Source organism: Bacillus sp. 5B6 (assembly GCF_000259405.1).
Classification (GTDB): Bacteria; Bacillota; Bacilli; order Bacillales; family Bacillaceae; genus Bacillus; species Bacillus velezensis.
The window spans coordinates 3,370,733-3,428,076 of record NZ_AJST01000001.1; the positions used below are offsets into that span (position 1 = coordinate 3,370,733).

Here is a 57,344-nt window from a genome sequence, read left to right on the forward strand (position 1 = left end):
ATTCCAATACACTTCCGGAGGATTATACAGCAATGTACGAATATAAGTTCATAAAAGTAGAAGTAAACCGATGGAAAGGAAAGCCTAAAGAAGACTATAAAGAAATTATTGAAAAGTATTCGCAGCAAGGATGGAAGCTGGTTCAAATATTTGCTCCTCCTATTTCAGGTTATGGGGCAGCCGATTATTTTGATATTATTCTTGAAAAAAAAGTATAAATGTTTCAGTACAAAGAAAGCCGGATCATACATATGGTCCGGCTTTCTTTGTACTGAAATAAGTCAGCAGATACCTTAACGGATTTCACCTCTAAATATTTTTTTCGGAAATCCGCAATTCAAATAGCTTCCAATATATTTTATTATTTAACTTGCTGGGGATATTGAAAAAATTGGAGGAAAAAATGAGTCTACTTTTAAAAACACAAAATAGTAAAGCGATTTTTACATTAGTAGCATCAGGAATCATTGTTCTCGCTCTTTTCAGTATAAAACATAATCATTTAAGCATGGATGTCATCGATATTTTAAACAGAGCTGGAATAATAGCTCCTAGTTGGATTGTCAGTGCTATCACCGCAACGGGTTCAGTCCTGGCTATCATTACTGTTTTAGGATCTCTTGGTGCAGGCTTGCCATTAGCCGTTTTAGAACAATTGGCTGCAGCAAGTACAGCAGCAGCTTAACATAAAACATTAAATTCAATATCCCTGGCAGTCCCTTAAACGAATGGATGAAAATACTTTGTTTAAAAAGAACGTTTTAGTCAAATTGTACATACTCTGTCTGATCTTATTTTTAATTGCTTTATTTACAGCATATTTTTATACAGATCCCGCTTCAAATGTAAATAATCTAAATCGAAATATCCGTCCGGATTTTTTTCAGATTTTCTTTAATAATATTAAAGTAGCGAGTCTGCTTGTTTTTTTAGGCCCGTTGACGCTGTCACTTGGCACGATTGCAGTTTTAATTATTAATGGATTAATTTTAGGAAATGCCATAGGAAACATCAAAGACAATTTAAACCTTTTACTGCTTGTTATACCCCATGGAATAATTGAAGTCCCGGTATTGCTTCTTGCAGCTTCTGTAGGAATGAAATTAACTTTGGATTTATTACTCCTCAAAATAAATTTAAAATTCACTTTTAAATATATTGGTATTATATTTCTCGGTTTAATTATAGCAGCTATGTTAGAAACATTTATTACACCTATCTTTATAAAAGGAGTCTCTTAGGATTATGCAAATTGAATTATCTTCATTTAAGGACCGAAACATTAATTTTTTGTCCTCATTTTTGTTTTATATTATCGGGTTAGCTTTTTATTTAAGTTCCCTATTACCTTTTATGAAAAGTTTAATTCCCAAAAACATCCCTATACAAGTTGTTGAGCAAGTAAAACATTTAGATTATATCATTGCGATAGCCGCACTGTTACTTTTAATGTTCGGGGTGATTTTTGAAGGATTTGTATTATTTCTCATTATAAATTTTCTTGGCGCTCAAATTAAGATTAAAACCTTTTATTCCCTATTTATGTTTTCTAACATCCCGGTCGCAATTAAGTTTTTTCTTATATCATTCAAAAACATTTTCGCAGAACATCCAAACACTAGTTTATTTTTCACAAGTAATCATTTGATTTTTTCTATCTTTGATTTGTTCAATATTGCATACTTATTTCTTTTGTTTATTCTTCTGAAATGGAGAACGAATTTGAACTACCTGACAATCTCAGTTTTTATTTTTACGGCATTCCTGTATAGAATGTTTTTTTAGCATATATAAATAAACCCCCTCAATAGGGGTTTTTCTTTCATTTCGTTCACTGTATACAATTCCTTTTATATGCTTCCGAAACAATACCCACTCTAGTACTCACATTCCACTTTTTACAGAGACCGGCTATGATATATTCGACATTACGCTGCGAGTAGTTTAATGACTTAGCGATCTCTTTATTAGGTTTTTCAGCAATTATCAGTTTAATTACAGAAATTTCAATCTTTTTTAATTCCAATTCATTTTCTACTGCTGTTTTCATTCTAACTTCCTTTCTAAAGATGTATTTACTAAATAATACCCTATTATATAATTTTTATCAATAACATCAATTATTAATAGTAAAATAATATGTTGCTTTTACTAACTTCTAAGTAGTTTATATACAATATAAAAATCCCCCGCGTGTTTAAGCGGGGGAAATTCTTTTATTTCACAAACCCAAGCAGCATTTCACGAATCATCTTGCTTGCCGTGTTTGCGGTTTGTTCTGAGTGGTCATAGACTGGCGCGACTTCTACGAGGTCAGCGCCTTTTACGTTGACTTCTGAGCGCGCGATTTCATGGATGGACGCGAGCAATTCTTTAGACGTGATGCCTCCTGCGTCAACCGTGCCCGTGCCCGGCGCATGAGCGGGGTCAAGAACGTCGATATCGATGGTGACATAAACAGGGCGTCCCGCAAGCTGCGGCAGCACTTTTTTCAGCGGCTCAAGCACTTCAAACTTAGAAATGTGCATGCCGTTTTCTTTCGCCCATTCAAATTCTTCCTTCATTCCGGAACGGATGCCGAATGAAAATACGTTTTGCGGCCCGATGAGCTCGGCCGCTTTGCGGATCGGAGTAGAGTGGGAAAGCGGTTCGCCTTCATAATCCGTGCGCAGGTCGGTGTGCGCGTCAAAATGAATGATGGCAAGGTCCGGAAACTTCTTATACATGGCTTTTATGACAGGCCATGATACAAGGTGCTCCCCTCCCATGCCGAGCGGGAACTTTCCTTTTTCTAAAATGCTGTCCACGTATTCTTCAATCATATCAAGGCTTCTTTGCGGATTGCCGAACGGGAGCGGAATGTCGCCGGCGTCAAAGAAATTCAAATCAGCCAAGTCACGGTCGAGATACGGGCTGTATTCTTCAAGACCGATAGACACCTCGCGGATTCTCCCCGGGCCGAATCGTGAACCCGGACGGTAGCTGACCGTCCAATCCATCGGCATGCCGTAAAGGATGGCGTCCGCCTCTTTCCAGTCGGGGCGGCTTGCGATAAATACTTTTCCTGAATATGCTTCATCAAACCTCATGATAAAACCCTCGCTTTCCTGTAAAAAAGCGCAAGATTCGCTCCTGCGCCGTACGTTTTTATTTGATTAAATCGCTCACAAATTTCGGAAGAACAAATGCCGCTTTGTGAAGCTCTTTCGTGTAATATTTCGTGTCGATGTCAAAGAAACGGCTGTCCTCCACTTCAAGCGGATCGTACTTTTTAGAACCGATCGTAAATGTCCACAGGCCGCTCGGGTACGTCGGGATATTAGCCGTATACAGACGGGTGATCGGGAAGATTTCTTTCACGTCACGCTGTACGTTTGTAATCAGTTCCGGTGTAAACCACGGGTTGTCCGTCTGCGCGACGAAGATGCCGTCTTCTTTTAACGCCTTGGAAATTCCGGCATAGAAGCCTTTTGAGAACAGATTGACGGCCGGTCCGACCGGTTCTGTTGAATCAACCATGATGACGTCATACTCATTCTCTGATTTCGCGATGTGCATGAAACCGTCATCGACTCTCACGTCGACGCGCGGATCATCAAGCTTGCCCGCAATGGACGGAAGGAATTTTTTAGAGTATTCAATAACCTTGCCGTCAATGTCGACAAGCGTCGCTTTTTTTACGCTTGGGTGCTTCAGAATCTCTCTGATGACACCGCCGTCTCCGCCGCCGACAACGAGGACGTTTTCCGGATTCGGGTGCGTAAATAACGGGACGTGCGCAACCATTTCATGATAGACGAATTCGTCTTTTTCAGAAGTCATGACCATTCCGTCTAAGAACAGCATGTTGCCGAATTCTTCTGTCTCCACCATTTCCAGATGCTGAAATTCCGTCTGTTCCGTATGTAATGTTTGTTTCACCTTTAATGTAATGCCGAAATTCTTCGTCTGCTTCTCCGTATACCAAAGCTCGCTCAATTGTCATCTCCCTTTCAAGGCTTATTTCATTTATTGTAAGCGTCTGTATCGCTTTTATTCCGGTTAAAATCTCATTTTCACCTAAGGAAAAAGTATAGAGGATGGAGGGGAAAAAGTAAAGAAGTGTCCGGTTTGATATGTTTAAAAAACTCCCTTTTTTCACATAATAATAGAATCATGAAAAAGGGGGTTCCCAAAAGTGGATAAAGTATCTGGAAAACAGCTCAGAATTACGTTCAAAATCATCCGCGCCTGCATCTTTCTGACACTGATCGGCGGAATGCTGGCCGGCGTCTGCTTCACATCCGTTCTTCTTGCAGCGAAATGGCAGGGGGCCCCCTCCGTCCGGGTCCCTCAGTCTACGATTCTTTATGCAAATGACGGCTCAAAGCTAGGTGAGACCGATTTCGGGGAAAAGCGCTACTGGGTCCGGTTAAAAGATATCAATCCGATAGCGGTGCAGGCCGCCATTGCGGTGGAGGATCAAAACTTTTACAATCACCACGGTTTTGATTACCGGCGGATGGCCGCCGCCGCGCTGGCTGACATAAAGGCAATGGCCAAGGTTCAGGGCGCAAGCACCATCACCCAGCAATACGCAAGAAATCTCTACCTTGAGCATGATAAGACATGGAAACGAAAATGGAACGAAGCATTTTACACGATCCGCCTTGAACAGAACTATTCTAAAAACGAGATTTTAGAAGGTTATGTAAATACGATATATTACGGCCACGGCGCATATGGAATTGAAGCCGCCTCCCGCCTGTATTTCGGCAAACACGCCAAAGATCTGAACGATGCGGAAGCCGTGCTTTTGGCGGGCATACCGAAAGGCCCGTCCGGCTATTCGCCATATGTCAGCGAAAAGAAGGCCAAACAGCGTCAGGAAACCATTCTCCGACTGATGACTGAACAGAAAATGATCTCAAAAACGAAGGCAGAAAGGCTTAAGAAAATGCCGCTTGCCTATCAGCCGCTGAAAAACAGAACCGCAGCGAAAACGGCGCCTTATTTTTACGATGATGCCATGAAAGAACTCGAGAAAAAGCTCGGCATGACGCGCGAACAGCTGGCAACGAGCGGATTGCGTGTTTATACGACGCTTGATAAGCGCATGCAGCGGATTGCGGAAAACACTGTGGCACATACGATCCGTACCGGCTCTGACATTCAGGTCGGCTTTTCCGCGATTGATCCGGCAACAGGGCGCGTGCTTGCGCTTCTCGGCGGACGTGACTACGAAAAAAGCCCGTTTGACCGGGCGACACAGGCGAAACGGCAGCCGGCTTCCACGATCAAGCCGCTTTTGTACTACAAAGCGATTCAAAGCGGCTTTACACCGGTCACGCTGATGAAAAGCGAAGCCACAGAGTTCCAGATTGACGACAACGGAGATACTTATTCTCCAAGCAATTACAACGGCTACTACGCCAATAAACCGATTACGCTGCTTCAGGCGCTTGCGTTGTCAGACAACATTTATGCCGTGAAGACCCATCTCTTTCTCGGCATGAATAAGCTCGTGTCGGCGGCAAAGGAATTCGGCATCAGCGAACATTTAAAGCCCCTTCCGTCTCTGGCGCTCGGAACTGAACCCGTGCGCCCGATTGAGATGGTTAATGCCTACGCGATGCTCGCAAACGGGGGAAAACAAATCACCCCTTCCTTTATCACAAAAGTGACGGATACCGCCGGCAACGTCTTGTATGAACAGCCGCGCGGACATCAGCAGACGCTTGATAAAAAAGCCGCTTTTGTGACGGCGAGCATGATGACGGGCATGTTTGATCAGGATTTAAACGGCTATACATCCGTCACGGGACGCACCATTTCTGACCGGCTGACCCGAACCTATGGCGGTAAATCAGGCACGACCAGCGCAGACAGCTGGATGATCGGCTTTAACCCGGCTCTTGCCGCCGGTGTATGGACAGGCTATGACAAAAGCAGCACGATTGATTCAGTAGAAGAAAAAAGCTATGCGAAGACGATTTGGGCGGACTTTATGGAGAAGGCGCTCGAAGGAGAACCGGAAATAGCGCTTAAACCGCCGAAGGGCGTCACGGGCGTCTATATCGATCCCGCTTCCGGCTACACTTCGGGACCCGGCTGCGCCGCAAAGCATTATACGTATTTCATCGCAGGCACTGAACCCGCGGATGTGTGCTACGGAGCGGAACCGTCTAAAAAAGAAAAGGAACACGCCCCCGCCCGCAAAGAAGCTCCGCGCAAAAAATGGTGGGATAAGTGGCTCGGCAAAAAAGACTGAGCCCGGTGCATTCCGCGCCGGGCTTTAATCCGCGTCTTCCTCAAGCACCCATGGGAGCAAAAGAGAAAAGTCGAGATGGATAATAGGGTCAGGAAAACCCTTCGGTATAAAAAATGTTGTACTCGGCAATGAAAACGAAAAGCGGATATCTCCCGCCCTCTCTATATGAAACTTCGGCCAGCCTTTCCTAAGCCTGCCGACAATCGGATAGCTGCCCGCATAATGATGCAGGCCGTTTTCCTTTCCATGATCAGTTCCGGCAGTGCCCGCAATCGCAAGGATCAGGCCATGAGTTTTCGTATTGTTTTCTCGTTTCCGCCGCATCTGCTTCAATGACCCAAGGCCCGATTTCAAAGACGGTGAACATGATGAAACCTCCGCGTAAACATGAAAAACCCCGAGTCTTGGTTCGGCTCGGGACTTTCCATGTCCTGATTCTGTATCAACAGTTTACTCAGTACAATTGCAAAATAGTGCAAATATTTATAAAGTTCACAAAAAGTTCACAAATTATTTTTCTTTCGGAAGCAGACCTGTTTTCAATTCATCGGATGAACGTTCCCAGAGCCCTTGGTCATGCTTCTGCAGAAATTCAGCAAGCACCTGCTTTGAGCTGGCGTCCATTTTGTCCACGATAATGCAGCGCTTCATTGATTTATCCATTAAATTCACATGCTCCGGCAATGACTTATAGCCTCTGCGGATACTTCTGTCCACGGTCATTTCACAAGCCGTCACACCCGCGTAATAAGGGCCTTCTTCTTTTCTGTCGATGGTGACCCACACGAGCCAGTACGGTTTTCCGTTCGGCACTTCATCTTTGTTCGGCAGGAATTTGATGCCTTTTTCAACGACACTGCGGGCATGCATTGCGCCGATGTCAACGAAGGCTTCCTTCTCTTCCACATCGACAAATACCGGAGAAATATTGTCAAGGCTCAGCGCCCCGGCGCCAAAACCGCCATGTCCGTCGGTCGGATCACTTTTAATAATATTAAATCCGATTGTTTTCTTCTTTTTTTCTTCCATGAAAATACCCTCCTACAAAAGCGGTTGAAATATAATGGCAAATACCTTGAGAATCCAGTCTCTCCCCTCGCTTAACAGCGGCCACACGACATAGGAGCCGACCGGTGTCACAAACAGCACGAGAAACACGATAATCCCGTAGCTCTCAAACTGAGTCATTTTGGCGCGCACCCGCGGCGGCACGAGATCCTCAATAATCCGGTAGCCGTCAAGCGGAGGAAGCGGCAGCAGGTTGAATAAACAAAGCGCAAGATTCAGCTGAATCCAAATAGAGAAAAAGCGGTCAAGCCCCATGCTGAATGCAGAAAGCAGCTCCATTCCGTAAGCATGCATCAACACTAGCAAAAAGAAACCGATAAAGGCAAGAAGCAGGTTGCTTACAGGCCCGGCGACGGAAACCAGCACTCCCGCCAGCCGCGGTCTTTTAAAGGCGCGGCGGTTCACCGGCACCGGACGGGCCCAGCCGAAACCCGCGACCAAAATTAGAATCGTTCCGAAAACATCAAGATGTTTAATCGGATTGAGCGTTAATCTGCCTTGTCTCGCCGCGGTATCGTCTCCGAACCGATACGCGACATACGCGTGCGCCAGTTCATGCATCGTAAATGCCACGATCAGCGTAATCACGACATAGGGCATAAGCTCCAGCGGATAATATAAAAATCTGTCCAAATGTAAAAATCCCCTTTTTTAAAAAATGCAAGATTGTCCTTCATTCAGTATACTATAAGTGACCTCTCTTCCAAAGAGAGGAAACGATAAAGGAGGATCAGCACCATGCCGCTCGTAACCGTTAAAATGCTTGAAGGCCGCACAGATGAACAAAAACGGAATCTGGTTGAAAAAGTGACAGAAGCCGTAAAAGAAACGACAGGCGCAGCCGAAGAAAAGATCATTGTCATGATTGAAGAAATGAGAAAGGATCATTACGCCGTCGCCGGCAAACGGATCAGCGATACGGAGTAATCCTTGATAACGGCCGGCGCTGCTATGTCAGGCCGGCTTATTTCATTACTTTTTCAACGAGGCTGAAAAAGGTGTTCTTTTCTTCCTCTGTCAATGCTTCAAACAGCTCGTCAATGAGCATCTGCCGGTTTTCAATCATTTGCATGGCCGCCATTTTCCCCGATTCGGAAAGCGTCATCCATACCGTGCGCCGGTCTTCGTTATTTCTCGACCTTTCCACGAAACCCTCTTTTTCTAAATGATTCAGAGCGGTTGTCGTGGCCGAAGGCGATAATGTGACTTCCTGCAATATATCTTTAATCGTGCACGTGCCGTGCCGGTAAATAATCCTGAGAATAAATCCTCTGATATTGTTTATACTTTTCGGAATTGTCGCCTCATCAAGCTTTTTCGTGCTCTTTAAATATTTCGTGAGCGCGTAATCCAGTACATTTGCTTGCAATATATCATGCTCCATGCAGAAACTCCCCATTTCAAGATGCATCCATCATCATTTGATTGTTTTTTATTACATTTTACTGATACCTCGCGGGGAAAGTCAAAATTTCGGCCGGAAAGCCCGCAACTTTTATCCTGCCCTATATAGACTATTATCTCCTACTTTTTCACCTATCCCTTTTATGCAATGCTGGTTTTATAGACATGATTCAGGTAAAATCATTAAGGGTGACTGCGTTTGACGGAAAGGATAATCTGATCGGATGCGGCAGACAATATGACTGGAAAAGAAACGGAACAGACGGGGAAACAGAACACAGGATTGTCGATTACACAGAAGATGTGACACGGGTAAAAGCCAAAGAGCCCCTCTTGGCTTTTGCTTTTGGATGGAGGGATGCGTGTTGCGGAATATCCTACAAAAAAAAGACATCACCCAGCTGCTTGAACAAAGCAGAAACAGGCAGACTGCCAAAACGATGGGTGGATTTGATTTAACTTTACTGGGCATCGGCGCCGTCATCGGGACGGGCGTCATGGTTCTTACAGGCATTACGGCCGCGAAAAATGCCGGGCCTTCCGTAATCTTTTCTTTTATCATTGCAGCCGTTGTCTGCAGCCTTGCAGCATTATGTTACGCCGAAATCGCTTCTGTTCTCCCGGTTTACGGAAGCGCCTATATTTACTCTTATACCACCATGGGAGAAATTGTCGGCCATTTAATGGGCTGGACGCTCTTATCCGTTTATATGGTGACGGCATCGGCGGTGGCAAGCGGCTGGTCAAGTTATTTTAATAATCTGTTAGCCGAAATCGGCATGCCTTTGCCGGACAGTCTGCTGCACGTGCCGAGCCAGGGGGGCATCGTCAACCTTCCTGCCATCATCATTACTCTATTAATTGCCGTCGTTCTGTCACGCGGCTCCAAAGAGAGCAAAACCTTTAATAATATAATGGTTCTCGTAAAAATCGGAATTGTTTTGCTGTTTATCATCACAGGAAGCTTTTTTGTAAAGCCGGGCAATTGGCATCCTTTTATGCCTTTTGGAATCAAAGGCGTCATTACAGGGGCTTCTGCCGTCTTTTTTGCGTTTCTCGGATTTGACGCGATTTCCGCTTCGGCTGAAGAAGTCAAAAAACCGCAGCGCAACCTGCCGATCGGTATTATCGGTTCACTGGTGATCTGTACATTTGTATACGTCATCGTCTGTCTCGTCATGACGGGTATGGTTCCGTATTCACAGCTTAATGTGCCGGAAGCCATGTCATATGTGTTACAGACTGTAGGACAAAACGCGGTGGCGGGCGTTATCGCTGCCGGTGCGGTGATCGGACTGATGGCCGTCGTTCTCGCCCATACATATGCGGCGACCCGTATATCTTTTGCGATGGCAAGAGACGGAATGCTGCCGAAAGTCTTTACCATTGTCGGAAAGAAATCGGGAGCTCCGATCTTTAATACGTGGCTGATCGGACTGATCAGCGCCTGCATCGCGGGTTTTGTTGATCTGAAAGAGCTGTCAGATCTCTCAAATATCGGCGCGCTATTGACATTTGCCATGGTCAGTCTGTCCGTGCTGATTCTGCGCCGCACCCATAAGGATCTGCCGCGGGGATTTAAAGTGCCTTTTGTACCCGTACTGCCGATTTTGGCCATTATCTGCTGTTTGTTTTTAATGGTCAATCTGCCGCTGAAAACGTGGCTTTATTTTGCCGTCTGGCTGATTATCGGCGTCATCGTTTACTTTTTATATTCGTACAAGCACAGCAAATTGAGACAATAAACAAAACCAGGCCCGCTTTATCGCGGCCTGGTTTTTTCATCAAAAAAGACGAAAGCCATCGCCTTTAACAAATGTGTTTCAGCTCTTCTATGTAGTGAAGCGCCTCATCATATTCTTCATCTGTATATTTCTGTTTGCTTTTTATCGTAAACACTTTCTCTTTCTTTTCCTCAGCTTCAAGGCCGTCAAAATACAAAATCGTAGACACCAGCTCCAGAAACCGGGATGAGCGGCTGTTGACGCTGTCGATGTACTTCTTCATATCCGGCATCGTAAGCTCCGCATGATGTAAAAACTCGGCTCCCGTCTCCGTCAGCGAGTACCGGTATTGAAAGTAGCCGCCCTTTTTTTCCTTCACCTCATCCAGAAACCCAAGATTGCACAGCTCTTCAATTCGAAGCGTCAGTTCTTCGGAATACGGGCCGTAAAAATGAAAATCATATTTTTCGTAGAAAGGATACTGCATTTTCTTCGCGATATAAATGATTTTCTGCAGCTTTTTCCGCCCGATGATTTCTCCAGAATCCGAGAACACCTTCATCAGTTTTGCATGTTCTTTCAACAAATTCCCGACATCTCCTTTTCCTTCTTTACCAAAATCCTTTTATGTCAGTCCCAGCAGCTGCCGGATTTTTAATTTTGCTTCAGGGTTTTCTGAATCGTCACAAATGAGGTCCATCGGATAGTAGAGCTTATGGTCCGTCCGGCGTTTGCCCGAAATGGATTCGACAATGGCGGACTGCCTGGACAGCTCTTTGATCTGGCCGTTCTGCGTTAACAGGTGAATCGGCAGACGCTCCTCCTCTTCACCCGGCCGGTAAAAATCATACGGCAGATCCGATGAAGAATCGACCACTAAATAGTAATTGGGATCAATTCCCGCCTCTTTAAACAGAGCGGTCAGTTCAAAATAAGCCGACATTTCCTCATTGGGGTTAAATTCGGCATATTGAAACAGCTGGCGGTTAATGAAGCGGCGGCACAAGTCGGACAGAATCGGGTCCTCTTCTTCCTCCCAAGCCTGGAAATAATATAAAATGATGGCTTCATCAAGCTTCAGATAATCCGCAAGCGTCAGCTTCCCTTCAAAAATGGAATAAAAATGAACGGGAGCATGAGTGAATATATACCCTTCTTCATGGAGCTGCTTCGCACGGTGGAGAATTTTCGTCAAAATGACTTCAGCGCTTCTCGTCACGGGATGAAAATACACCTGCCAGTACATTTGATAGCGGCTCATAATATAGTCTTCGACGGCGTGCATGCCGCTTTGCTTAATAACGATCTGGTCCTCACGCGGACGCATCACCCTTAAAATCCGTTCCATATCAAAATGTCCGTAGCTGACGCCCGTATAGTATGCGTCCCGCTGAAGGTAATCCATCCTGTCGGCGTCAATCTGGCTCGAAATCAGGCTGACCACCTGTTTGTTTTTGTATGTTTTGGCAATGACTTCGGCAACATCCTGCGGAAATCCCGGTCCCGCCTTTCTGAGAACCTGATTCACCTCGGTGTCGCCGAGAATGATTTCCCTCGTATAGTCTTCATGATCCAGATGAAAAACCTTTTCAAAGGAATGTGAAAACGGCCCATGTCCCAAATCGTGCAAAAGCGCAGCGCTGAGACAGAGTTCGCGTTCATTGTCATCCCATTCAGGACGCCCTTTAAAAACATCATCAACCATTCGTCTGACAATCTCATAGACGCCGAGAGAATGGTTAAAACGGCTGTGTTCCGCGCCGTGAAACGTCAAATACGTCGTACCGAGCTGTTTGATCCGGCGCAGCCGCTGAAATTCACGGGTGCCGATCAAATCCCAGATCAGCTTGTCCCGCACATGAACATAGCGGTGAACGGGATCTTTAAACACTTTTTCTTCTGATAATTTTCCGTTTGGATACGCCATCGTCATTCCCTCTTTTTTTTAGCCGTGATTCTATTATATCGGCTCTGTAATTTGAAAACATCCTTGAATTTGTCCGGCGTTTTGTTCCAGTTTTCCGACATTGATTTTTTGAAGCAAAAAAGCCTGACCCATCGGGCGAGGCTGTCGTAAAAATACACATTTACTTTTTGATCTTCTTTTTCACTTTCTCAATCAGCTCGTCCTCAGTCGGCGCCGACAGCGGGCGGTTGTTTACGAAAGCAAACGATTTTTTGCGTCCGGGCCCGCAATATGACTGACATCCGACCTCCACTTTTGCATCCGGGTCAGCTTCTTTCAAACGCGGCAGCAAAGTCTTAATATTGGTGGCCTGGCAATCATCACACACTCGGAATTCATTAGCCATGATGTACGCTTCCCTTCATTCAATGTTCCTCTATGTTAAATCTTAATTTTAAAAAAGAAAAAAATCACATCACATCTCATTGTACAAGGATTCATCTTATCCTGCAAGGCTCTGCGTATCTCTCATTCTTTCAGCCAATTTGTATAAATATTTTCCAATCTGGACATTCTAATACCATCAAAGATATTGGGGGTTGAGAACATTGACAAAACAAAGACAGGACGCCTGGTCGGAGGAAAATGACCTGCTGCTTGCGGAAACCGTGCTCCGTCACGTTCGGGAAGGAAGCACGCAGCTGAACGCCTTTGAAGAGGTAGGCGATAAATTAAACAGAACGTCGGCAGCGTGCGGTTTCAGATGGAATGCCGTCGTCCGCCATCAATACGAAAAAGCGCTTCAGCTCGCCAAAAAACAGCGGAAACAGCGGATGCGCGCGCTCGGAAACGGCCAGCCGGCCAAGAAGAAACTATTATACCAGCCGCCTGCGCCGGATGCGGATATCATGCAGGAAACCACTGCCGAAGAGACGGTTCAAACGGAAGCGCCAAAAGAGGATCGGCAAGCCGTCATGTCCGGCGAACATATGCCTTATGTCGATGAAAGCTTCAAGGAAGAGTTAGCTAGTTTATCACATTTGCTGGCGCCTCAGCAGCCGAGCCAAAAGGCGGAGCTCACAATGGCAGATGTCATTCAATTTCTGCAGAGCTATGAAGGCAGCGGAAAGCAAACTTCCGCCCTGCAAATGGAAAATGACCGTTTAAAACGGGAAAACCAAGAACTTCAGTCTAAAACGGAGCAGCTGGAAGCGGCCGTCGAAAAGCTTGAAAAAGATCAAAAAACCATTCAGGAAGACTACGAAACCTTGGTGAAAATTATGAACAGAGCCAGAAAACTAGTTTTATTTGAAGACGACGAACATACCTCTCCGTCCTTTAAAATGGACCGGAACGGCAATTTAGAAAAAATGGCCGAATAAAGGAAAAACCCCTTTCCTTGTCATGGAAAAAGGGGTTTTTGCCATTTGTCAATGACGCGCATCCTGATCTATATTAATGTAAACATTGTTCAGGAGGCCTTCTTCTCGCAAGGGGCGCGCATCTCGGTCCCCGCCCGCACATAAGCATAAAGATTCAATTCCTCATCCGAAATGGTTCTTGGGAATTATTGATCGATTAGCTACTGTGCAATACACTGTATAGAGAATACAATTATTAGATATGATGGGAATGATAGAAAATGAGTAGCCAATTACGAAAAGGAGCGTTGGAACTTTGTGTGTTGTCCCTGCTTCTTTATGAAGATTTATATGGTTATGAATTAATCAAGATCATAAGTGAAACGTTCCCTGTATCGGAGGGCACCATCTACCCCATATTACGAAGACTCACAAAAAATAACTACCTAAAAACGTATACAGCAGCTTCCGATCAAGGCCCATCACGCAAATATTACAAAGTAACAGAAGAAGGCGCCTTTTATCATCAAACATTAAAATCGGAATGGCTTGACCTGTCCGAAAAAGTGAACAGCATCATTAAGGAGGGAAAATGAATGTGTAAAGACCAATATTTAAAACATCTCCGGCGGGAAATAAAAGATCTGCCGGAATTTGAGCAAAAAGAGATACTCGCCGATATCGGCGAAATATTCCAAATGGGCGGCGCTGAAGGAAAAAGCGATGAACAAATCGCCGGCAATTTAGGAAACCCCAAAACACTTGCGCGCGCCTTAAAAGCGGATATTTTCATCAGTGATGCCGAGGAGCAGAAAACATGGCGCTCGTTTTTCAAAGCATTCGGCCTGATGCTGGGGATGGGCATGTTCAACTTCATGTTTATGCTGACACCGTTTCTTTTTGCCTCTGTTGCGGTGTTAAGTTTGATGGCGATCGGCCTGATGCTGATGACCGGATCATTCTTTCTCCTTGTAAAAGTGCCGATTGTAACAGCCATTTTTAACGGATGTATGGTTCTTGGAGCGGGTATGGCGGTGTTTATGGCCGGATTTGATCTTTCGAAACTGATATTCCGCATCTTTTTGCGCTATTTCAAATGGAATGTCAGCGTTGTAAGGAGGGAAAACATTGAATCGAAAAATGTGGTATAGCATTGCTCTCATTTTAATCGTTGCCGGCCTGATCGGAAGCATGTTCTTCGGTTTTGACGGCTTTTACCCTAAATCATAAGGAAGGTGTGCAAATATCATGACTGAACCAGCCCTGATACTAAAAGAGGTCTCTAAAACAATCAATCATACCCCTATTGTACAGTCAATTTCTTTCGATGTGAGAAAAGGTGAGATATTCGGCCTTTTAGGGCCGAACGGCTCAGGAAAAACCACTATTTTCAGAATGATCGTACAGCTTATAAAAAAAACAGAAGGAGCCATTTCATTCAGAGGCAGACCGGACAGCGACTTTGAATATTTTATGAGACATATCGGGGTTATTATTGAAGGCCCGGATATGTATCCGAATATGACCGCTTTGCAAAACCTAAAATATTTTACTAAACTGCGCAGCAGCTCGCTGCGAACGGATGAGCTTATGAATACCCTTGCAAAAGTCGGATTGGAGCAGGCTGCCCGCAAAAAAGTGAAACATTTCTCATTAGGCATGAAACAGCGCTTAGGGCTCGCTTATTCTCTTCTTCACAATCCCGGATTATTAATTCTGGATGAACCGATGAACGGCCTCGATCCTAAAGGAATGAAAGAATTGCGCACCATTCTTTCCGATTTAGCGAAGCAAGGGGTTTCTATTTTATTATCAAGCCATTTATTGTCGGAAATGGAGGAAATTTGCGATAGGGTTGCCTATATTAAAAAGGGACGGATTTTAGGAATTGAAGACATGAAGAACAGACATGACCTTGGTCAGAAAAAGCTGTTTACCGTCACGGTCGATCATCCGGCAAGGGCGAAAGAAATATTAGAGCAGGACGGTATTCTTCAAGTACAGCAAAAAGACAGCCGCATCATTGAATTGGAAGCGGAAGAAGATACCATCCCGTATGTCATTAAATCTTTGGCAGAGAAAGAGATTCTGATTTCCCGCGTTTCTGCAAGGACTTTGTCATTGGAAGAGAAATACATGATGATTACAGATCAGGAGGACGCGGTATGAGCATATTTCATCTGGCGCAGAACGAATTCATAAAAATAACCCGAAAAAAAGGCACACTTTTATCTCTTTTCTTCCTGTTTCTCATCGTTTTGCTGGCCGGCCTTATTATGAATCATGAGTTAGATGCTTCCTCGGATAACAATTGGAAAGAACGGCTTCTCGCCGAAAAAAAACAGGAAGAAATTGATAAACCGGCAGAAACGACAGGCGTTTATTATTCTGCTGATGTTAAGAATAAAGACTATTATTTGGAGCATAACATCAACCCCTATGAATGGAACGGCTGGAGGTTTTTCGGCACGGTTACTTCAAACGGGCTTGAGATTTTCGTAAGCTTAACCGCAATTTTAACCGTCAGCGGGGTTGTTTCTAAAGATTTTGCCCTTGGGACGATTAAGTTTATCGCTACAAGCCCGAACCGAAGATGGCGGATTTTAACATCGAAATTTCTGGCATCTCTTCTGTTTACCGGCATGGTTTACTTATTTTACTGTGTGAGCTGTTTGCTGATCGGCGGCGTGTTATTCGGTTTTTCCAATGCTTCATATCCGCTCGTCTATACTCATTTAAATGACAGTCTGTATACCATCAGTTCAATCAAAGCATCCGGAATCATTCTGCTTTTGCGTTTCATATCAATTATAAGCATTGTCACCATTGCGTTCACTTTGTCAGTATTGTGCAAAAGCCAGGCGCTCTCCCTTTGCTTATCCATTTTACTGCTGTTTGCCGGCAGTATATTGGGCGGAACTGATTTGCTTGCCCAATTTACATGGTATAAATTTACGCTCTTTCCGCATTTAAATCTCGTTGCTTATGTAAATAAAAGCGCGGGTGATGCGATTTCAACGTTAAACATCCCCTATTCCATGACGATTATAGCGATCTACTTTCTTATTTGTTTATTGATTTCTTTTTCCGTCTTTCAAAAGAGAGACATTACAGCATAGACAGAGAGGCGGCGGCATAATGAGCGGACGGCAGGAAATATTGAAGTTCCAGCAATTTGCCGCTGACCGCCCCTTGGTCCATCGCTAATGGATTCAAATAACCGAAGCTCCCGCTGCTTCGCTGCTGAAAGCGTAGAAATTCCCGCCCTTCCCGTATAAAAAGCGCCTCATCGAATTGGAGAAATTTCATAATGGCTGTGTATTTTGCAACGGCGTCAATGTGATACTTTCTGCACTCGGCTAACATTAAACCTGAAAAAGCAAAGTCTGATGTTTTGTACCATTCCGTGAGAAAAGGCTGCAATTCTTTCATTTGCAAATAAGTGACGGCATAAAGGGCATCCGCCTGTTCTTCCTGAATGCCGCCCGGTGCCATGAGCAAATCGGCCTCACGTTTCATCCCGGTTTCTAAGAACACGATCAGTTCTTCCGGAGTCACCGCCCCAAAATAAGCCCCTAATACCATGAGGATCATAGAGGAAGGCTCTGATTTCAGTTCCTCTTGTAAACCGCGGACCATTTGTTCAAGTCCGTTATGAAAAAAGATGCTTTTTGCGGCATCTATCCTGCGGTACACATGATACGCATACGCGAACAGGACCGGATGGCATTCGTGCGTTTTTTCTCCAAAATAACGGTCTAAGAATAGAATGACTTCTTCTGTATCCTTTCTTTTTTCAAAGTGATGACATGCCGCTAAACCGCAAAACAGGTGCATGAGATCATCTGCTTCTATTTCTTCCGGCTGCAGCTGAATGTTCTTCCAAAAACCCAGCAGCCATTCTTCTGTTTTTTTTATATTAAAATGTTCCTTGACTATCTGCATGTTCCACACTCCAGATTCAGAATCTCAATCGCCGGCAGAAGAGCCGGAGCACAATGAATGGATGGATTCTCGCTATTTATATGATGAAGAGCCGCTTGACAGCCATAAAAAAATGGATCGATACACGATTGGATAAATAACATATTGCACAGCTGTTTCATTTTTCGGCTGCCGAGACAAAATACAAGCCATTTTTGAATGGAAGCCTTCAAGCCGGGATGAAGCAGATGCTCTCCCTGATCTAAATGAAGAAGACAGTACTCGACAAACTCCAGCTCGTTTTCAGCTGTTCTTTTCCATGCGTCATGGAGCAAAGGCTGAAATATCGAATTGTTGTAAAAGCGCACTTTTTCATGGTCAGTTGACATTCCCAGCTCGCTCAGCAAACCGGCGAATTCGGCGTATTTAAAATAAGGCCATTCTTTTTTTATAAGATAGCCGTTTTGCAATCCGTGACGTATGACCTGATCATCCGAATCCATTCCCTGCTTCTTTTTATAAGCTTTTGCCGTTAAATAGATATGAATCAACTCATTGACAATGGCCGTGTTACAGTGAAACAGATCTTCCCAGCATGACTTATCAACGAAAGCGGAGGCAATCCTTTCAGTATGTTCTTTTACAGCGGAAGAATGGCTCGTCTTCCTGTAGTACTTGCAGAAGCCGGCAAACAGCTGAATGCTCTTTTGATCCGGAAGCGATTGTTCAGCAAAAGATAATAAAAATTGATCTGTCTCTTCAGCTAATCTATTCAAGTTAATCGTTCCTTTCTGCTCTAAGACAGGCATGCGCGGCACCCGCGGCGACAAGTGTTGTATGATAGCAATGTTTAAACACATCTTCTCTTCGCTGTTCACCTTTTAAACCGGGTTTATGTTGATAGGTGATGCTCGGGACATTCCCCTCTTTCATTCGGCCCTGATAGATTTTATTCCAGGCTGCTTCATAGAGCGGTTTATGGTTGTCCTTATCCATGTCGATATGTAAAAAAGAGCTGCACATCAATAATTCACTGGTAATATCTAAATTCTCAAGACAGATATAGATCCCGAGAAATTTCAGGACCTTTTCTTTTAAGGACGGCAGATGATACTCTTTATCCGTAAGCGAAGAACATCCCATGTCTGTTATATAAAAAATCGTATGAGTGATACTGTACGCATCATGATCCGTCATATATGTATTTGGGACATCCTGACCAGCTGCTGTGTAGTGATATAAGTCAGAAAAATCCGTTATTTCCGAGGTTACGCCTGCTCTTTGCAGACTGTACTTCAGATCCATTTTCCGAAAGGGAATTTTAGCAAGGCTGCAATCAAAACGTGCTGCCGTGAATTTTTCCAGCTCCCATATCACCGAAGCCCGTGACGGATGATCAGTCAAGGTAAGAAATTCACCCGCAATAGCCAATCCGGCGAGACCGTCCGGATCAAAATGAATAAATTCTTCAAGCTGATCATTATGGAGCCTTTCTGTAATAAACTCCGTTAAAACAGCAACTTCCTTATCATCTGCCTGATTTCTGATCAGGTAATTGGTAAGAAAAATGAGTTCTATAAATGTTTTAAGGCGCCACCTGAAATCATTCGCTACTTTATGATTCATATCAAAATAATGGATATTTTTAACAATCCATGACAGTGCTCCCCGCTTAATTTCTCTTATATACTCTTGTGTCACACTCTCACCGCCTCGTCTCAGATGCGTAGGTTCCAAACAGTGATTATCTTACTTTTGAGCGGCTAAATCAGAGAAATTCAAATTCGGGTTTTGATTGTCTTCTTGGCTCGGCACTACAAGCACCCAGCCGCTCCAAGCGAAAGAATTGCCTGATTGTTCCGCATCTCCGGCTAACAAATGTGTCGGGATCGTGATTCTTTTTTCTTCTTTTATTTTTTTAAAGTTCATATCTCCATCTCCTTCAGTTTATAGAATTATTTGGAACCTACATAAATATATTAATCAAATAAGGTATATAATGTAAACTAGTTTTGGTATAACACTTCTTTTTCACTATAACTAAATAGTATATAATTACCAAAAAACAAAAAAAGCCCGGACTTAGTCCAGGCTTTCCTGCGTGCCGAACACCTTCTCATTCCGTTCCAGCATTCGGGTCAGATTTTTTTCAAATACGATTTCCTCTTCCGGCGATAATCCGGCTGCATACAGGCGGCCGCTGAGTTCCTTCAGTTCGGTCAAAAGCGCCAGCATTAAGTCCTGCACGGTAATGTCCGTTTGCAGCAATTCGCTTAATGAAGCCATCGTTTCGGGCCGGATATCGGGATATACGCCTTTTGTATCGTTGCTTTTGTCTTTTAAAGCGGCTTGATAGAAACGTCTGATCAGATCGGCGCGTTCGCTTCCGCTTTTATCGGCGCAGAGGTAAATCTGAACCGCGGTTCCGCCCCGCAGGCGTCTTTGTGAAATTCCCGCGAATTTTCGGCCGCCGATACTGAGATCATAGCTGCCCGGACAGTACGATCCTTTAATTTCATATGCTTCAATTTCAGCATTGTGCGGACGCAGCATCCGCCGCACCAGCTCTGTCATCGCCTCGTAGCCTCTGTCGATATCGATGCCTTTTTTCTCGTCTTCAAAAATAAGCGAGATATTCAATACGCCTTCGTCCAGTACGACGGCGAGGCCTCCGGAATTGCGGACAATAACACGGTAGCCTTCGTCCTCCAGCAATTTCACGCCGTCCTCTAAAAACGGCAGGCGCGTGTCCTGAATGCCGAGCACGATCGTCCGGTGGTGCACCCAAGAGCGTGCCGTCGCAGGCGATTCCCCTTTGCCTACGGAGGCGCACAGCGTATCATCCATTGCGAATGACTGCTTCGCATCAAAATAAGGGCCGAGGCTGGATTGGTCAATGATTCTCCAGCTCGGCTGCATCAGTAAATCAATCGGTTGCTTTCCCATCTATATTAAATCCCTTTCGTCATAGGCTTTCTATGCATTTATTATATCACTCCGCTTGAGATGATTGAAATTGGCTTTTCAAAAGTGCGATGAAGATTTCTTTGTTTTTTGTGTTCTCCATAATGGAAGATTGGATGATAGACAGTTTCCGTTTTAAGGAGAATCCTTTTATCTCAAGCACGGAAATGCTGCCGTGAAGCAGATCCTTTTGCACCACGCTTTTTGACAGAACGGAAAGACCCATTCCGCTGATCACGGCTTCTTTGACGCCCTGGTTGCTGCTGATCGTCATCATGGATTTCGGCCGCAGTCCGTTTGATTGAAGAACGTGGTCTAAGTATTCCCTCGTTCCCGAACCCTTCTCCCTCGTCACCCACGCTTGATTTTGCAATTCGGCAGCCGGGATGTTTTTTCTGCCGGCGAGCGGGTGTCCGTTCGGTGCGGCAATGCACAATTCATCCTCCATAAACGGCTGAATGTCGAGCTCGTTTTTCCCCGTATGCCCTTCAATTAATCCGATATCGGCTTGAAGCATCCGAACCGCTTCGCTGACCTCCTCCGTGTTTCCGATCATGACGTCCAGGTTCAGCTCGGGATACTCGTTATGAAGCTTTGCGAGAAGCGGCGGCAGAATATATTCGCCGATGGTAAAGCTCGCGGCGATTTTGAGCTTCCCTTTGACATAATGATGATGGGCGTAAATTTCGGATTTCGCCTGTTCGTACAAAAAGACCATCTGCTTGGCGCGCTGATAGAGAATGTCCCCCGTCGGCGTAGTCGTAAAGTGCTTCGGAGAGCGGTTCAGCAAAGCGGTTTGAAATTCTTTCTCCAGGTTTTTAATGTGAAGGCTGACGCTCGGCTGAGAAATCATCAGCTTCTGCGCCGCCTTTGTAAAGTTTTTTTCTTCCACGACGGCAATGAATGTTTTCAGTTCCCCATAATACAAAAAGCATCGCCCCTAATCATTATTTTTCCTAATCGTTTAGATCATATAAATATATTTTACTAATGATTAAGACCGCAGTAAAGTGGAGTTATCAAGATAATGGGAAGTGACTGAGATGAAGATGATAAAGGGTATTTCAGTTACCGCAGGAATTGCGTTTGCGGCTTTCTATGTCAGCCGCCTGCCGTTTTTGCATGTGCTCGGAATGCTTGTCCTTGCAATGCTGATCGGCATGCTCTGGCGCGCCGTATTCGGACAGCGGGCGGCATTAGAGCCGGGGATCGCGTTCTCAAGCAAATACTTGCTGAAAGCAGGCATCATCCTGCTTGGCATGAGACTGAATCTGGCGGATATCTATCATGCGGGCTGGCACGTATTTGCAATTGCCGTCTGCTGTATGATGTTTGCGGGTGCCGTTGTATACGGACTATCCCGGCTGTTCCGTATAGATCAGACACTCAGCACGCTGACAGCCTGCGGCACAGCGATCTGCGGGGCAGCTGCCATTGCCGCGATCGCGCCGCAGATCAGATCAAATGAAAATGCAGCCGCCATCAGCGCGGCCGCCGTTTCGTTATTAGGAACCATTTTTACTGTTGTATATTCTCTTGCTTATCATGGATTAGGCTTTTCTCCTGCGGCTTACGGAGCCTTTTGCGGGGCAACGCTTCACGAGGTGGCGCATGCGGCGGCGGCCGGCAGCGCCGGAGGAAAAGCAGCCGTCGAGATGGCGGTGATCGTCAAACTGACCCGGGTCGCGCTGCTCGTCCCGGCCGCATTCATGCTCGGAATGCGGGCGCGCCGCAGCGGAAAGTCAGAGACGGCTTCTGCCGCTTCGCTCCCCATCCCTTGGTTTATCTTCGGATTTCTCGGAATGAGCGCCATCCATACATCAGGCGTTATTTCAGCCTCGTTTTCCGCGTTTCTTGTTCAAGTGTCTTATGTTTTAATCGGCATGGCGATGGCGGGTCTCGGTTTGAAAGTCCATATATCGGCGTTTCGACATAATGGCTGGCGGGCGCTCGCAGCAGGCTTGATCGGTTCTCTCTGTTTGTCCCTGTTCGGCTGGGCCGCAGTGACGTTCTTTCTATAAAAAAATGCCGGCCCTCGTAAAGGCCGGCATTTGCGGATTACAGCGCTTGAGCAGCCGTAATTAACGCAAGATTGTAGACGTCTTCCGCATTACATCCTCTGGAAAGATCATTTACAGGCATATTTAATCCTTGCAGAATCGGTCCGACCGCTTCAAAGCCGCCTAAGCGCTGAGCGATTTTGTAGCCGATGTTTCCTGCTTCAAGGCTTGGGAATACAAATACATTCGCGTCTCCTTTAATGTCGGAGTCCGGCGCTTTTTTCTCCGCGACAGACGGCACAAATGCAGCGTCGAATTGGAATTCGCCGTCAAGCGTAAGCTCAGGCGCTTTTTCCTTCGCAATTTTCACCGCTTCAGCCACTTTGTCCGTCTCGTCTGATTTCGCCGATCCTTTTGTAGAGAAGCTGAGCATGGCAACGCGCGGGTCAATGTCAAACATTTGAGCCGTATTGGCGCTTTCAATGGCGATTTCGGCAAGGTCCTGGCTGTCAGGAGCAATGTTGATCGCGCAATCAGCGAACACATACTGCTCGTCACCGCGGGCCATGATGAAGACGCCTGATGTTTTTTTCACGCCTTCTTTTGTTTTAATGATTTGAAGTGCAGGGCGCACCGTATCGGCTGTAGAATGTGCAGCTCCGCTGACAAGTCCGTCTGCGAGACCTTTGTACACAAGCATCGTGCCGAAATAGTTTTCGTCCAGCAAAGCTTTGCGGGCCTGTTCTTCCGTCGCTTTGCCTTTGCGGCGTTCTACGAAAGCCTGAACGAGTTCTTCCATGCCTTCATATGTATGCGGGTCAAAAATGTCCACGCCGTCAAGCGTAAGATTTAATTCTTTCGCTTTTGCTTGAATGTCTTCTTTATTGCCGACTACGATCGGCTTTAATACCTTGTTGCCCGCCAAGTTGTTGACCGCAACCAGGATACGTTCGTCCAACCCTTCAGGAAATACGATTTTCACATCTTTTCCTGCGACTTTTTCTTGTACTTTTGTAAATAAATCTGCCACGATATACCCTCCTCTATGTTGACAAAAAACGCTTACTTTTACAGCATACTCTTCTTCCAGCTAAATTCAAATAACCAACTTCTATTATAGCGCTTTCAAAAAGAAATCTTATTTTTCTAACTAATTTAATTGACGGTTTGTTTCACGGCTTATTTTCTGACACAAGGCTTCGGATTATTCAAGGTTTCTCCACAGCCGAAACGGTTAAACTGTGATATAGTGAAGGCATCAATGAAAAGATATAGGAGTGAAGATACATGAGTGAGCAGCAAAAAACGAACGAAGCCGCCCAAACGCTTGACGGCTGGTACGCGCTTCACGATTTCCGCACAATGGACTGGACGTCATGGAAGATGTTATCCAGCGATGAGCGCCTGTCGATTATTCACGAATTTACGGGACTGCTTGAAAAATGGGGCGTCGCCCAAAAAGAAGGCAAAGGCTCGCAAACCATCTACAGCATCGTCGGACAGAAAGCTGATTTCATGCTGATGATTCTTCGCCCGACAATGGAAGAGCTGAACGAAATCGAGCTTGAATTTAACAAATCAAAGCTTGCTGAATTTACAATCCCGGCTTACTCTTACGTGTCCGTGGTTGAGCTGAGCAACTACCTCGCAAGCGGAGAAGGCGATCCGTATGAAAATCCGCATGTCCGCGCCCGCCTGTATCCTGAGCTGCCTGAAGCGAAATACGTCTGCTTCTATCCGATGGATAAAAGAAGAAGCGGCAATGACAACTGGTACATGCTTTCTATGGATGAACGCAGAAACCTGATGAGAAGCCACGGCTTGATCGGACGGAGCTATGCCGGCAAAGTCAAACAGATTATCACGGGATCTGTCGGTTTTGACGATTACGAATGGGGCGTCACGCTCTTCAGCGATGATGTGCTTCAGTTCAAAAAACTTGTTTACGAAATGCGCTTTGATGAAGTCAGCGCGCGCTACGGCGAATTCGGTTCATTTTTTGTCGGAAACCGCTTGTCCCTCGACACGCTTCCGAAGTTTTTGCACGTGTAACAACCACCCGCCTGTCCGGCGGGTTTTTTCTTTGTCAGAATTTAAATAAAATTTGCTATTTTTATCATTTTTTTTTACGATGTAAAGGAGATTCCATTTTGGTAAAGGGGTGCAGACAGTTGTCAAAACGAACCGCGTTTATTATGGGAGCCAGTCAGGGGATCGGCAAAGCGATCGCTCTGAAACTGGCGGACAATGGCTTTCATACCGTCATTAATTCACGAGTTCCCGAAAATATCGAATCGGTAAAAGAAGAGATCCTCGCCAAACATCCGGATGCGGGCGTCACCGTTCTGGCCGGGGATATGTCGGACCAGAAGACAAGAGCCGGCATTTTTGAAGATATCAGATCACAATGCGGACGGCTTGATGTATTGATCAACAACATTCCGGGCGGCTCGCCGGATACCTTTGAAAACTGTGATATAGAGGATATGACAAATACCTTTACGAATAAAACGATCGCCTATATCGACTCTATGAAAACGGCCGCAGCAATCATGAAACAGCACGAATTCGGCAGAATCATTAATATCGTCGGAAACCTATGGAAAGAACCCGGCGCCAATATGTTTACCAACAGCATGATGAACGCCGCTTTAATTAATGCCAGCAAAAACATCGCCATTCAGCTTGCGTCTTTTCACATTACTGTCAACTGTCTGAATCCCGGATTTATCGCCACAGACCGTTATCACCAATTCGTGAAGAATGTCATGAAGCAAAACGGCATTTCTAAAGCGGAAGCAGAAGAACGGATTGCCTCAGACGTCCCGATGAAGCGTGTCGGAACTCCGGAAGAAACCGCGGCGCTGGCTGCCTTTCTTGCCTCTGAAGAAGCTTCCTATATTACCGGACAGCAAGTGTCAGCCGACGGCGGCAGCATGAAAAGCATATAATAAAAACATCCCGCTCTCAGCGGGATGTTTCTTGTAATGAAGGAAAGGACAAACCGAGCTTTTGAATCCGCACCACGAATTCCCTCAAATCTCCCTGCTTGGCCACCATTGATATTCTGACATAACGCTTTCCGCCGCTACCGAAAATCTCGCCGGGCGTCACGACAACATGGGCATGCTCCAGCAGATAGTCCGAAAACTGGTGTGAAGACTCGAATTCATTCGGAATTTCAGCCCAGACATAAAAAGTCCCTTTCGGTTTTTCAATGCTCCAGCCTAATTCCTTTTCACATAACGCCGTGAAAAAGTCAATCCGTTCTTTATATGTGCGCTTCAGACGCTCGGTATGCTCAGGATTTCCTGACAGCGCCGCCGCTGCCGCCTGCTGAAGACCGCCGAACATGCCGACGAAGACGTGATCCTGAAACTCATTGACCGCCTGAATGATTTTTTCATTCCCCACGGCAAATGCCATTCTCCAGCCTGCCATATTGAAGGTTTTCGAAAATGAATAAAGCTCCGCGCCGACCGTTTTCGCTTCTTTCGCCTGAAGAAAGCTGGCCGGGTTCTGATCAAATTCGAACGCGCCGTATGCAAAATCGTGAATAAGGTGGATGTCATGTTTTTTTGCAAACGCTGCCGCTTTTTCATAAAACGCCTGATCCGCAGTCGCGCCCGTCGGGTTATTCGGGTAATTCAAAAACATCAGCTTGGCTTTTTTCAGGACGGCGGGATCAATCCGCTCAAAATCCGGCAAATAGCCGTTTTTCGGATGAAGCGGCATCTCATGCAGCTCCGCTCTGGCCATTGTAATGCCCGATAAATACTCAGGGTAGCCGGGGTTCGGGACTAAAGCGATATCGCCGGGATTCAGCAGGCATTGCGTCAAAACGTACAAACCAGCTTTCCCTCCGCCGAACAGCGCGACTTCTGTCTCCGGATTGACCGATACCCCGTACTCTCTCTCATAAAATTCCGCGATGGCTTCTTTCAGAAACGGATAGCCTCTGAACGGGCCGTATCCGTGATACGAAGGATTCAGCGCAGCCTCCCGCAATGTTTCAACGATATGCGGCGGTGTGGGGAGATCGGGATTCCCCTGCCCGAGGTTAATAATCTGGGCTCCCGTTTTCTCCATCTCTTTTACCTTTTGAAAAACGAGCGAAAATTCCTGTTTCGGAAGTGTCTTGATGACGTCGGACGGTATGATTTCCATCTGAAAGGCTCCTTATAAATGAATTTGCTCTGATTCGTTATTCCGTTCTGAAAAGGATTTATTGACCAGTTTTGTATGCAGAAACAGCCCGCTGACCAAAAGGACGATAAACGCCATGATGACTGCCGCGTCTACAATGTTGATCAGCATGGAACCGACGGCGATGCACAATCCGATGGACGCCTCCGCCACCGAAAAGATCCGGCCCTGAATCTGGTTCGCCGCGTTCTCCTGAACTTTGACCTTTGCCAGCACTTCACCGTATTCCATTGCGATAAAGAAAAGAATGGCGGCAATGACTGACACGGCGAAAATCGGGGTAAACAAAAACAGCGCAAGCGAGACGATCGATAACACTGTAAAATACATCAGCCCTTTATTGTTGTTAAAGCCCCATTTGCTGACAAGAGCGGCGCCGATAAAGCCGCCGAAGCCGATACAGAACGTCAGGATGAAATTGCCGATTTCCCCGTCGCCTAAAAAGCGGCTGACAATCGGGAAATAGCTGTAGACAACACCCCACAAAAGCGCCATCGTAATCATCGTGAACATGGCGTTTAACACAAAAGCATTTGTTTTGATTTCCTTCAGGCCTTCTTTAAACGACTGAAAAGCTTCTCTCACGTTTTCTGACTGAATCGGCACGTATTGAAGCTTAATGCGGCTGATGAAAAACGCGGAGACAAGATAGGTCACCCCGTTAAACGCGACGGCAAGCTCCACAGAACCGCCTAACAGAAAAAGTCCGCCGGCTGCAGCGCCGACAATAATCGAAATCGTCGTGGCTTTTGCAAACAAAGTGTTGATATTTTTAATATCCGCTTCTAAAGACGACATGACCGCGAGACGTGCCGGGTTAAAAAACACGCCGCTTCCGTAAGAAACAAACAGCAGCGCCAGAAAAAGCAGCGGATATTCGCCTTTCGGGAGAAATGTCAGCCCCAAAAAGATGACACCTCTGATCACATCCGTCCACAGCATGATTTTCACCCTGTCAAGCCGGTCCACGAGCACGCCTAAAAACGGCTGAAACACCATCGGAATACTGCGGACCGCGATGACGCCGGACGTCACCCAGTAGTCGTGATAGTATGTAGACAAAATGAGCAGAGCCGGGAGAACGCAATAGTCTCCCATAAACGAAAGCGCCTGCCCGAAAAGCAAATACTTAGAGTTCGGTTTCAGCTGTTTCATACCGGTAACGCATACTTTGCAGTCAGCTTTGCCTGCTGCTGAATTTGTTTGATTGATTCGGCCACGTCACCCGAATTGCTTCCTTTCAGCTCAAACGCCGCAATGCTGTTGAACGCTTCGAACAGCCGCAGATCGACGGATGTACCCCCTTCGGCCGCTGAGAAAGAAACGAGTTCGGTGTCTCCCTTTAAGACGCCATCGGGAATGTCAATGCTTTCAATGACGAAATCGACAGCCGTCTCAGGCAGCTGGCCGTTCTCTTTGAAATGCTGAGGATACAAGTGGCAATCGGCGACATAGCATGGCTCCTGCTCCAATAATCCTTTCGGCAGATCGGCTTCTTTTCCGAAACAGAGAACATCCAATAACAGCTGCGCCATATCGACGCCGAAGACCTTTTTAATATTCGGAATCATGTTCCAGCCCGCAAATCGTGCCGCTGATTCAATCAGTCCGGCCTCCCGGTTTTTCATTAATTTAATCTCTGTATGTGTTGCGCAGTTTTCGAGGCCTAGTCCTTCATTCGCCTTTTTGGCTGCTTCGACGATTTTCCGCTTCGCGTCATCATCCAGGATGGACGGCGTAATATGCGATGTCTCCGTGAATCCGATTTGCGGTGTTTTATCATGAATCGCGACAGGGAAGTATTCCCCGTCGGCCATGATGCCTTCTATGCTGATATAGTCGGAATAACCGCTTGTTTCGTACCAGTCGTCATACTCGCCCTGCAAAAATTCTTCCGCGATAAACGGCGCTTCAAACGTGACCGCTTTCGGTACGTTAATCGACTTCAGGTATTCATTGACTCTGTTAAATTCGGCTTCTGCCGTTTCCCTCTCTTTGATAAGCGTCACGCCGATGGAGCTCGCCAGATATGTAGGTTTCAGAATGAGCGGCGTTCCGATTTCCTGAAGCGCGGCGCGGAAATCTTCCAGCGTCGTCACCCGTTTGTTTTTGATAGACTTGACGCCGGCCCGATTGAAGGCGGCTCTCATTTTGTTTTTATCTCTGGCATTTTCAGCGGCCTGTACGCCCGCTCCCCGCAGGCCGAGACGTTCACACGCTTTTGCCATCGGAGCGATAAACAGTTCATTGTTGGTCGTAATGGCGTCAACCCCGAACATGCCGGCCACCTTGACGATTTCTTCGACTACTTCTTCCTCAGGTTTATCATGATCTTCATGAGCCCAGTAAATCGAATCGGGATGCTCAAAATCAGCCAGACTCTTAAAATAGTCTTTATCTTTAATGACCGCAATCGAGTATTTTTCAATTAATGCCGCATGAGAGGCTGTAATTGCAAAAGGTCTCGGAATAAAGCTGACGAGGTTGTATTTTTCGGCTGCGCTTTTGTAAAACATATGCGGCGGGCATCCCCCAAGGTCAGCGATAACCAATACTGTTTTTCTCTCCATATGTAAACACTCCTTCTCTATTGTGCGGTGTATCCACCGTCTGCGGTGATCGCGCTTCCGGTCATATAGCTTGATAAATCCGAAGCGAGAAACAGCATGACGTTCGCTATTTCTTCAGGCTTGCCGAGTCTCAGCAGCGGATTGACTTTCGCTTTTTCTTTTTTGATTTCTTCAAGCGTGCCTTCGTTGTTTTCAAGGAACGACTTTTCATTCAAAGGTGTGTCAATGATTCCCGGGCACACGCAATTGACACGGATGTTGTGTTTGGCGTAATCGACGGCCATCGAACGCGTCAGCTGCAATACGCCGCCTTTAGAGGCGTTATATGCGGGAATGTCGGGCCATGCAACGACTCCTCCGACGGAGCACGTGTTAATGATATTGCCCTTGCCGCTTTTGAGCATATACTTGAGCGCGTGCTTGCTCATAAGAAACATGCCCGTCAGATTGACGTTGAGCACCTTATCCCAATCGCTCAGCTCCATCTCATGAATCGGGGCGACAATTTCGATGCCGGCGTTATTGATTAACACGTCCAATCCGCCGAACTTGTCCGCCGCTGACCGGATGGCGTTTTGACATGCCGGTTCATCTGTAATATCCGTCCGGACAAAATGCAGCCTGTCATTGTTTTCTTTCCGGATCATCGCTTCTCCCTGCGCCTCATCAATATCCGCGACGACCACATTCGCCTGCTGATTCAGAAACGCCTGAACCGCGGCATAACCGATGCCTGATGCGCCCCCTGTGATGAGGACGGTTTTATCCGTCAGGTTCATGACTCTTTCGCCTCTAATTTTTTCGCTTTTGCTCTGTTATAGCGCGGAGGGAAAAAGATATTGACTGATTTTGAATCTTTTTCAAATCTGTTGATGGCGCCGTGATCTTCTCTCGGATCGCAGAAATAAGCTGTGCCGAATGTCATATCCACTTTGCAGCCTTCAATGGTCATATCATAGCCGCCGCCTATGCAGATGCCGATCTGTTCATTGCGGTGTTTATGGAACGGCATTTCTCCCCCGTTGCCCGGAATGTTGGCAAGCATGATTTCCACCCAGTCTTCCACGAAGAACGTGACTTCCATCCCAGGCAATAAGTCTCTCGTTTTAAAAATATTCAAAAAATAGTCCTCGGGGCTTGTGTAGGTTTCACCGGCTTTCAGGCGTTTGATATCAATGGCGATCACTTCTTGATCCGTCTCATTTCTTGCGCCGTGAGGCACGTTAGGAGGCGCGATATAGGCTGATTCCAGCGCTGTCATCTTTCTTGTGACATCTCCGACAGTCATGGACAGCTCGCCGGAAACGACAAGGCCGATTTGGACTTCCTTATGCTGATGCGGTTCCACTTTTGTATGCGGCGGAACGTAAGAAAGCAGAACTTCCGTATCTCCTCTGACGGACGAATATTGTCTTACTCCGTTATCCCATTCTATTAATTTAGGCGTCGGGAAATAAAGTTCCTGCAAATCTTGTTCAGTTTTCATCATGAATCTCTCCTTTTCCGAATAATGACCAGCTCATGGGAATGCTTTTAAATGTTTTGACAAAGTGAAGGCCGTACTTTTGTCTGGCCAGCTCATTTGTCAGCGCGATGTCGGACAAACCGTCCTTCACTCTTTTCGCGGCTGCGCTCGTCGAGTTCACCAGATCAAACGTGACATCTTTACGGGTAAAATACTTAATCAAATTGATAGGAGACGGGTGGGATACGATGACAGCCTGTTCAAGCATGTCATCCGTATATTTAAAACCGGGCCGGACAGCCAGGCCGTACATCGGAGTGTCGCACCTGAAAATTTGCAGAAGCTGCAGATCCGGTCTCATGTAGAAGTGCTTAATGCCGTCATACGCGTGAGGCACAATTGTGTATTCCAGCGGACTTTGAAGCGTTTTTTCAATGCACGATTCAAATGTATCATGCAGTGATAATTTGCTGTTCACCCCTTGGAGAAGGGTAAAATTGGTGATGAAGTTTTTTGCTGCGTACTCACTGCTTGTCCCTTCAGGACCGAGCGTGTTGATCGTAATCAGTTTAGATATTGAATAAGCCTTGCTTTTTGTTTGAATGCTATTATCCAATATAATCATGAGCACCAACCAATCTGTTAAATTTTAAGTAAATATTATCCATAGATGTTCAAGCTGTCAATATTATTTGAAAATATTGATAATTATTCCTATATATTAGAAAACACCCTATGACATAGGGTGTTAAAATTAACATTTATAAAATTATAGAAACTTTATTTTACCGATACAATGATTGGTCGGCCTGATGCTCATATTTCCCATACCTTCTGTATGCGAAAACGCTGAGGACAAAGCCGATGAGGGTGACGGCCGCACAAATAAATCCGACAGCTGCATATCCGTATCCGACATAGACCGGACCCATGACAGCAGAACCCAAGGTGACGGCCAAATTGGACGCCAGGCTGTAAAATGCCATGATTTTGCCCCGGCGGCTCTGTGAGCAATCACTTAAAATGGTGCTGAGCAAGGTCACCGTCAGGCTTTGCATCAATCCCCAGACGAATAACCCGATGACCAAAAACGGCATTGATGACGGCGCATAAGCGAGACAAGAAAGCCATATGCTGATCACGGCCAATGCCGCGATCAAAGAGCGCATTTTCCCCGCCTTATCTGCGATTTTTCCGGTGAACACGCTCATGGAAAAACCGATTCCGTACACCATGATCATCAGCCCTGAAGCAGTATTTCCCCCCGGCAGCACGCGGTAAAGATAGGTGCCGAGAAAGGAATACATGCCGTAAAAACCGATCATGTTGCAAAAAGTGATCGTGAGGTATACAGGGACACGTGGCACCTTCAGCGCATCCCGGAAAGTGCCTGCCTGCCGTCCGTTTTCCTCTCCTGTTTTATCCCTATCCGCCGTGCTGCGGCGCGCCTCAATGAAAATGAGCGAAGCAACGAGGACAGACATCAGGGCGAAAATCCAAAACGTCCACCGCCAATTCAAAACGCCGCCGATAAAAGAGCCGATCGGAACGCCGAAAATCAAAGCGAGCGACCAGCTTGACACGATCAGACCCATCACCTTGCCGCGGTACGCGTAAGGCACACGGTCGCCGACCACCGCATAAGCTGTCGGCACAAACGCACCCGCCGCAAGCCCGGAAAGCGCCCTGCCCAGAAAGAAGAAAAAGAGATTGTGCGCCAGCGCGCAGATCACCGTGCCGGCCGTAAATATAAGCAGCCCCGTCATCAGGCTGAGCTCCCGGGAATATTTATCTCCCAGCGGAACGAGAAGCGGCGCCCCGATAAAAATCATCACTCCGTAAATACTGATGGAAAGCGCCAGCACACTGACATCCGAGCTGAAAGCCCGCGCTAAATCCGGAAGCAGCGGAGAAATCACCAGCTCTTCAGAACCGGCGGCAAATACGCCTAATGTCAAAGCAAGCGCGAGACAGATCGGAAATCGGCGTTTCGTTTCGATGTGATCGGTTTGTTTGCTGTTCATGCTCTTTGAACACCTCTTCCGTAAAACTTTTCTACCTTTTGTTGTTTTATAGTTTAGCATCCTTATATTTCATTTTACATTTCACGTGAAAACTAATTACAATTTTTTATTTACATTCGGGTTTTAAATAAAATATTTAGTTTGTATTCAATAAATGATATAAAATACGCCGTCCGGTTATGCTATAGTGATAGAATCATTTGTTAAGGTGGGGGTCATGGAATGAATAACGCTGATTCAAAGGCCGCCCGCGCAGGCCTCGGCATGGTACTGATTCTCGGGACGCTCGCTTCATTCGGGCCGCTTTCGCTCGATATGTATCTGCCCGCTTTGCCTGAAGTGGCGGCCGATCTTCATACGACAGCGTCACTTGCGCAGCTGAGCCTGACGTTTTGTCTTTTGGGGCTGGCGGTCGGGCAGATCGTTGTCGGGCCGCTCAGTGATATGATCGGGCGCCGGAAGCCGCTGATTCTGTCATTGCTGCTTTATACGCTGTCTTCTTTATTATGCGCCTTCAGCCCTTCTGTTTCGTTTTTAATTGTTATGAGGTTTATTCAAGGATTCACCGGGGCGGCCGGAATCGTCATCGCACGGGCTTCCGCGCGCGATATGTATTCCGGAAAAGAATTAACGGCTTTTTTCTCATTACTGATGCTCGTCAATGGGGCGGCGCCGATTTTAGCGCCGATTACAGGGGGATTTATCCTTCAGTTTGCCGGCTGGAAAATCGTATTTGTCGTGCTGGCGGTGATCGGCTGTATCATTTCTGCCGCCGTGCTTACGGCGTTGCCTGAATCACTCCCGCCGGAAAAGCGGACAAGCGGCGGACTCCGGGAGACGCTGATGACGTTCCGCGGCCTGCTTGGCGACCGGATGTTTATGGGATTTGCGCTCAGCCAGGCATTTGTGATGACCGGCATGTTCGCATATATTGCCGGGTCGCCGTTTGTACTGCAAAACATCTACGGCGTATCAGCGCAAATGTTCAGCCTGCTGTTCGCCGTAAACGGTGCGGGAATCATATGCGCCACCCAAATCACCGGACGGATGGCCAAAACACATGATGAACGGAAGCTGTTTGTCTCCGGGCTGATGATTGCCGTCATCGGAAGCATCGCTTTGCTTTTATCACTTGCGTTTGGTTTAGGCCTGACGGCGGTCTGCATTTCTTTATTCATCATTGTTTCTTCTGTCGGGATCGTCACGACGACGGGGTTTTCTCTGGCTATGCAGAAACAGGAGAAAGGCGCGGGAAGCGCTGCGGCTCTTCTCGGACTCCTGCCCTTTATCGGCGGTGCGGCTGCCGCTCCCCTTGTCGGTATTGCCGGAGAAGAAAATGCCTGGCCGATGGCCGTCAGCATTTTCGGTTTTGAGTTCTGTGCCGTTCTATCCTATGTGCTGTCGTCCAAACGGAAAACAAAGTAAAGCCCGCCGCTTTTTGCGGAGGGCTTTTTTTCTTATCCGGCAGCGCCTTTTTCCGAAGAAGCCGGCTCACGCTTCAGGCGTTTTTTGATACCGAAGTGATAATACGCGTAACAGATGATCATCAGCGGGACGCCGCAGTACAGACCGATACGCTGGTCGGGGATAAAGATGAGACTGATCAAGATAAGACCGTAAACCGAAAATCCGAGAATCGGCACGATCGGATAAAGAGGCGTTTTAAATGCCAGGTCTTTCAGATTTCCTCCTTCAGCGAGAAAGCGCCTCCGGAAAACGAATTGTGAAGCGCAGATTGACATCCACGCGACGACGGTAATCATACCGGAGATGGAAATGAGCCACACATACACCGTTTCAGCCGCGAATACACTTGTCAGCAGGGATAAACCGGAGATGGCGATGGTGATGGAAAGAGCTTTCAGAGGCACGCCTTTTTTCGTCAGTTTCGTTAAGGAAGCGGGACCCATCTTAGTTTTTGATAGGGACCACATCATTCTGGACGAAGCGTACAGCCCGGAATTCGCCACCGACAGCATTGCGGTCAGAATGACAAAGTTCATGATATCAGCCGCATAGGGAACGCCGATTTTATCCAGCACAGCCACAAACGGGCTTTCGATGACGCCTGCGGTTTGGTACGGCAAAATGGACACGAGAACAAACATCGCCAGCACGAAGAAAAACAGCGTCCGCCATATGACGTTTCGGATTGAGCGGGGAAGCGTCTTTTCCGGATTTTCACTTTCTCCCGAGGCGATTCCGACCAGCTCGGTGCCCTGGAATGAAAAATTCACCATGACAAGGGTAAACAGCACGGCCTGGGCACCGTTCGGGAAAAGCCCTTTGTCCGTCGTAAAGTTTGACAGATACGGAGCCGTCTGCCCGCCGTTAAAACCGACAAAGCCGAATACCGCAGCGCAGCCGAGAATAATAAACAATACAATGGCCATGACCTTAATGCTGGAAAACCAAAATTCCATTTCCGCAAAACTCCGCGCAGACAGCGCGTTAATGGAAAAAATGACGACGCCGAATACAAGGCACCACACCCAAATCGGAACGGCCGGAAACCACCGCTGCATTAAAATCCCCGCCGACGTCAGTTCAAGCCCCACTGTATTGGCCCAGCTGAATGCGTACATCCATCCGATCGTAAACCCCGTCGACGGCCCGAGAAACTTTGCGGCATACGCCTGAAATGATCCTGCGACCGGCATGGCGACCGCGAGCTCCCCCAAACAAAGCATCACCAGATACATTAAAACTCCGCCGATCACATAAGCCAATATCGCGCCGATCGGTCCTGCTTCACTGATCGTAAAACCGGAGCCCAGAAAAAGCCCCGTCCCGATCACGCCGCCGAGGGCGATCATAAACAAATGCCGGCCCTTCATCGTGCGCTGCAATTCAGTTTGATTGGTATCTCCCTGCATATACATCCCCCTTATTCCGTTATGTCAGCCATTTGTGCGTATGTCTAATCGGTAGCTGTGCAAAAGGTGCATTGTCGTCTGCTGAATGAGTTCCGGCAGCACATGGAATGTGTACGGCTTGTACACGCGTTCCGTCCATTTATGGCCGTCCTTTCCGTATACCCCTATATTGACCGACGGAATATTCAATTCCCTGATTTCTTTAAAAGGAATCGTCCCGATGACATCCCAGCCCGGAAAATTATCGGTAAAGGCGGAGACCTCCTCGTCTGTTTCATGCAGCGATAAAAAGCTTCCGTCCGCTAAATAAGGGAAAAACTTTTTAAAGACGAATGTTTCTCCGGTTGATGCCGCTGTTTTATCGACCGCTTCTTGAATGACATGCTGCAAAAGCCGGTCCCGTGTGCTCTCTTCTTTCAGATAATTGTGCGGAAGGTAAGGCGGCGCATAGAAAATAATGACCTTGGCTCCCTGCTCAGGATCGAGTTTTTGCAGTTCCTCGACGGCTTTAAAGCATCTCATCCGCAGTTCAAGATGTTCATATGTTTTAAATGTCTGCTCGATACACTGTGCAGGGTCTATCCCGCGGTTTCTCAGCCTTTTCAGGTAATCTTCCAGACTGTACACTTGAACGTTCCATGACATCTCTTTTTTCGGCAGGCTCGTTCTCTCGCAGTATTCGTCATAATAATCAGATAATTTTTGCTCTGTCTCTCTGCAGGCTTCGTCAGCCACGGCAGTCAGCTGATCCATGACTTCTTTGGCGGTTTTCTCGTAAATAAAATAATTAAAATAGACATAGCTGCTGACGGCGGTCTGCACGTTATACGCTTCCTTATTGTCACGCTGGTACAGGCAGGTCGGCGGAAGCACAAGCTCCCCTTCAATGTTTTCCGCCATATGAATATTGTTGTGAATTCTTCTGGTGATTTCTGATGCGATCAAATTCGGGTCGATGCCGGACAGCGTATCACCGACATGCACCTCCCGCCCGTAAATCGCAAAGCAAGGCAAAAGCTTCCCTGCCGCGCCCGTGTAGATGTACCTTGTCGTGTCACCCTCATACAGCGGCGTGATAAAATCGTTATTAATCGCTGCTAAATAACGAAGCTGCTTTTCTTGTTTCAGCCGTTTTAATTCAGAAATGCTGGTTAAAATGCCGGAATGCTGGCTTTCTTCATCCGGGTTTGCCATGAACAGAATATGGCCCGGCAGCTGATCGCGCCGTTCAGAAAAGTGAAGCAGATTGGCGAGATGAACGGCAATACCGCTCTGCATATCAACCGAACCCCTTCCGAACATCCACTCGCCTGAGCGGGCGTCCCGCTGCACATCCCGATCAAATTCATAGTTTGAGAAATATTCCGCGAGACGGTCGGAATCAAAAGCGATATCTTTTAAAGGGCCGAAATCCTCGATGCCGACCGTATCAAGATGAGCGTGATAAATGACCGTATTCAGGCTTTCGCCGTTTCCCTCAATAAATGCGAAAATATTTTTGCGGCCGTAAGGGTCCTCAGGAATCGCCTGCTCCCACACATGTAACGGATTCTCCTGAAAGTAGGGAAAGCTCTTAATCATATCTTTGATATAGTCGGCTTTTTTTCCTTCTTCCAATGTGCCGTTGATGCTGTTTAACGCCACCAGTGATTTCGTAATGGCTTCTATTTTCTCCTCCGGAAGCATTTTGCTGAGCTGCTGATACATGTTCCATCCTCCTTACCCTCATATAGAGAAAATAGCGCGACTCTCTTTTTCATCGCGCTATTTCCGAAAGATTAATAGGCTTCAGACGTTGTTTTTGCCTGCATATGAAGAATCAGATAGTCAGGTCCTCCGGCTTTTGAATCGGTTCCTGACATATTGAAACCGCCGAACGGCTGGTATCCGACAATCGCTCCCGTACATCCGCGGTTGAAGTATAGATTCCCGACGTGAAAATCTTCGCGGGCGCGTTCAATGTGCGCGCGGGTTTTCGATAACAGAGCGCCCGTCAGTCCGTAATCGGTATTATTGGCAATCTCAAGCATATGGTCGAAATCACGGGCTTTTGAGATTGCGACGACCGGCCCGAAAATTTCCTCCTGCATCAGGCGGGCGTTTTCATCAACATCCGCAAAAATGGTCGGCTGAATAAAGTATCCTTTTGAATCATCACCTTCGCCTCCCGTCAGGAGTTTTCCTTCTGTTTTGCCGATTTCGATATAACTCATGACTTTATTATAAGATGCTTCGTGGATGACTGGCCCCATGTATGTATCAAAATCTTCCGGACTTCCGACGGTGAGTGATTTTGTTAAAGCGACGGCTTTTTCAACAACTTCATCATAGACGTCCTGATGAATGACCGCACGGGAACCGGCTGAACATTTTTGGCCTGAGAATCCGAAGGCGGAATACACGATTGAGGAAGCGGCAAGATCAAGATCAGCATCTCTGTCTACAAGCACCGTATCTTTCCCTCCCATTTCGGCAATGACCCGTTTCAGCCACTTTTGGCCCGGCTGTACTTTTGCGGCGCGTTCATAGATGCGGCATCCGACCGCGCGGGAGCCTGTAAACGACACAAATCTCGTCTTCGGATGCTCAACCAGATAGTCGCCGATTTCTCCTCCGTCGCCCGGTATGAATTGGAGCACGCCGTCCGGCAGGCCCGCTTCTTTCATCACTTCAACGAATTTCGCCGCCACGACAGGCGCCGCATCCGCCGGTTTCAGCAGTATCGTGTTGCCTGTTACGATGGCTGCCGCCGCCGTTCCCGCCATGATCGCAAGCGGGAAGTTGAATGGAGAAATGACGATTCCCACCCCAAGCGGCTCATAGTGATACTGATTATATTCTCCGTCACGGCTCTTTACAGGGGAACCGTCTTTCAGTTTCAGCATCTGGCGGGCATAATACTCTAAAAAATCGATCGCTTCCGCCGTATCAGCATCCGCTTCCTTCCACGGTTTTCCCGCTTCTTTCACTAGATACGCGGAGAATTCGTGCTTTCTTCTGCGGATGATCGCCGCCGCTTTAAACAGCACATTCGCGCGGTGTTCCGGCCGTTCTTTTTTCCATGTTTGAAATGCCTGCAGCGCAGCCTGCATAGCCTTTTCCGCAAGTTCTTTTCCGGCTGCCGATACAGAACCGATCACTTCTTTTTTATCTGCCGGATTGACGGAAACGATCTTTTTATCCGTTTCAATCGCTTCACCGTTGATGATAAGCGGATAATGCTTGCCGAGCTGTGAATTCACATAAGCCAGCGCTTCCTGAAACGATTGTTTATTTGTCTCTTCCTGAAAATTTGTAAATGGTTCGTGTGCGTATGAAACTGTCATTAGAATTCCTCCCCGTATTTTGTAATGTGTGCTCACGCTTTATGAAGATGCAAGAAGCATACCAGCATAGCAATTTGTGATAAAAAAAAGATAATCTTTGCCGAAAGCGGACGAAGCTTGTCCGAATCTGTCAGCTGCAATCTGAAAACGCAAAGAAATTTTGCGATCCGCTATATAACTGATGCAAAATCTCTTTGCGGATAACACTTATACCCAGCCGCGGAACCGGGCCGCTTCAGCCGACTTTCTGATGCCCGTCATATAGGCGGCCAAACGCATATCGACTTTGTGTGTATGCGCTGTCTGATAAATGGATTCAAACGAATTCACCATGACGCTGCGCAGTTTTCCGGCGACTTCCTCCTCAGACCAGTAAAAGCCTTGATTATTTTGCACCCATTCAAAATAAGACACCGTCACGCCGCCGGCGCTTGCCAAAATATCCGGCACGAGAAGTACGCCTCTTTCATTCAGGATTTTCGTGGCGTCTATCGTTGTCGGCCCGTTCGCCGCCTCCACAATGATTGAAGCTTTAATGTGATGGGCGTTTTCAGCCGTAATCTGATTGGAGATTGCGGCAGGCACGAGAATATCACAGTCCTTTTCCAGCAGCTCCCGGTTCGTTATGACATCCGAGAAGAGATTCGTCACCGTGCCGAAGCTGTCCCGCTTATCCAGCAGGTAATCAATGTCAAGGCCGTCAGGATCATACAAAGCGCCGTGGGCGTCTGAGATGCCGATCACCTTGGCGCCGGCGTCATGCATAAATTTAGCGAGAAAGCTCCCCGCATTTCCGAACCCCTGAATGATGATCCGCGCATTTTCCAATGGAATCCCTTTTTTCTTAACGGCTTCCTCAATACAAATCGTGACGCCTTGCGCGGTCGCTGTCTCCCGCCCATGTGAACCGCCGAGAACGATCGGTTTGCCCGTAATGAATCCCGGTGAATCAAATTCTCTCAGGCGGCTGTATTCGTCCATCATCCATGCCATAATCTGTGAGTTGGTATATACGTCGGGAGCCGGAATATCCTTTGTCGGACCGACGATCTGGCTGATCGCACGCACATATCCGCGGCTCAGCCGTTCCAGCTCTCCGAATGACATCGTCCGCGGATCACAGATGATGCCGCCTTTTCCGCCCCCGTAAGGAAGATTTGTGATGCCGCATTTTAAAGTCATCCAGATGGAAAGCGCCTTGACCTCTTCTTCACTGACTTCCGGGTGAAACCGCACGCCCCCTTTTGTCGGGCCGACTGCGTCATTATGCTGTGAGCGGTAGCCCGTAAAAACCTGTACTGAACCATTGTCCATTTTGACGGGGATGCGGACGGTTAAAAGCCGCATCGGCTCTTTCATCAGTTCATACATATTGTCAGGATAGCCCAGTTTGCGCAGGGCTTCTTTTATGATCGATTGTGTTGACAAGAACAAATTAAGAACTTCTTTTTCTTCATCTTTCTGATTGCTTTTAGAAAGCGGGTTGGCTGACATGTTTTATCACCTCATCGTATTTTACGTGTAAGCTTCAATTACCGGCAGAACAAAATGTAAGCGCTTTTACACCAAAACCCATCAATCCCTTTCACATTGTCGTTACGCCCCTTTTTATATGCAAGATTCATGCCAGCCTTTTGCGTATAAAAAAAAGAGACTGTTGTCAGCCTCTCAGATTAAAGAGAAAGGGGATTTGAAGACGTATATAGAAGAAACCTCACTGCTTTTATTAAAATTTAATACGTCTTAAACGTACAGAAAACGTTGTTTCTTTGAAGGGGACACTATTTAGAGATATACTTCCTTCCATTTGCTCTACTAATCTCTTAGTAATCGTCAGCCCCAATCCGCTTCCCTGATAATTGGTATTTCTCGAGTCCTCCAATGTGTACATTCGTTCAAAGACACGGTCCTTATGCATTTCATTTATTCCTTTTCCTTTATCTGATATTTCTACAAAAACATAATTATCAGTTATTCTGATCTTTAAACCCACCATCTTACCATCGGAACCATATTGAATTGCATTCGTAATTAAATTATTCAGAACCCTCTCAATTGCCTCTTCATCTCCGCTAACAAAGATAGAATCATCGGGTATATCAATCACTACTTCAAATTCTTTGCTGATTAAAATTTCGTAGTAATCCAAAATTATTTTTCGGCTGACTTCACATATGTCAATTCGTGAAGAATTTAATTTTTTATCTCCTGACTCTAATTTTACAAGTTCAAAAAAACGGTTTATTAACGCTAATACCTCGACCGTTTTTAAATTAACTGTTTTTAGTAAACTCATAACCTTTTCCGAAGTCAGACTTTTATCGTTATTTATAATTTCAATATAACCTAGTATAACTGTTAAAGGCGTCTTTAAATCGTGTGAAATATTTGATAACATTTTTCGCATGGACAGTTCAATACTATTGTAGTTCCCTTTGATCTTTTGATTATGGTCTAAAAGACGGTTTATTTGAATTAACAAGGATTTTATATATTTATCTTCCGTGTTAAGCAATAATCTTTCGCCTGTCTCTTCATTAACAACTTTTCGAAGTTTATTTCTTATATATTTAATCTCAGTCCTTAGATTTAATCGGCTTCGGAAAAGAAATATATTTACTGCTGCAGAGCATATGAATAAAATAACCACTAGATAAAACATTCAAAAATCTCCCAACTTATAACCGATTCCCCACAAAGTTTTTATGTACATTGGATGAGATGGATCGTCCTCAATTTTCTCTCTGAGCCGTCTAATATGAACATTAATTACATTCTCATCTCCATGATACTCATCTTCCCATACGGATTTATAAAGTTGAGACTTAGTATATACTTGTGAAGGATTAGAAATAAAGAGTTTTAAAATATTAAATTCTTTTGCCGTGAGATTAATCTTTTCATTGAATTTTTTAACAGAAAAGCCATGCAGGTCAACACTTAAATCACCTATTTTAATGATTTTTTCTTCCTTTGAAGACAGGGAGCTCTTATAGTGTCTTTCTCTTCTAATGGTTGCTTTAATTCTGGCTATTACCTCCAGCATAGAAAAAGGTTTAGAAATATAATCATCAGCCCCGAGGCCGAGACCAAGTGCCTTATCTACATCTTCATCTTTTGCAGACATGATTAGAACGGGAACCATACTTTTGGAACGAATCATTCTTAAACATTCCATCCCATCTATCTTCGGAAGCATTAAATCCAACAATATAACCTCAAACTTTTGGTTGTTCAATATGTCTAAAGCTTCTTCACCATCAAAAGCTGCTGTTACTTCAAACCCTTCTTTCGTTAAGCTTTCGCTTACCATATCGCTTATGAATTGGTCGTCTTCTACAATTAATATTTTGTAACCCAAGCTTTCCGCTCCTTTAATATAAAACAGATATTCTTAATTCACTGTTTATTTCAATCATTATACAGATAATTAATCTCATTATAATTATTTTTTATACAAAAGGAGATAAATATTCCAAAACATTTTAAATACAAACAAATAAGACAACCATTCTTCAATAGCGGGAATTGTTGTCTTGTGTTTTTCTCTTTTTATCTCACCTTTATCGATCCATCTTCACTAGATAGACTTACTTTATTACTTCCCGCGCCAATTTCACCTTTTTTCAGTTTTACGCCATCATGGCTCTTATTAAGCCCATCTAGATCAAACGTTACATCAGAATTACTCTGAGCAAAAACAGCAAGTGAAGTTGGCGCTTTTTTATAAGATACACCTATATCTCCTGATTTCGTATTTACTGATAAAGATTTTCCTTCTGTTATGTCCTTGATTGAAACCGCTCCATCTTTAGAAGTAACCTTTACATTGGAACTATGTATTTCCTTCATCTCGTTATCGCCGCTTGCAGATGTTATATTTAATTTCTCAAAAGAACTATTTTCAACGCTTAACGCCCCATCCTTGGATGAAAACTTTCCAGTATGAGCCGAAACATTATTGATTTTTTCATCACCGGAATGATTATCAACGACAATATTTTCAGCTGAAATTTCACTTAATTGTATATTCCCATCTTTATTGGTTATTTCAATATTGTTCATACCTGAATCGGGAACATTAATATAGATTGTGCCGCCCTGCTTCCCAAAAGTAAATCCATCCAAAAAGCCGCCATTCTTTTGTTCTTTTTGACTAACGACCCCCATCTCCTTGAAATGTAACTGGAGCCTTATCTTTCTGCTTCCCCTCAGCAGATATTGTTACCTTATTTGAATTACTCTTTTTAAACTTCACATCCCATGAGTCAGTATATACTTTTAAAGTATCAATTTTTTCAACATTGTAGGACACGTTCTAAAGTTTTTTGTATCTGTCTTATAAAGGCTTAAAACAATTCCGCCGATTACGATTAACACTGCACATGATGCTATAATCTTTCATTGTATAATTTCTCCTTTTATCTACAATAAATCTTTCTGATCCACCTTACGGTAAGAAAGATAACCCACTAAAAAACCAAATAAACAAAGTATAATTGGAATGATAATAAATTGACTTAAACTGACTGTTTCTCCTCCGTCGGAAACTGTTGCATTGATAAAGACCCCGATTATGACAGCCCAAGTGATTGTAGCAGAAGTTGATTTTTTTCTCATGCCGAAAAATAAAGGAATCAGACTCACTCCTCCCATCATAAAAGCGGTGAGAAGAGTCGATGGCATAGCGGAAATAACTTCACTCATTTCAACAGGCTTCTCGAATAAATATAAGTGCGGACTCACGAAGAGAATTAACAAGTTAATAACAAACGTAGCAATAACAATACTTACAAAGCAGAATAGGAAGACAATAGATAGTTTAGCTTGCATTATTTTTTTTCTTTGTAAAGGATAAGTAAACAGCAATTGTATTGTTTTATTTTTATATTCATCAATAACTAAACGGGATAAAATCACAGCAGAAAAACTAATAAACACAATTCTAATTAAAATATTAGTTAGAGATATAAAATCTGCATAATCACGAAACATAAGTTCATTTTCATTTTTAGATTCCCATCCCATAAAAGCCACTAAGGCAAAGATGATGAATATCCAAAGTGCCACCCATTTAAAATACTGTGATAAGTGATGTTTTTTGTACTCTAATTTCATAAGTTTTAACATGCTAATAGCCTCCAGCTGAAGAATTTAAGACAATGCAAATAGGTGCATAACACAGACGGGCAATCTATCTAGTGTGTATTCCCTCCCCATTCATAGAATTTAAGAAGTATTCTTCTAAAGAACTGTGTTTTTTATTTATACTTTCTATACCAATGTCATTCAGAATAAGTGCTTTAGAGATTTCTTGTTGTGTAACTGCTGTTTCATAGATACGAATTAATTGTTGATCAATCATTTTAAAATTTCTTATCCCCAGATCTTGTTCTAAAATATATAACGCTTTTTTTATATTTTGGACTTTTACCTCTATATACTCTGTTTGTTTTCCGTTTATACTCTTCATAGAAACTTCTTTTATTAACTTCCCATTCTGTATGATACCAACAGTATCTGACATTTGTTCCATTTCGGCTAAAATGTGACTGGAGACTAATAATGTAATTCCATATTCTCTGCAAAGTAACTTAAAGAGATCCCTCAACTCTTTTATACCTATTGGATCCAGGCCATTAATCGGCTCGTCTAAAATGAGAAGTTCTGGTCTTGTAGAAATAGCTCTGGCTATTCCTAACCTTTGTTTCATTCCTAAAGAAAACTCTTTCACTTTTTTATTATCAATATTATGTAACTTTACAAGCTCGATAGCGTGGTCAATGGATTTTTTATCGTAATAGCCCATATATTCACAATGGAAATCTAAATTTTCTTTAGCAGTGAGGTTGTCATAGAAAATGGGATATTCAATAATGGTGCCCATTCTTTTTAAAACTTCAAATGACGTATCCGTTAATTTCTCACCGAAAATTTCTATTTCACCACTTGTAGGCTTGATTAAATTTGTAATCATTTTCATAATGGTTGTTTTACCTGCACCATTGGGACCCAAGAATCCATAAATCTCCCCTTTTTTCACGTGCATATTAACCCCGGAAACAACTTCTTTTCCTTTAAATGTTTTTGTAAGCTGACTCGTTTTTAAGATGTATGTCATTCGCTTTCCCCTTTCCATATCTACTCCTACTATATAAAGGAAAGTTCTCTTTTCTCTTAAGCAAATATTACTTTTTTCTTAAGATTTTTCTAATTAAATCCTAATCCTATCCCCATTCTATAAATCATTTATTGTTTTTTAGGATGCATGATGTCCATAGGAGAAGAAAGGGAAGATCTCTTAAATTTCAAATCCCTAACTGACCGCCATCTTCCAAGACATTTTTGATGAAATTGTTCTTCAGGCCAGCAATCATGATAGTCGACGGTCGTATCTTATTCACTGGCTCCACTCATATCAAAGTCAACAAAAACACAAAAACGAAGACATCCGCTGTCTTCGTCTTGTGCGCTATCGGTGAGCCGTCTGCCAGTCAAATCCGATGGTGTCATCATTCCACGGGATTCTTTTTTCGTCAGGCTGATCCGGATTGTAGGACATCGTCGTGAAATAAATAATGGTCAGCGGGGTTTCACCCAGCACTCTGTACCCGTGTGCGACGCCTTTGGGAATGAGAAGGAGCATCGGATTGTCTTCTCCCATGTAGTAGACATCCGTTTCTCCCTTGGTTGCCGACTCTTCGCGAAGGTCATGGAGCACGACCTGGGCGTGGCCCGTCGGGAAAAACCACAGGTCATCCTGTTTCTCATGATAGTGAAACGCTTTAATGACGCCGGGATAGCTTTTGGACCAGGAAGCCTGCCCGAAACGCTCTAAGAGATGTTCATCGTCACGGACGAGTTCTGAGAAAAAACCCCGGTCATCGCTGTGTTTGATCAGCTTTTTGATTTTTACGCCTTCGATCACTTGCACTGTCCCTCCCTTTGTAAATAATCCCGCAGCGCTTCCCGCCAATGCCTCATGCCGAGCCCCTGCCGTTCAATCGACTCAAGACTCAACACCGAATAAGCGGGGCGCGGCGTCTCATTTCCGTATTCCTCCGTCGTGACGGGCAGCACGGCGGCGGTTCTGCCGCTTTCTTCAAAAATAGCCTTGGCGAATTCATACCAGCTGCACACTCCGCTGTTTGCGGCGTGGTATAAGCCCGGCGGCCTGTCAAACAGACCGATCACCGTTTCGGCTAAATCTTTTGTATACGTCGGCGCTCCGACTTGATCGTTAACGACACGAACCTGATCATGTGTATCCGCAAGCTTCAGCATCGTATTGACAAAGTTGTGCCCGCCGCTGCCGTACACCCACGATGTTCTGATAATGGTGTGGTTTTTCCCCGTTAACCGGATCAGTTCTTCGCCGAGTTTTTTGCTTTTTCCGTAAATCGTGCCCGGATCTGCGGGATCATCGGTCTGGTATGGCCGTGTTCCTTTGCCGCTGAAGACGTAATCGGTGCTGATGTGAATGAATTTCGCGCCGGTGTTTTCAGCCTCAAGCGCGGCATAATAAGCGCCGATTCCGTTTATTAAATACGCTTTGTCGAGCTCCGTTTCACATTTGTCAACGGAGGTGTATGCCGCCGTATTGACGACGATATCCGGCTTGTAATGGCTGAACGAGTGCCGCACCGAACGCTGGTCGGATATGTTCATCATCGCTTTTGTCAAGGCGATCACTTCATACCCTTCCTGCTTCAGCTGGCGGCATAACTCTCGCCCCAGCTGGCCGGCCGCTCCGGTTACTAATACCTTCGTCAATCGGATCCCCTTCTTTCCGATTAGTCTTGGATGTCTGTATACCAGCGAATGGTTCTTCTCATTCCTTCTTCAAATGTGACGTCCTGCTGCCATCCCAGCTCATTTTTCAGCTTTGTAGCATTGATGGCGTAACGGCGGTCATGCCCTTTTCTGTCTTCGACATGAGCAAACCGTTCCTCGACACCAAGCTCCTTCATGATAAATGACGCAAGCTCTTTATTCGTCCGTTCATTTCCTCCGCCGATATTGTAAATGTCACCGAGTGTTCCTTTTTCCAGCACGAGCTTAATGGCGCGGCAATGATCTTCGGCAAACAGCCAGTCTCTGATCTGCATCCCGTCGCCGTACAGCGGAACCGGCGTGCCGTTTACGGCATGCCTGATAATGGTCGGAATCATTTTCTCGTGATGCTGGTACGGCCCGTAATTGTTGCTGCATCTTGTAATGATGGCAGGAAGCTTATGGGTTCTCACATAAGACATGACGAGCAGGTCTGAGCTTGCCTTGCTGGCCGAATACGGATTGTTCGGAGAAAGCGGCGTCGTCTCTGTAAAAGCGGGATCATCCGGCGCCAAATCTCCGTACACCTCATCTGTGGAAATGTGAATCAGCCTGCCGGCTTTTCCCTGCAACACCGCGTCCGCCAGTCGGTATGTGCCCATCACATTTGTTGTGATGAACGGCTCTGCCTGATTTATGCTTCTGTCCACATGGGATTCAGCCGCAAAATGAATGACAGCGTCATACATTTGGGAAAAGACTTTGTCAATGTCCTCTTTTTTAGAAATGTCACCTTTGATAAAACGGAAACGGCCGTTCTTTTTTAAGGCTTCTATTTCAAGCGGCCTGCTTGCATACGTGAGATTATCCAGGACGGTAATCTGCGCATCTGTTTCTTTCAGCATCATCTTTGTAAAGGTAAGGCCGATAAATCCGGCGCCGCCTGTAATTAAATATGATTTTGGCATGATTAATGCTCCTGTCCTTTCTGTAATGCCTGATGCGCCAGGCTTCCGGCGAGGTAGAGCGATTCATGCGTGCCCGCATCCACCCACCAGCCCGTTAACACATCATACGTCAGCTCACTGTGTTCAATGTATAAATTATTGACATCCGTAATTTCCAGTTCGCCGCGTTTTGAAGGGGAAATTTGTTCAATATAAGAAAACACTTCTGCGTCGTACATGTAGATCCCTGTGACGCATAGTCTGGTCGGCGGCTGCTCCGGCTTTTCAATGATCGACTTGATCCGTTTGTTTTCCTCATCAATCTCGGCGATGCCGAAGCGCTCCGGATCGTCCACTTCTTTCAGCAGCACTTTTGCTCCTTTTCCCTGCTTTGCGAAACGCTCCGTATAAGGTTTTAATGAATCTTCAAAAATATTATCTCCCAAAAGCAGAACGAACGGATCGCGCCCGGTAAACCGCTTTGCGTATGATAAACCGTCGGAAATACCGGATGCGGCTGGCTGAACCTGATATGTGATTGAGACGCCGAGCTCTTCTCCGGTTTCGAGAAGTTTATGAAATTGCGGAATATATTCTTTTTGCGTAATCAGCAAGATATCTGTAATCCCCGCTTCTTCCAGCTTCATGATCGACCAGTAAATCATCGGATATGGACCGACAGGGAGTAAATGCTTATTGACCGCTTTTGTCAGCGGCATAAGGCGTGAGCCGGTGCCTCCGGCTAAGATAACACCTTTCACATGAACACTTCCTTACGTGTGGTTTTATCACAAATCATAAAGAATCGCCGCCGCCCGTTTGATGCCCCTGCCGTCAACCAGCGGCTTTCCGTTTTGATGAAGCCCGGTCCGCAGCGGATAATCAGCGGCCATGTCAGACATATGCCGTGCGAGAACGTCCGCTGATATGCATTCACCAAGGCCGAGATGAACGGCGGCCCCCCGTGCGGCGAATTTTCCCGCCGTCTCAGTTTGATGCTCCACTTGAGAAAGTACGATGCAGGGCACACCTGTACAAATGGTTTCATATAAAGTGATCCCGCCGGACACGACGGCCATATCAGCCCTCATGAGAAGCGCGGCCATGTCATTTGTCTGCCTTACCATCTTGGCATAAGGCATTTGTGTAAGATGCGCGCGCAAGTCATCAGCATGAGGCGCGGCGCCGCCCATGACGATGATCACTCGTTTTCGCTGAATGCCGGGGATGCGGCGGCATGCTTCCATCACTTTAAAGACAAGCTTCTTCGGGTCGCTTCCTCCTAATGAAACCAATATGGTCCGGCATTCTTTTCTCAGCTGATAAAGCTGCTTTGCTTTTTCAAAACCCGGATGAAGAATGATATATTCCGGGCCTTCATATACCGCGGCGCTGCCCATTTGAACCGTCCGGCTTTTCAGCCCTCCGTAAATGCCGTTTATAACGGCATCGCATAAATGAATGACATGTTCCCGTTTTTCTTCAAATAAGACGATGCGCGCCGATGAATACTTTTTGATTTCTTCAAACCAGTCACACGGCATATCGAGCAGATCGAATATGAGAAGGTCAGGAGCCTGCCTGTTTATTTCCCGGACAATAAATTCCTTCTGTCCCTTGTCAGGCTTGATGATCACTTCCCATTGATCAGAAGACAGATAAGAAGAAGCCTCTTTATTTGTGTAGAACGTTATTGAGCAATTGTTCTTAATGACACCGGCAAGCAGCTTCATCCGGACCGCGTGCCCCATGCCGATGTCACGGCCCCCGTCCGCGAAAATCAGAACCCGCATGCTAATCAGCCTCTTTTTGCCGGATCATTTGATTAATGGCCCTGAGCTCCGGATCACGATTCAGCAGATGGATCAATTCTTTTGCCGGAATATCAGGACGCGAGCCCGCTTTTACGTACAGCTCGCGGGCCAGCCTGTAGTCCTCTTCGGTATCGACGGTCAGCCGCAAGTGGGGGGCCCGGAGTTCCTGCGGGGGCTCAGGAAAGAGAAGCCGGTACCTCTCAGGAGATTCTCTTATTAAAAGGGTGACATGTTCCTGATATTTGTCCGCCAGCGTTTTGTCGGCATTGATCTCCGTTAAAAGACGCGCGTTAACCGCCTCGCCGCCGATGCCGAGCGGTGTACCGCAAATATACGTGTAGTCTGCGTGCTGATCTAAATGCGATTGAATCAGAAAATCAAGCAGCGAAGGGTCGACAAACGGGTTATCCCCCGTCAGTCTGACTGCGATGTCCGGTTTTACTTGTTCGATGACTTGTGCAAACCGGTCAAGCACGCACTGTTCGCTGCCGCGGTGCACACGGTAGTTCTTGCTGATGCAGTGCGCAGACAGAATGTCGTCGGTCTTGCTGTCAGACGCGGCGACGATCAGATTATCCCGTGATTGATCATAATACGCGCTTTGCCGAACCCTTTTGACAATCATATCGAGGATCGTATACCCGCCGATCGGTTTCAGCACTTTGCGGGGAAGACGCCCGCTTCCCATCCGCGCCTGAATGATAAACAAAATGTCAGTCATCATATGGGCTGCCTTTCGTCAAAAGGTCATCCCAAGTGATGCCCGTGTCGGCGGGGATATCCCTGACCGCACGCGCGCCGTCAGTTAAAAGCTCAAAATATCTCGGGTGGAGCCCCTGCGGTTTTTGGCCGGGACGAAGGACGGCAAGGTTTTCAGCCGTAAAACATTCGCCTTTTTGAATCGGCGCTGTTGAAAAAATGCCTCTGTAAGCGAACCTTCTGATATCCCCTTCAATCGGTGTCGTGGTTTTATGGGAGCTTCCCGACAGCACTTCCGGCACCGGAGCGTGATGCCCCTGCCGCAGCTCCGCTTCAACCGAGCGGATCGCCGCAACCATTTCTTTTAATTCATCCGGATTGAGGGCAAAGGAGTGATCAGCACCGGGCAGGTTTTTATCGATCGTAAAATGCTTTTCAATCAGTTTCGCTCCGAGCCTGACCGCCGCGCACGGCACATCATACGGATGGGCGCTGTGATCGGAGAAACCGATCACTGCATCCGGGAATGCGGCGGCAAGCATGGGAATGACGCTCAGATTGCTGTATTCAGGCGGCGCGGGATATTTCGCCACACAATGCATGATCGCAATTTCTGTGTTCCCCTCGCCGGTAATGGTTTGATAAGCCTCCTGAATATCTGAAATATCAGCGCCCGCGGTGGAAAAGATAATCGGTGTCTTCAGTCCCGCGACATATTTCAATAACGGCAGATGATTCAGCTCGTAGGAGGCGATTTTAAAGGCTGAAGGCGAAGTCGCATACAGTAAGTCGGCAGAGCCTTCGTCACAGACCGTGCTTAAAAACAGCACGCCTTTTTTCTTACAATATTCAAGCAGCGGTTCGATCCACTCAGCGGGCATTTCCATTGATTGCACCAAAGAAAAAATAGAAACGTTTTTTCCCGCAGCGGTTTTGTACAAGCCGGGGTCTTTCTGATACATTTTGTCAGCCTGAAACATTTGGAACTTGACCGCGTCCGCCCCGGCCTCACTGGCCGCATCTATCAATTCAAACGCCTGGCTCAGTTTTCCGTCATGATTAATTCCGGCTTCGGCGATGATGAATACGGGCGAACCTTCGCCGATTGACTTCGTTCCGATTTTGCATGATGCCATCAGTCCGCCTCCTTCCCGGGCCACACATGATAGTAGTAATAGGACGCATCCGCTTTAAATCCCATTCTTTCATACAGGCGGATGGCTCTTACATTGTGGAGCTGCGTTCCCGCTGATACAGTCTTATGCTGAAAACGCAATGATTGTTCAATCACGTGCGCCGCTAAATGGAATCCCGCTCCTTTCCCTTCAAATCCCGGCTTTACCGCCATCAGATCAAGGACGAATTCATCGCCTTTAGACAGCCCCTGAACAAAGCCCACGGTCTCTCCCTTATATGTGGCGGCGAATTGTAACGAAGCTCTGCCTTCCGCGTTATTCCGCGCCCACTCTTCAAACAGGCGGTTTGCACTTTCATAGCTGAGATGGGGGTCTTGGTAATACCTGCTTTTTGTAAAGGCGTCGCGGGCCAGCCGTCTGATCGCTTCCGTGTCGCCGGGTCCGGCTTCTGTAATCTCAAATGGCGGCGTGCTGTTATATACACGCACCGGGCTGACGAGTTTGAGCAGACTCCCTACAAAATAAGCGTTCGGAAGCTGCTGAACGACCTGCATCGCGCCGATATCTTCAGCCGGTATTTTAATAAATATAAAATCAGTGCCTGCCGCCCGCCTTGCCGCGTAAAATTCCTGAAACAGCCTTTTGAGCTGTCCGGTGCTGTTTGCGGCTGCAAGCTTCACATTGATGATATTTTTTCGGAACAATTGACTTTCCCACGAAGAGTTTTCATATAAAATCACGCCTTGAAGGCTGTTTTCTTCCAATAAACAGAGCGACGATTCATAGGCTTCCGGCTGGATGCCCTTCTGATGCAGGAAGGCATGAATCATGTCCTGCGCAAGATTTTCCCTCAGTCTGTACACCTAATCAGCCCCTTTGACGATATCCGTAACGGCTGCAATGACGTATTCAACGTCGTCATCTGTCATTGACGGATAAAGAGGGAGTGACACGGTGCGGTGATAATACGCGGCCGCGGCCGGAAAGTCAGTTTCCTTATACCCGTATGTTTTTTGATAATACGGATGGAACGGAACCGGAATAAAATGAACACTTGTGCCGATATTATATTGGTTTTTTAAAGCGGAAATCAGATCGTTCCGGCTGATCCCGGCCTCCTGCTCCTCTATTTGAAGAACATACAGATGCCATGCATGCCGCCCGTCATCACTGACATGCGGGATGGTCAGCCCTTTCATGTGTCTGAAGGCGTCCTGGTAGCGGCTCGCAATGTCAGCTCTTCTTTGCTGCATGCTGTCAATCCGTTTCAGCTGATGAAGCCCAAGCGCTGCCTGAAGATCAAACATATTCATTTTATAGCCGGGCGTTTCGACCTCGTAGTACCAGCTTCCGTTTGAAGAATAGCGGTTCCACGCGCCTTTGCTCATGCCGTGAAGGCTGAGCACCCTGATCTGATCGGCAAGCCCGTCATCGTCCGTCGTCAGCATGCCGCCTTCACCGGTTGCCAGGTTTTTTGTCGCGTAAAAGCTGAATGCCGTCGCATCACCGATTGATCCGATCATTTTCTGTTTATACGTGGTGTACACGGCATGTGCGGCATCCTCTAAGACAAATAACTGATGCTTTTCGGCAATAGCCAGAATCTGATCCATATCACACGACTGGCCGGCGAAATGAACGGGTACAATCGCCTTTGTCCGCGGGGTGACGGCCGCCTCAATTTTTTCAGGGTCCGCATTCAGCGTAAGCGGATCGATGTCAACAAACACCGGAACGGCGCCTGTGTGCACGATTGTATTGGCCGTTGAACTGAACGTGACGGCAGACGTGATGACCTCGTCGCCGGGACCGATCCCTTTCGCTTTCAGGGCCAAAAACAAAGCGGCGGTACATGAGTTCAGCGCGATCGCGTGCTTTGCCCCCGTCCAGGCAGCAAAGGCTTTTTCAAACGCCTCTACTTTCGGTCCCTTTGAAAGCCAGCCCGATTCAAGCGTATCAATAACCTCCTGAATTTCGTCCTTCCCGATCATGGGCAATGAATAGGAAAGAAAAGCTGATCTTTTTTGCACCATTTTCTTTGCGCTCCTATCTTTTTTATGAAGGGTCAACCCGTCTGAAGCTGACTCCGGTTTTTTCCTGAAGCACTTGGCATAAAGCGGCAAGCGAATCCTGAACCGGGTAGTTCGCGGCGACAAAAGCACGGCGCGCCTGTTCCGCTTTTTGATATTCTGCGGGGCTTTCGCATATCCGGATTAATTCCTGAGCGAGTGCCTGCGGGTCCTCAAAGACAAATTCTCCAAGTGAGTGATAATAAGGGTATCTGCGGGTTCCCGCTGATTTTCCGATCAGCACGGGCTTTTGAAACAGCATCGCTTCAAGACCGACCGTTGATGTCTGAGTCACCGCAGCGTCAACATACGGGAGAATGTCATACAGCTCCATCTCTTTTTTGATGATTTTTCCTGCTTTATATTTCCGCAGCACCTGATTGTAAGCATCCAGCTTGTTTTTGCCGATTTCCCACGGATGCGGTTTAATAATGAGCTGCATGTTCTTTTGGCCGGCAAGCTCTTCAAGCACTCCCGTATAAAATTCATCAGAAAACGGCTGCGTGGCGATCAGCACCGTCCGCTGTGACGGGAGAAAAGAAAGTTTGCGGTAAAACGTATCCTGATCTATCGGTTCTCTTGAGAAAATCTCGTCGAAACGGGGATGGCCCGTGATGATGATTTGTTCATCCCTGCAGCCTTTTGCTTTATACCACTCCGCTTCATAAGCCCCGAATACAGCCTGATAGTCCGTAAATACGGGCAGAAACGCTTCATCTCCCATGAGCGCTCCGTGCTGGAGACAGATGCTGACGGCGTTTTTTTTCGCGGACATCAGCGCCAGTACACGGCTGTAAATATCCTCTGTCGTGCCGACTACAACGGCGGAAATCTTCTCGGCCGTAAACAAAATATCAACGGCATCAATCGCTTCAATAAATAATGGAATGTCTTTATACAAACGTTCCTGAAATTCTCTGTTTCCGAAAGCGGGATGGCTGTGAAGCTCTTTTAAAATGGAATGGGCTTTTTCAATATAAGGGACGGGGTTCCCTTTTTGCCCCATTTCCGTCAGCTCCAATTTGCAGATAACGGGCAGCCCGTAATGGTCAGGCAGACTCCATCTGGCCAGTACCGCTGTTTTTGCCGGATCAAACTGCCGATAGTTTCCCTCGGTGAACCGAAGATGATCGAAATGCAGAATGACTTTTCCGTTTACCGGTTTCTCATCTGTTTTCTTAATGTTTTGCCTTTTTTGATCATAATATGGCTGTATACCGGTTTCAGGAATATGCTGATCAGCCGGACCGAAAAGCTCTGGGTTCTGCTCCATGCTCTCCCGAAGCGCCGGACTGATATATTGATAAAAATTACTGATCAATGCGAGCGGGATGTCTTTGTAGCGAAGTGACTGAAACAGGTCAATATACTGCCGGTACAGCACCCAATAGTTCGCTAAGTATGCCGACAAGCCCTCACCCCTTTCCAAGCTTTTTTAATGATTCCCTCAGCTCCCGGCACGTGGTCTGCTGCGGAAGGCTGTTCACAAACTCGTTTTTCTCCGCCGCGAAAAGCTGATAATGGATGGATTGATCGGTAATATAATTGATATCAAGCTCCTCAGAAATCGGGTAAAACGGATAAAAATGATTCACTCTCCAGAAGAAACGGGCGTCACCGATCCGGTAAAACGCGGGGCTTTCATCCCAATAGGAACCGAATGCCGATTTAACCTGTTCCAGCACGGAAAACCGGTGCATGACCGAACAATGGTCAATGGCGCACGGCGCGTTCCACACGATCCGTTCGGCGGGCCTGGCCGTCTCCTTCACCGTCTCTTTCCGCTGATTCAGATGATAGGTTTTGGAACTTGAATACACGACGGCTTTTTCCGGGTCTTCATCAAGCTCTTTCACCATTTTCTCAAGCCGTTCCGGCACATACGTGTTGTCGTCGGTCGCATACGTCACGTACTCGCCCTCCGCCATTTCTATTGCCTGATTAATCAAGGCGGCGTAGCGTGTTTTTTCCGTTCTTTCTTTGACGCCCGATACATCGCTTTGATAAAACCGGACGCGGCCATCCGTGAGAAAAGGACGTATTTCCGCCAATGTCGCTTCATTTGAGTTGTCATCCATAATGAACAGCTCAAAGTCCGTAAACGTCTGAGACAGAATACTTTTAATAGAGCGGGCCACATAGTCACTTTTGTTATAGCTCGTCATGATCACTGACACTTTAGGCAACTCGTCACCCCCTTTTCGCACCTGAAACTACCGCTATCATATGTTCCTTATGCGGAAGATGCGATAGGAATACAGACTATTATGTGAAAAGTCAGCATTGCGCGCACAAAAAAAGCCGGCCCTGATGTCCGGACTTATTGGAGCGTATTTTCTTTTTCCGCATAAATCTTTCTTTGGGCTCATATGGTGGAATAGATAAAAACAGCAGCCGCTCTGTCGGCTGTCTGATACTTTTCAGGAGGTTTCAGCATCAAGAGGTTTTCATCAAAGGAGGAACAATATGAAACCGAAAAAGAATCAATATCAGCAAATGCAAGGGATGGGGATGGGAATGGATATGCAAGGATACCAGCCGCAGCTCGGGCCTAATCCTTATCCGCAGCCTCAGGGCCAAGGATCACAAATGATGCCGATGCAGCAGCAAATGACAATGCCGATGCAGCAAGGCCAGCAGAGCTTCGGCGGGGGGTTCCCCGGTCAGCCGCAGCAGCAGGGCGGCGGCAGCTTTCAAATCCCGTCAGGTCCATCATCGTCACAAAACGTTCCCGGCATGCTGCCGATTGAAGAGTCATACATTGAAAATATTCTGCGGTTGAACCGGGGCAAAACGGCGACGATTTATATGACATTTGAAAACAGCAAAGAATGGAATTCAAAGATTTTCCGCGGTGTGATTCAGGCAGCGGGACGTGACCATATCATCATCAGCGATCCGAAAACGGGCACCCGCTATCTGCTTTTGACCATTTACCTTGATTACATCACGTTTGATGAGGAAATCGCTTATACTTATCCGTACTCCATGTCTTCTTATTCTCCGAGATAAATCAAAAAGCCAATCGCTCACTTGACAGAGGATTGGCTTTTTTTCTTTATAAATATTTGACGGCCGCGACGATAATCATAATCCAAGAGATGATAAACGCCACGCCGCCGAGCGGTGTAATCGCGCCGAGAATGGAAATCTGCGTCACGCTCAATACGTACAGGCTTCCTGAAAACAGAACGATGCCCGCAAACATCAGCCAGCCCGCAACAGAAACACTGCCTGCGCCAGAAAGCTTTTCGGCCAAAAACGCGACAGCCAGAAGACCGAGCGCGTGATACATATGATATTGCACGCCTGTGTGCCACACCTGCAAATATTTATCGGGGATTTTCCCTTCAAGCCCATGCGCGCCGAAAGCGCCCAGCGCCACGGCCAATAAAGCGTTAATCGCACCAAGAATAATAAACACTTTCATCTATTTTTCTCCCGCCTTTTCGTTAAAGTTTCCAATTCAATCATAACCCAACATCGGCAAAATTCAACGTCCGCCGTCCGATGACACGAGATTGTCGGATTTTTTCTTTTTGATAAGCTGGATTCGGTCAATCGCTATCGCCAGCAGCGTCCCGAGCACAAGACCGTTGCTTAAGAGCGAAATCAGTATCGGATGCATTCCCGATAACGCGCTCTCCGGCACAAACATCACACCGACTCCCGTCAGGAGCGCCAGACCGATAATGGAGCGGATTCGTTTTTGCTCCGCTTTCTCATAAGAGTCAAACTCCGTAAAGGCAAGACCCGCCATCGTGGAGAAAACGACGAAGTTTACCGCAAAGCCGACCGGTGAGGGCAGACTCGCAAACGCATTCATAAATAGCGGGAT

61 protein-coding genes and 1 pseudogene (1 of these 62 cut by a window edge) are annotated in these 57,344 nt (G+C 46.2%); 16 read left to right on the forward strand and 46 right to left on the reverse strand.

All coding sequences use genetic code 11. The features are described from left to right. Positions 1-32: 32 nt before the first annotated feature. From MY7_RS16150 to MY7_RS16160, 3 genes are all read left to right on the forward strand, one after another. Positions 33-218: a DUF4177 domain-containing protein gene (locus MY7_RS16150; RefSeq protein WP_007407642.1), complete on the forward strand. Its 186-nt coding sequence runs from the start codon at positions 33-35 to the stop codon at positions 216-218. 185 nt (positions 219-403) lie between these two features. Beyond that, entirely contained in the window at positions 404-685 is a 282-nt protein-coding gene (locus tag MY7_RS16155) for a hypothetical protein (protein ID WP_007407643.1), read from the forward strand. Positions 686-728: 43 nt separating this feature from the next. After that, positions 729-1,241 carry a stage II sporulation protein M gene (locus MY7_RS16160; protein ID WP_007614439.1) on the forward strand — a complete coding sequence of 171 codons (513 nt, stop codon included), beginning with the start codon at positions 729-731 and terminating at the stop codon, positions 1,239-1,241. A 590-nt stretch (positions 1,242-1,831) separates the two neighbouring features. Here MY7_RS16160 and MY7_RS16170 read toward each other — a convergent pair. The 3 genes from MY7_RS16170 to speE form a co-directional block, all read right to left on the reverse strand. Further along, positions 1,832-2,050: a helix-turn-helix transcriptional regulator gene (locus MY7_RS16170; RefSeq protein ID WP_003151056.1), complete on the reverse strand. Its 219-nt coding sequence runs from the start codon at positions 2,048-2,050 to the stop codon at positions 1,832-1,834. Positions 2,051-2,216: 166 nt separating this feature from the next. Further along, positions 2,217-3,089 (reverse strand): agmatinase, encoded by an 873-nt coding sequence (gene speB, locus MY7_RS16175; protein WP_007614448.1) that lies wholly within the window; start codon positions 3,087-3,089, stop codon positions 2,217-2,219. Positions 3,090-3,147: 58 nt separating this feature from the next. After that, on the reverse strand, positions 3,148-3,978 hold the full coding sequence (gene speE / locus MY7_RS16180; RefSeq protein ID WP_003151052.1) for a spermidine synthase: 831 nt from the start codon (positions 3,976-3,978) through the stop codon (positions 3,148-3,150). Positions 3,979-4,177: 199 nt separating this feature from the next. On the opposite strand from speE, the gene MY7_RS16185 reads away from it, so the two are divergent. Continuing rightward, positions 4,178-6,250 carry a transglycosylase domain-containing protein gene (locus tag MY7_RS16185; RefSeq protein WP_007614450.1) on the forward strand — a complete coding sequence of 691 codons (2,073 nt, stop codon included), beginning with the start codon at positions 4,178-4,180 and terminating at the stop codon, positions 6,248-6,250. A 24-nt stretch (positions 6,251-6,274) separates the two neighbouring features. Here MY7_RS16185 and MY7_RS16190 read toward each other — a convergent pair. The 3 genes and pseudogenes from MY7_RS16190 to MY7_RS16200 form a co-directional block, all read right to left on the reverse strand. Then, a pseudogene (locus MY7_RS16190) lies at positions 6,275-6,617 on the reverse strand (hypothetical protein). A 143-nt stretch (positions 6,618-6,760) separates the two neighbouring features. After that, the gene (locus MY7_RS16195) at positions 6,761-7,279 is read right to left on the reverse strand and encodes a YwhD family protein (RefSeq protein WP_007614452.1); all 519 of its coding nucleotides are present in this window, start codon (positions 7,277-7,279) and stop codon (positions 6,761-6,763) included. Positions 7,280-7,291: 12 nt separating this feature from the next. Continuing rightward, the gene (locus MY7_RS16200) at positions 7,292-7,951 is read right to left on the reverse strand and encodes a site-2 protease family protein (protein ID WP_003151043.1); all 660 of its coding nucleotides are present in this window, start codon (positions 7,949-7,951) and stop codon (positions 7,292-7,294) included. Between the two features lie 105 nt (positions 7,952-8,056). Between MY7_RS16200 and MY7_RS16205 the strand changes: the two genes are divergently transcribed. Continuing rightward, positions 8,057-8,245 carry a 2-hydroxymuconate tautomerase gene (locus tag MY7_RS16205; protein ID WP_003151042.1) on the forward strand — a complete coding sequence of 63 codons (189 nt, stop codon included), beginning with the start codon at positions 8,057-8,059 and terminating at the stop codon, positions 8,243-8,245. 37 nt (positions 8,246-8,282) lie between these two features. Here the strand turns inward: MY7_RS16205 and MY7_RS16210 are convergent, their stop codons facing one another. Next, positions 8,283-8,702, reverse strand: coding sequence for a MarR family winged helix-turn-helix transcriptional regulator (locus MY7_RS16210; protein WP_007407650.1), 420 nt, complete (start codon positions 8,700-8,702; stop codon positions 8,283-8,285). A gap of 385 nt (positions 8,703-9,087) precedes the next feature. On the opposite strand from MY7_RS16210, the gene MY7_RS16215 reads away from it, so the two are divergent. Further along, positions 9,088-10,467, forward strand: coding sequence for an amino acid permease (locus MY7_RS16215; protein ID WP_032864567.1), 1,380 nt, complete (start codon positions 9,088-9,090; stop codon positions 10,465-10,467). 64 nt (positions 10,468-10,531) lie between these two features. On the opposite strand, the gene MY7_RS16220 is transcribed toward MY7_RS16215, so the two are convergent. The 3 genes from MY7_RS16220 to MY7_RS16230 all read right to left on the reverse strand — a co-directional run bounded on the left by MY7_RS16220 (position 10,532) and on the right by MY7_RS16230 (position 12,758). After that, the gene (locus MY7_RS16220; protein WP_007407653.1) at positions 10,532-11,032 is read right to left on the reverse strand and encodes a YwgA family protein; all 501 of its coding nucleotides are present in this window, start codon (positions 11,030-11,032) and stop codon (positions 10,532-10,534) included. A gap of 39 nt (positions 11,033-11,071) precedes the next feature. Continuing rightward, a complete protein-coding gene (locus MY7_RS16225) occupies positions 11,072-12,373 on the reverse strand; it encodes an HD domain-containing protein (RefSeq protein ID WP_003151035.1) in 1,302 nt (433 codons plus the stop codon). A 160-nt stretch (positions 12,374-12,533) separates the two neighbouring features. Further along, positions 12,534-12,758: a DUF1450 domain-containing protein gene (locus tag MY7_RS16230; protein WP_003151034.1), complete on the reverse strand. Its 225-nt coding sequence runs from the start codon at positions 12,756-12,758 to the stop codon at positions 12,534-12,536. Between the two features lie 202 nt (positions 12,759-12,960). Between MY7_RS16230 and MY7_RS16235 the strand changes: the two genes are divergently transcribed. From MY7_RS16235 to MY7_RS16255, 5 genes are all read left to right on the forward strand, one after another. Beyond that, positions 12,961-13,734: an RsfA family transcriptional regulator gene (locus MY7_RS16235; RefSeq protein WP_007614460.1), complete on the forward strand. Its 774-nt coding sequence runs from the start codon at positions 12,961-12,963 to the stop codon at positions 13,732-13,734. Positions 13,735-13,994: 260 nt separating this feature from the next. Continuing rightward, positions 13,995-14,309 carry a PadR family transcriptional regulator gene (locus MY7_RS16240; protein WP_007614461.1) on the forward strand — a complete coding sequence of 105 codons (315 nt, stop codon included), beginning with the start codon at positions 13,995-13,997 and terminating at the stop codon, positions 14,307-14,309. Continuing rightward, positions 14,310-14,864 (forward strand): HAAS signaling domain-containing protein, encoded by a 555-nt coding sequence (locus tag MY7_RS16245; RefSeq protein ID WP_007614463.1) that lies wholly within the window; start codon positions 14,310-14,312, stop codon positions 14,862-14,864. A gap of 97 nt (positions 14,865-14,961) precedes the next feature. Then, a complete protein-coding gene (locus MY7_RS16250) occupies positions 14,962-15,882 on the forward strand; it encodes an ATP-binding cassette domain-containing protein (protein ID WP_007614465.1) in 921 nt (306 codons plus the stop codon). Further along, positions 15,879-16,832, forward strand: a complete 954-nt coding sequence (locus MY7_RS16255; protein WP_007614467.1) for an ABC transporter permease — start codon at positions 15,879-15,881, stop codon at positions 16,830-16,832. The genes MY7_RS16250 and MY7_RS16255 overlap by 4 nt, the downstream gene beginning before the upstream one ends. Here the strand turns inward: MY7_RS16255 and MY7_RS16260 are convergent. The 6 genes from MY7_RS16260 to MY7_RS16285 form a co-directional block, all read right to left on the reverse strand. Beyond that, positions 16,822-17,658: a hypothetical protein gene (locus MY7_RS16260; protein ID WP_007614470.1), complete on the reverse strand. Its 837-nt coding sequence runs from the start codon at positions 17,656-17,658 to the stop codon at positions 16,822-16,824. The two genes, MY7_RS16255 and MY7_RS16260, sit on opposite strands and share 11 nt — an antisense overlap. Next, positions 17,649-18,446: a hypothetical protein gene (locus MY7_RS16265; RefSeq protein WP_007614471.1), complete on the reverse strand. Its 798-nt coding sequence runs from the start codon at positions 18,444-18,446 to the stop codon at positions 17,649-17,651. The genes MY7_RS16260 and MY7_RS16265 overlap by 10 nt, the downstream gene beginning before the upstream one ends. Further along, positions 18,415-19,338 carry a DUF6895 family protein gene (locus MY7_RS16270; protein WP_007614472.1) on the reverse strand — a complete coding sequence of 308 codons (924 nt, stop codon included), beginning with the start codon at positions 19,336-19,338 and terminating at the stop codon, positions 18,415-18,417. Before MY7_RS16270 ends, MY7_RS16265 begins: the two co-directional genes overlap by 32 nt. Before the next feature lie 48 nt (positions 19,339-19,386). Beyond that, complete coding sequence (locus MY7_RS16275) at positions 19,387-19,566, reverse strand: hypothetical protein (protein WP_003151018.1); 180 nt, start codon at positions 19,564-19,566, stop codon at positions 19,387-19,389. 153 nt (positions 19,567-19,719) lie between these two features. Further along, the gene (locus tag MY7_RS16280) at positions 19,720-20,583 is read right to left on the reverse strand and encodes a lipoate--protein ligase family protein (protein ID WP_007614473.1); all 864 of its coding nucleotides are present in this window, start codon (positions 20,581-20,583) and stop codon (positions 19,720-19,722) included. Between the two features lie 46 nt (positions 20,584-20,629). Next, on the reverse strand, positions 20,630-21,529 hold the full coding sequence (locus MY7_RS16285) for a LysR family transcriptional regulator (RefSeq protein WP_007614474.1): 900 nt from the start codon (positions 21,527-21,529) through the stop codon (positions 20,630-20,632). Positions 21,530-21,644: 115 nt separating this feature from the next. Here MY7_RS16285 and MY7_RS16290 point away from each other — a divergent pair, with 115 nt between their 5' ends. Continuing rightward, complete coding sequence (locus MY7_RS16290) at positions 21,645-22,622, forward strand: YeiH family protein (protein WP_007614475.1); 978 nt, start codon at positions 21,645-21,647, stop codon at positions 22,620-22,622. Between the two features lie 37 nt (positions 22,623-22,659). Here the strand turns inward: MY7_RS16290 and pta are convergent, their stop codons facing one another. Beyond that, the gene (gene pta, locus MY7_RS16295) at positions 22,660-23,631 is read right to left on the reverse strand and encodes a phosphate acetyltransferase (protein ID WP_003151012.1); all 972 of its coding nucleotides are present in this window, start codon (positions 23,629-23,631) and stop codon (positions 22,660-22,662) included. 257 nt (positions 23,632-23,888) lie between these two features. Here pta and hemQ point away from each other — a divergent pair, with 257 nt between their 5' ends. Both hemQ and MY7_RS16305 read left to right on the forward strand, forming a co-directional pair. Continuing rightward, positions 23,889-24,653: a hydrogen peroxide-dependent heme synthase gene (gene hemQ, locus MY7_RS16300; RefSeq protein ID WP_003151011.1), complete on the forward strand. Its 765-nt coding sequence runs from the start codon at positions 23,889-23,891 to the stop codon at positions 24,651-24,653. Between the two features lie 119 nt (positions 24,654-24,772). After that, on the forward strand, positions 24,773-25,552 hold the full coding sequence (locus tag MY7_RS16305; protein WP_007614477.1) for an SDR family oxidoreductase: 780 nt from the start codon (positions 24,773-24,775) through the stop codon (positions 25,550-25,552). 16 nt (positions 25,553-25,568) lie between these two features. Here the strand turns inward: MY7_RS16305 and MY7_RS16310 are convergent, their stop codons facing one another. The 7 genes from MY7_RS16310 to MY7_RS16340 form a co-directional block, all read right to left on the reverse strand. After that, entirely contained in the window at positions 25,569-26,768 is a 1,200-nt protein-coding gene (locus tag MY7_RS16310; protein ID WP_007614481.1) for a pyridoxal phosphate-dependent aminotransferase, read from the reverse strand. 12 nt (positions 26,769-26,780) lie between these two features. Further along, positions 26,781-27,962: an MFS transporter gene (locus MY7_RS16315; protein WP_007407671.1), complete on the reverse strand. Its 1,182-nt coding sequence runs from the start codon at positions 27,960-27,962 to the stop codon at positions 26,781-26,783. Next, positions 27,959-29,377 (reverse strand): ATP-grasp domain-containing protein, encoded by a 1,419-nt coding sequence (locus MY7_RS16320; RefSeq protein WP_007614482.1) that lies wholly within the window; start codon positions 29,375-29,377, stop codon positions 27,959-27,961. The genes MY7_RS16315 and MY7_RS16320 overlap by 4 nt, the downstream gene beginning before the upstream one ends. A gap of 17 nt (positions 29,378-29,394) precedes the next feature. After that, on the reverse strand, positions 29,395-30,156 hold the full coding sequence (gene bacC, locus MY7_RS16325) for a dihydroanticapsin 7-dehydrogenase (RefSeq protein WP_007614483.1): 762 nt from the start codon (positions 30,154-30,156) through the stop codon (positions 29,395-29,397). After that, the gene (locus MY7_RS16330) at positions 30,153-30,863 is read right to left on the reverse strand and encodes a cupin domain-containing protein (RefSeq protein ID WP_029325738.1); all 711 of its coding nucleotides are present in this window, start codon (positions 30,861-30,863) and stop codon (positions 30,153-30,155) included. Before MY7_RS16330 ends, bacC begins: the two co-directional genes overlap by 4 nt. Then, positions 30,853-31,467, reverse strand: coding sequence for a bacilysin biosynthesis protein BacA (locus tag MY7_RS16335; RefSeq protein WP_029325739.1), 615 nt, complete (start codon positions 31,465-31,467; stop codon positions 30,853-30,855). Before MY7_RS16335 ends, MY7_RS16330 begins: the two co-directional genes overlap by 11 nt. A gap of 160 nt (positions 31,468-31,627) precedes the next feature. Further along, positions 31,628-32,866, reverse strand: a complete 1,239-nt coding sequence (locus tag MY7_RS16340) for an MFS transporter (protein WP_007614488.1) — start codon at positions 32,864-32,866, stop codon at positions 31,628-31,630. 222 nt (positions 32,867-33,088) lie between these two features. On the opposite strand from MY7_RS16340, the gene MY7_RS16345 reads away from it, so the two are divergent. Continuing rightward, positions 33,089-34,291, forward strand: coding sequence for a multidrug effflux MFS transporter (locus tag MY7_RS16345; RefSeq protein ID WP_007614489.1), 1,203 nt, complete (start codon positions 33,089-33,091; stop codon positions 34,289-34,291). A 32-nt stretch (positions 34,292-34,323) separates the two neighbouring features. Here the strand turns inward: MY7_RS16345 and MY7_RS16350 are convergent, their stop codons facing one another. From MY7_RS16350 to MY7_RS16445, 20 genes are all read right to left on the reverse strand, one after another. Next, positions 34,324-35,742, reverse strand: a complete 1,419-nt coding sequence (locus MY7_RS16350) for an amino acid permease (protein WP_029325740.1) — start codon at positions 35,740-35,742, stop codon at positions 34,324-34,326. Positions 35,743-35,766: 24 nt separating this feature from the next. Then, entirely contained in the window at positions 35,767-37,449 is a 1,683-nt protein-coding gene (locus MY7_RS16355; RefSeq protein ID WP_007614491.1) for a M20 family metallopeptidase, read from the reverse strand. Between the two features lie 71 nt (positions 37,450-37,520). Continuing rightward, positions 37,521-39,068 carry an L-glutamate gamma-semialdehyde dehydrogenase gene (gene pruA / locus MY7_RS16360; RefSeq protein ID WP_007614493.1) on the reverse strand — a complete coding sequence of 516 codons (1,548 nt, stop codon included), beginning with the start codon at positions 39,066-39,068 and terminating at the stop codon, positions 37,521-37,523. A gap of 207 nt (positions 39,069-39,275) precedes the next feature. After that, positions 39,276-40,562: a Glu/Leu/Phe/Val family dehydrogenase gene (locus MY7_RS16365; protein ID WP_007614496.1), complete on the reverse strand. Its 1,287-nt coding sequence runs from the start codon at positions 40,560-40,562 to the stop codon at positions 39,276-39,278. A gap of 232 nt (positions 40,563-40,794) precedes the next feature. Beyond that, positions 40,795-41,730: a sensor histidine kinase gene (locus tag MY7_RS16370; RefSeq protein ID WP_007614498.1), complete on the reverse strand. Its 936-nt coding sequence runs from the start codon at positions 41,728-41,730 to the stop codon at positions 40,795-40,797. Then, complete coding sequence (locus MY7_RS16375; RefSeq protein ID WP_007614500.1) at positions 41,731-42,429, reverse strand: response regulator transcription factor; 699 nt, start codon at positions 42,427-42,429, stop codon at positions 41,731-41,733. It abuts the gene before it with no gap. 191 nt (positions 42,430-42,620) lie between these two features. Beyond that, on the reverse strand, positions 42,621-43,238 hold the full coding sequence (locus tag MY7_RS16380) for a DUF4097 family beta strand repeat-containing protein (protein ID WP_007614502.1): 618 nt from the start codon (positions 43,236-43,238) through the stop codon (positions 42,621-42,623). Positions 43,239-43,493: 255 nt separating this feature from the next. After that, on the reverse strand, positions 43,494-44,198 hold the full coding sequence (locus MY7_RS16385; protein ID WP_007614508.1) for an ABC transporter permease: 705 nt from the start codon (positions 44,196-44,198) through the stop codon (positions 43,494-43,496). 64 nt (positions 44,199-44,262) lie between these two features. Beyond that, complete coding sequence (locus MY7_RS16390; protein WP_029325741.1) at positions 44,263-45,189, reverse strand: ABC transporter ATP-binding protein; 927 nt, start codon at positions 45,187-45,189, stop codon at positions 44,263-44,265. Positions 45,190-45,540: 351 nt separating this feature from the next. Next, a complete protein-coding gene (locus tag MY7_RS16395) occupies positions 45,541-45,996 on the reverse strand; it encodes a dTDP-4-dehydrorhamnose 3,5-epimerase family protein (RefSeq protein WP_003150986.1) in 456 nt (151 codons plus the stop codon). Next, complete coding sequence (gene rfbD, locus MY7_RS16400) at positions 45,993-46,841, reverse strand: dTDP-4-dehydrorhamnose reductase (RefSeq protein ID WP_007614520.1); 849 nt, start codon at positions 46,839-46,841, stop codon at positions 45,993-45,995. The genes MY7_RS16395 and rfbD overlap by 4 nt, the downstream gene beginning before the upstream one ends. A gap of 20 nt (positions 46,842-46,861) precedes the next feature. Further along, the gene (rfbB, locus tag MY7_RS16405) at positions 46,862-47,809 is read right to left on the reverse strand and encodes a dTDP-glucose 4,6-dehydratase (RefSeq protein WP_007614523.1); all 948 of its coding nucleotides are present in this window, start codon (positions 47,807-47,809) and stop codon (positions 46,862-46,864) included. Between the two features lie 2 nt (positions 47,810-47,811). Next, positions 47,812-48,549 (reverse strand): sugar phosphate nucleotidyltransferase, encoded by a 738-nt coding sequence (locus tag MY7_RS16410; RefSeq protein ID WP_003150981.1) that lies wholly within the window; start codon positions 48,547-48,549, stop codon positions 47,812-47,814. Between the two features lie 27 nt (positions 48,550-48,576). Continuing rightward, positions 48,577-49,581, reverse strand: coding sequence for a PseG/SpsG family protein (locus MY7_RS16415; RefSeq protein WP_007614524.1), 1,005 nt, complete (start codon positions 49,579-49,581; stop codon positions 48,577-48,579). A gap of 1 nt (position 49,582) precedes the next feature. Continuing rightward, the gene (locus tag MY7_RS16420; RefSeq protein WP_029325742.1) at positions 49,583-50,323 is read right to left on the reverse strand and encodes a cytidylyltransferase domain-containing protein; all 741 of its coding nucleotides are present in this window, start codon (positions 50,321-50,323) and stop codon (positions 49,583-49,585) included. Next, on the reverse strand, positions 50,316-51,437 hold the full coding sequence (locus MY7_RS16425; RefSeq protein ID WP_007614529.1) for an N-acetylneuraminate synthase family protein: 1,122 nt from the start codon (positions 51,435-51,437) through the stop codon (positions 50,316-50,318). Before MY7_RS16425 ends, MY7_RS16420 begins: the two co-directional genes overlap by 8 nt. After that, positions 51,437-52,300 carry a GNAT family N-acetyltransferase gene (locus MY7_RS16430; protein WP_007614531.1) on the reverse strand — a complete coding sequence of 288 codons (864 nt, stop codon included), beginning with the start codon at positions 52,298-52,300 and terminating at the stop codon, positions 51,437-51,439. Before MY7_RS16430 ends, MY7_RS16425 begins: the two co-directional genes overlap by 1 nt. Then, positions 52,301-53,470 (reverse strand): DegT/DnrJ/EryC1/StrS family aminotransferase, encoded by a 1,170-nt coding sequence (locus MY7_RS16435; RefSeq protein WP_007614533.1) that lies wholly within the window; start codon positions 53,468-53,470, stop codon positions 52,301-52,303. Positions 53,471-53,492: 22 nt separating this feature from the next. Beyond that, the gene (locus tag MY7_RS16440; protein WP_007614534.1) at positions 53,493-54,917 is read right to left on the reverse strand and encodes a capsular polysaccharide export protein, LipB/KpsS family; all 1,425 of its coding nucleotides are present in this window, start codon (positions 54,915-54,917) and stop codon (positions 53,493-53,495) included. A 4-nt stretch (positions 54,918-54,921) separates the two neighbouring features. Next, positions 54,922-55,692 (reverse strand): glycosyltransferase family 2 protein, encoded by a 771-nt coding sequence (locus tag MY7_RS16445; protein ID WP_029325743.1) that lies wholly within the window; start codon positions 55,690-55,692, stop codon positions 54,922-54,924. Between the two features lie 280 nt (positions 55,693-55,972). On the opposite strand from MY7_RS16445, the gene gerQ reads away from it, so the two are divergent. Beyond that, on the forward strand, positions 55,973-56,518 hold the full coding sequence (gerQ, locus tag MY7_RS16450; RefSeq protein WP_007614539.1) for a spore coat protein GerQ: 546 nt from the start codon (positions 55,973-55,975) through the stop codon (positions 56,516-56,518). Positions 56,519-56,564: 46 nt separating this feature from the next. Here the strand turns inward: gerQ and MY7_RS16455 are convergent, their stop codons facing one another. Both MY7_RS16455 and MY7_RS16460 read right to left on the reverse strand, forming a co-directional pair. Further along, a complete protein-coding gene (locus MY7_RS16455) occupies positions 56,565-56,936 on the reverse strand; it encodes a DUF423 domain-containing protein (protein ID WP_003150969.1) in 372 nt (123 codons plus the stop codon). 63 nt (positions 56,937-56,999) lie between these two features. Beyond that, positions 57,000-57,344, reverse strand: partial view of a purine/pyrimidine permease gene (locus MY7_RS16460; protein ID WP_021494757.1) — the 3' end only. It continues 975 nt past the right edge of the window; the window shows 345 of its 1,320 coding nt (coding positions 976-1,320); its start codon lies off the right edge, out of view; the stop codon is at positions 57,000-57,002.

Excerpts from the sequence above, each read along its gene's own strand:
- MY7_RS16420 (WP_029325742.1), bottom strand. The coding sequence starts at position 50,323 with ATGACTGACATTTTGTTTATCATTCAGGCGCGGATGGGAAGCGGGCGT.
- bacC (WP_007614483.1), bottom strand. The coding sequence starts at position 30,156 with ATGAACCTGACGGATAAAACCGTCCTCATCACAGGGGGCGCATCAGGC.
- MY7_RS16315 (WP_007407671.1), bottom strand. The coding sequence starts at position 27,962 with ATGAAACAGCTGAAACCGAACTCTAAGTATTTGCTTTTCGGGCAGGCG.
- MY7_RS16150 (WP_007407642.1), top strand. The coding sequence starts at position 33 with ATGTACGAATATAAGTTCATAAAAGTAGAAGTAAACCGATGGAAAGGA.
- MY7_RS16335 (WP_029325739.1), bottom strand. The coding sequence starts at position 31,467 with ATGATTATATTGGATAATAGCATTCAAACAAAAAGCAAGGCTTATTCA.
- MY7_RS16455 (WP_003150969.1), bottom strand. The coding sequence starts at position 56,936 with ATGAAAGTGTTTATTATTCTTGGTGCGATTAACGCTTTATTGGCCGTG.
- MY7_RS16155 (WP_007407643.1), top strand. The coding sequence starts at position 404 with ATGAGTCTACTTTTAAAAACACAAAATAGTAAAGCGATTTTTACATTA.
- rfbB (WP_007614523.1), bottom strand. The coding sequence starts at position 47,809 with ATGCCAAAATCATATTTAATTACAGGCGGCGCCGGATTTATCGGCCTT.
- MY7_RS16350 (WP_029325740.1), bottom strand. The coding sequence starts at position 35,742 with ATGCAGGGAGATACCAATCAAACTGAATTGCAGCGCACGATGAAGGGC.
- MY7_RS16385 (WP_007614508.1), bottom strand. The coding sequence starts at position 44,198 with ATGTTAAAACTTATGAAATTAGAGTACAAAAAACATCACTTATCACAG.
- gerQ (WP_007614539.1), top strand. The coding sequence starts at position 55,973 with ATGAAACCGAAAAAGAATCAATATCAGCAAATGCAAGGGATGGGGATG.
- pruA (WP_007614493.1), bottom strand. The coding sequence starts at position 39,068 with ATGACAGTTTCATACGCACACGAACCATTTACAAATTTTCAGGAAGAG.
- MY7_RS16355 (WP_007614491.1), bottom strand. The coding sequence starts at position 37,449 with ATGTATCAGCAGCTCAGCAAAATGCTTCCGGAGGAGAAAATAGAAGCC.
- MY7_RS16250 (WP_007614465.1), top strand. The coding sequence starts at position 14,962 with ATGACTGAACCAGCCCTGATACTAAAAGAGGTCTCTAAAACAATCAAT.
- MY7_RS16340 (WP_007614488.1), bottom strand. The coding sequence starts at position 32,866 with ATGAACAGCAAACAAACCGATCACATCGAAACGAAACGCCGATTTCCG.
- MY7_RS16210 (WP_007407650.1), bottom strand. The coding sequence starts at position 8,702 with ATGGAGCATGATATATTGCAAGCAAATGTACTGGATTACGCGCTCACG.
- MY7_RS16265 (WP_007614471.1), bottom strand. The coding sequence starts at position 18,446 with ATGCCTGTCTTAGAGCAGAAAGGAACGATTAACTTGAATAGATTAGCT.
- MY7_RS16390 (WP_029325741.1), bottom strand. The coding sequence starts at position 45,189 with ATGACATACATCTTAAAAACGAGTCAGCTTACAAAAACATTTAAAGGA.
- MY7_RS16225 (WP_003151035.1), bottom strand. The coding sequence starts at position 12,373 with ATGGCGTATCCAAACGGAAAATTATCAGAAGAAAAAGTGTTTAAAGAT.
- speB (WP_007614448.1), bottom strand. The coding sequence starts at position 3,089 with ATGAGGTTTGATGAAGCATATTCAGGAAAAGTATTTATCGCAAGCCGC.
- hemQ (WP_003151011.1), top strand. The coding sequence starts at position 23,889 with ATGAGTGAGCAGCAAAAAACGAACGAAGCCGCCCAAACGCTTGACGGC.
- MY7_RS16330 (WP_029325738.1), bottom strand. The coding sequence starts at position 30,863 with ATGAAAACTGAACAAGATTTGCAGGAACTTTATTTCCCGACGCCTAAA.
- MY7_RS16310 (WP_007614481.1), bottom strand. The coding sequence starts at position 26,768 with ATGGAAATCATACCGTCCGACGTCATCAAGACACTTCCGAAACAGGAA.
- MY7_RS16415 (WP_007614524.1), bottom strand. The coding sequence starts at position 49,581 with ATGCGGGTTCTGATTTTCGCGGACGGGGGCCGTGACATCGGCATGGGG.
- MY7_RS16290 (WP_007614475.1), top strand. The coding sequence starts at position 21,645 with ATGAAGATGATAAAGGGTATTTCAGTTACCGCAGGAATTGCGTTTGCG.
- MY7_RS16245 (WP_007614463.1), top strand. The coding sequence starts at position 14,310 with ATGTGTAAAGACCAATATTTAAAACATCTCCGGCGGGAAATAAAAGAT.
- MY7_RS16205 (WP_003151042.1), top strand. The coding sequence starts at position 8,057 with ATGCCGCTCGTAACCGTTAAAATGCTTGAAGGCCGCACAGATGAACAA.
- MY7_RS16425 (WP_007614529.1), bottom strand. The coding sequence starts at position 51,437 with ATGGCATCATGCAAAATCGGAACGAAGTCAATCGGCGAAGGTTCGCCC.
- MY7_RS16380 (WP_007614502.1), bottom strand. The coding sequence starts at position 43,238 with ATGGGGGTCGTTAGTCAAAAAGAACAAAAGAATGGCGGCTTTTTGGAT.
- MY7_RS16255 (WP_007614467.1), top strand. The coding sequence starts at position 15,879 with ATGAGCATATTTCATCTGGCGCAGAACGAATTCATAAAAATAACCCGA.
- MY7_RS16275 (WP_003151018.1), bottom strand. The coding sequence starts at position 19,566 with ATGAACTTTAAAAAAATAAAAGAAGAAAAAAGAATCACGATCCCGACA.
- MY7_RS16160 (WP_007614439.1), top strand. The coding sequence starts at position 729 with ATGGATGAAAATACTTTGTTTAAAAAGAACGTTTTAGTCAAATTGTAC.
- MY7_RS16240 (WP_007614461.1), top strand. The coding sequence starts at position 13,995 with ATGAGTAGCCAATTACGAAAAGGAGCGTTGGAACTTTGTGTGTTGTCC.
- MY7_RS16195 (WP_007614452.1), bottom strand. The coding sequence starts at position 7,279 with ATGGAAGAAAAAAAGAAGAAAACAATCGGATTTAATATTATTAAAAGT.
- MY7_RS16435 (WP_007614533.1), bottom strand. The coding sequence starts at position 53,470 with ATGGTGCAAAAAAGATCAGCTTTTCTTTCCTATTCATTGCCCATGATC.
- MY7_RS16260 (WP_007614470.1), bottom strand. The coding sequence starts at position 17,658 with ATGCAGATAGTCAAGGAACATTTTAATATAAAAAAAACAGAAGAATGG.
- MY7_RS16280 (WP_007614473.1), bottom strand. The coding sequence starts at position 20,583 with ATGGGAAAGCAACCGATTGATTTACTGATGCAGCCGAGCTGGAGAATC.
- MY7_RS16170 (WP_003151056.1), bottom strand. The coding sequence starts at position 2,050 with ATGAAAACAGCAGTAGAAAATGAATTGGAATTAAAAAAGATTGAAATT.
- MY7_RS16345 (WP_007614489.1), top strand. The coding sequence starts at position 33,089 with ATGAATAACGCTGATTCAAAGGCCGCCCGCGCAGGCCTCGGCATGGTA.
- MY7_RS16320 (WP_007614482.1), bottom strand. The coding sequence starts at position 29,377 with ATGGAGAGAAAAACAGTATTGGTTATCGCTGACCTTGGGGGATGCCCG.
- MY7_RS16365 (WP_007614496.1), bottom strand. The coding sequence starts at position 40,562 with ATGTCAGCCAACCCGCTTTCTAAAAGCAATCAGAAAGATGAAGAAAAA.
- MY7_RS16370 (WP_007614498.1), bottom strand. The coding sequence starts at position 41,730 with ATGTTTTATCTAGTGGTTATTTTATTCATATGCTCTGCAGCAGTAAAT.
- MY7_RS16230 (WP_003151034.1), bottom strand. The coding sequence starts at position 12,758 with ATGGCTAATGAATTCCGAGTGTGTGATGATTGCCAGGCCACCAATATT.